At 68.3% G+C, this 51336-nt stretch carries 44 protein-coding genes (1 of these 44 running past the window's edge); 26 read left to right on the top strand and 18 right to left on the bottom strand.

Going from position 1 to position 51336, the window contains the following annotated elements; genetic code table 11:
• Positions 1-235: 235 nt before the first annotated feature.
• The 4 genes from ABJF88_15160 to dxs all read right to left on the bottom strand — a co-directional run bounded on the left by ABJF88_15160 (position 236) and on the right by dxs (position 5056).
• On the bottom strand, positions 236-1330 hold the full coding sequence (locus ABJF88_15160) for an NAD-binding protein (protein MEP0548274.1): 1095 nt from the start codon (positions 1328-1330) through the stop codon (positions 236-238).
• Between the two features lie 126 nt (positions 1331-1456).
• Positions 1457-1954, bottom strand: a complete 498-nt coding sequence (locus tag ABJF88_15155) for a hypothetical protein (GenBank protein ID MEP0548273.1) — start codon at positions 1952-1954, stop codon at positions 1457-1459.
• 65 nt (positions 1955-2019) lie between these two features.
• Positions 2020-2850 carry a PEGA domain-containing protein gene (locus ABJF88_15150; GenBank protein MEP0548272.1) on the bottom strand — a complete coding sequence of 277 codons (831 nt, stop codon included), beginning with the start codon at positions 2848-2850 and terminating at the stop codon, positions 2020-2022.
• Positions 2851-3112: 262 nt separating this feature from the next.
• Positions 3113-5056, bottom strand: coding sequence for a 1-deoxy-D-xylulose-5-phosphate synthase (dxs, locus tag ABJF88_15145; protein MEP0548271.1), 1944 nt, complete (start codon positions 5054-5056; stop codon positions 3113-3115).
• A gap of 265 nt (positions 5057-5321) precedes the next feature.
• Between dxs and ABJF88_15140 the strand changes: the two genes are divergently transcribed.
• The gene (locus ABJF88_15140; GenBank protein ID MEP0548270.1) at positions 5322-5882 is read left to right on the top strand and encodes a low molecular weight protein-tyrosine-phosphatase; all 561 of its coding nucleotides are present in this window, start codon (positions 5322-5324) and stop codon (positions 5880-5882) included.
• A gap of 4 nt (positions 5883-5886) precedes the next feature.
• Entirely contained in the window at positions 5887-6768 is an 882-nt protein-coding gene (locus ABJF88_15135; GenBank protein ID MEP0548269.1) for a fructosamine kinase family protein, read from the top strand.
• 9 nt (positions 6769-6777) lie between these two features.
• On the opposite strand, the gene ABJF88_15130 is transcribed toward ABJF88_15135, so the two are convergent.
• A complete protein-coding gene (locus tag ABJF88_15130; GenBank protein MEP0548268.1) occupies positions 6778-7464 on the bottom strand; it encodes an HAD hydrolase-like protein in 687 nt (228 codons plus the stop codon).
• Positions 7465-7537: 73 nt separating this feature from the next.
• A complete protein-coding gene (locus ABJF88_15125; protein ID MEP0548267.1) occupies positions 7538-9100 on the bottom strand; it encodes a hypothetical protein in 1563 nt (520 codons plus the stop codon).
• 159 nt (positions 9101-9259) lie between these two features.
• Between ABJF88_15125 and ABJF88_15120 the strand changes: the two genes are divergently transcribed.
• From ABJF88_15120 to ABJF88_15095, 6 genes are all read left to right on the top strand, one after another.
• Positions 9260-12337 (top strand): DNA polymerase I, encoded by a 3078-nt coding sequence (locus ABJF88_15120; protein ID MEP0548266.1) that lies wholly within the window; start codon positions 9260-9262, stop codon positions 12335-12337.
• Between the two features lie 105 nt (positions 12338-12442).
• Positions 12443-13198, top strand: coding sequence for a hypothetical protein (locus tag ABJF88_15115; protein ID MEP0548265.1), 756 nt, complete (start codon positions 12443-12445; stop codon positions 13196-13198).
• Positions 13199-13206: 8 nt separating this feature from the next.
• Positions 13207-13917 carry an SDR family oxidoreductase gene (locus tag ABJF88_15110; protein ID MEP0548264.1) on the top strand — a complete coding sequence of 237 codons (711 nt, stop codon included), beginning with the start codon at positions 13207-13209 and terminating at the stop codon, positions 13915-13917.
• A 93-nt stretch (positions 13918-14010) separates the two neighbouring features.
• Positions 14011-15354 (top strand): pitrilysin family protein, encoded by a 1344-nt coding sequence (locus tag ABJF88_15105; protein ID MEP0548263.1) that lies wholly within the window; start codon positions 14011-14013, stop codon positions 15352-15354.
• Between the two features lie 187 nt (positions 15355-15541).
• Complete coding sequence (locus tag ABJF88_15100; GenBank protein ID MEP0548262.1) at positions 15542-16849, top strand: pitrilysin family protein; 1308 nt, start codon at positions 15542-15544, stop codon at positions 16847-16849.
• A gap of 212 nt (positions 16850-17061) precedes the next feature.
• The gene (locus ABJF88_15095; GenBank protein MEP0548261.1) at positions 17062-17634 is read left to right on the top strand and encodes a hypothetical protein; all 573 of its coding nucleotides are present in this window, start codon (positions 17062-17064) and stop codon (positions 17632-17634) included.
• 94 nt (positions 17635-17728) lie between these two features.
• Here ABJF88_15095 and ABJF88_15090 read toward each other — a convergent pair whose 3' ends face one another.
• Positions 17729-18457 (bottom strand): PspC domain-containing protein, encoded by a 729-nt coding sequence (locus tag ABJF88_15090; protein ID MEP0548260.1) that lies wholly within the window; start codon positions 18455-18457, stop codon positions 17729-17731.
• Between the two features lie 62 nt (positions 18458-18519).
• A complete protein-coding gene (locus ABJF88_15085) occupies positions 18520-19122 on the bottom strand; it encodes a 5-formyltetrahydrofolate cyclo-ligase (GenBank protein MEP0548259.1) in 603 nt (200 codons plus the stop codon).
• A gap of 74 nt (positions 19123-19196) precedes the next feature.
• Between ABJF88_15085 and ABJF88_15080 the strand changes: the two genes are divergently transcribed.
• Positions 19197-19568, top strand: a complete 372-nt coding sequence (locus tag ABJF88_15080; protein MEP0548258.1) for a carboxymuconolactone decarboxylase family protein — start codon at positions 19197-19199, stop codon at positions 19566-19568.
• Here ABJF88_15080 and ABJF88_15075 read toward each other — a convergent pair whose 3' ends face one another.
• Entirely contained in the window at positions 19569-20858 is a 1290-nt protein-coding gene (locus ABJF88_15075) for a tryptophan 2,3-dioxygenase family protein (protein ID MEP0548257.1), read from the bottom strand. It abuts the gene before it with no gap.
• 297 nt (positions 20859-21155) lie between these two features.
• On the opposite strand from ABJF88_15075, the gene ABJF88_15070 reads away from it, so the two are divergent.
• The 9 genes from ABJF88_15070 to tyrS all read left to right on the top strand — a co-directional run bounded on the left by ABJF88_15070 (position 21156) and on the right by tyrS (position 29469).
• Positions 21156-22349 carry a T9SS type A sorting domain-containing protein gene (locus ABJF88_15070; protein ID MEP0548256.1) on the top strand — a complete coding sequence of 398 codons (1194 nt, stop codon included), beginning with the start codon at positions 21156-21158 and terminating at the stop codon, positions 22347-22349.
• A 306-nt stretch (positions 22350-22655) separates the two neighbouring features.
• A complete protein-coding gene (ffh, locus tag ABJF88_15065) occupies positions 22656-24017 on the top strand; it encodes a signal recognition particle protein (protein ID MEP0548255.1) in 1362 nt (453 codons plus the stop codon).
• 49 nt (positions 24018-24066) lie between these two features.
• Positions 24067-25020 carry a 30S ribosomal protein S16 gene (gene rpsP, locus ABJF88_15060; protein MEP0548254.1) on the top strand — a complete coding sequence of 318 codons (954 nt, stop codon included), beginning with the start codon at positions 24067-24069 and terminating at the stop codon, positions 25018-25020.
• Between the two features lie 11 nt (positions 25021-25031).
• Entirely contained in the window at positions 25032-25571 is a 540-nt protein-coding gene (rimM, locus tag ABJF88_15055) for a ribosome maturation factor RimM (protein ID MEP0548253.1), read from the top strand.
• A 60-nt stretch (positions 25572-25631) separates the two neighbouring features.
• The gene (gene trmD, locus ABJF88_15050) at positions 25632-26324 is read left to right on the top strand and encodes a tRNA (guanosine(37)-N1)-methyltransferase TrmD (protein MEP0548252.1); all 693 of its coding nucleotides are present in this window, start codon (positions 25632-25634) and stop codon (positions 26322-26324) included.
• A 57-nt stretch (positions 26325-26381) separates the two neighbouring features.
• Positions 26382-26771 carry a 50S ribosomal protein L19 gene (rplS, locus tag ABJF88_15045; protein ID MEP0548251.1) on the top strand — a complete coding sequence of 130 codons (390 nt, stop codon included), beginning with the start codon at positions 26382-26384 and terminating at the stop codon, positions 26769-26771.
• Positions 26772-26807: 36 nt separating this feature from the next.
• Positions 26808-27548 carry an MqnA/MqnD/SBP family protein gene (locus tag ABJF88_15040; GenBank protein MEP0548250.1) on the top strand — a complete coding sequence of 247 codons (741 nt, stop codon included), beginning with the start codon at positions 26808-26810 and terminating at the stop codon, positions 27546-27548.
• 56 nt (positions 27549-27604) lie between these two features.
• Positions 27605-28057, top strand: a complete 453-nt coding sequence (smpB, locus tag ABJF88_15035; protein ID MEP0548249.1) for an SsrA-binding protein SmpB — start codon at positions 27605-27607, stop codon at positions 28055-28057.
• A gap of 200 nt (positions 28058-28257) precedes the next feature.
• Positions 28258-29469, top strand: coding sequence for a tyrosine--tRNA ligase (tyrS, locus tag ABJF88_15030; GenBank protein ID MEP0548248.1), 1212 nt, complete (start codon positions 28258-28260; stop codon positions 29467-29469).
• Positions 29470-29492: 23 nt separating this feature from the next.
• Here the strand turns inward: tyrS and ABJF88_15025 are convergent, their stop codons facing one another.
• Positions 29493-30617 carry a hypothetical protein gene (locus ABJF88_15025; protein ID MEP0548247.1) on the bottom strand — a complete coding sequence of 375 codons (1125 nt, stop codon included), beginning with the start codon at positions 30615-30617 and terminating at the stop codon, positions 29493-29495.
• 227 nt (positions 30618-30844) lie between these two features.
• Between ABJF88_15025 and ABJF88_15020 the strand changes: the two genes are divergently transcribed.
• Both ABJF88_15020 and ABJF88_15015 read left to right on the top strand, forming a co-directional pair.
• Positions 30845-32902: a GWxTD domain-containing protein gene (locus tag ABJF88_15020; protein ID MEP0548246.1), complete on the top strand. Its 2058-nt coding sequence runs from the start codon at positions 30845-30847 to the stop codon at positions 32900-32902.
• An 88-nt stretch (positions 32903-32990) separates the two neighbouring features.
• A complete protein-coding gene (locus ABJF88_15015) occupies positions 32991-35423 on the top strand; it encodes a GWxTD domain-containing protein (protein MEP0548245.1) in 2433 nt (810 codons plus the stop codon).
• A gap of 49 nt (positions 35424-35472) precedes the next feature.
• On the opposite strand, the gene purE is transcribed toward ABJF88_15015, so the two are convergent.
• The 6 genes from purE to ABJF88_14985 all read right to left on the bottom strand — a co-directional run bounded on the left by purE (position 35473) and on the right by ABJF88_14985 (position 42438).
• On the bottom strand, positions 35473-35967 hold the full coding sequence (purE, locus tag ABJF88_15010) for a 5-(carboxyamino)imidazole ribonucleotide mutase (GenBank protein ID MEP0548244.1): 495 nt from the start codon (positions 35965-35967) through the stop codon (positions 35473-35475).
• Between the two features lie 11 nt (positions 35968-35978).
• A complete protein-coding gene (locus ABJF88_15005; protein MEP0548243.1) occupies positions 35979-37157 on the bottom strand; it encodes a 5-(carboxyamino)imidazole ribonucleotide synthase in 1179 nt (392 codons plus the stop codon).
• Positions 37147-39693 (bottom strand): DNA translocase FtsK 4TM domain-containing protein, encoded by a 2547-nt coding sequence (locus ABJF88_15000; protein MEP0548242.1) that lies wholly within the window; start codon positions 39691-39693, stop codon positions 37147-37149. Before ABJF88_15000 ends, ABJF88_15005 begins: the two co-directional genes overlap by 11 nt.
• 111 nt (positions 39694-39804) lie before the next feature.
• Positions 39805-40581: a 2-phosphosulfolactate phosphatase gene (locus ABJF88_14995; GenBank protein ID MEP0548241.1), complete on the bottom strand. Its 777-nt coding sequence runs from the start codon at positions 40579-40581 to the stop codon at positions 39805-39807.
• A gap of 101 nt (positions 40582-40682) precedes the next feature.
• Complete coding sequence (gene gcvT / locus ABJF88_14990; GenBank protein ID MEP0548240.1) at positions 40683-41810, bottom strand: glycine cleavage system aminomethyltransferase GcvT; 1128 nt, start codon at positions 41808-41810, stop codon at positions 40683-40685.
• Positions 41811-41898: 88 nt separating this feature from the next.
• Positions 41899-42438 (bottom strand): inorganic diphosphatase, encoded by a 540-nt coding sequence (locus ABJF88_14985; protein ID MEP0548239.1) that lies wholly within the window; start codon positions 42436-42438, stop codon positions 41899-41901.
• Positions 42439-42592: 154 nt separating this feature from the next.
• On the opposite strand from ABJF88_14985, the gene ABJF88_14980 reads away from it, so the two are divergent.
• The 4 genes from ABJF88_14980 (at position 42593) to ABJF88_14965 (ending at position 48332) form a co-directional block, all read left to right on the top strand.
• Complete coding sequence (locus ABJF88_14980) at positions 42593-43864, top strand: amidohydrolase family protein (protein ID MEP0548238.1); 1272 nt, start codon at positions 42593-42595, stop codon at positions 43862-43864.
• Positions 43865-44293: 429 nt separating this feature from the next.
• On the top strand, positions 44294-45499 hold the full coding sequence (locus ABJF88_14975) for an amidohydrolase family protein (protein MEP0548237.1): 1206 nt from the start codon (positions 44294-44296) through the stop codon (positions 45497-45499).
• Positions 45500-46152: 653 nt separating this feature from the next.
• The gene (locus ABJF88_14970) at positions 46153-47139 is read left to right on the top strand and encodes an MDR family oxidoreductase (GenBank protein ID MEP0548236.1); all 987 of its coding nucleotides are present in this window, start codon (positions 46153-46155) and stop codon (positions 47137-47139) included.
• Positions 47136-48332 (top strand): FAD-binding oxidoreductase, encoded by a 1197-nt coding sequence (locus ABJF88_14965; GenBank protein MEP0548235.1) that lies wholly within the window; start codon positions 47136-47138, stop codon positions 48330-48332. Before ABJF88_14970 ends, ABJF88_14965 begins: the two co-directional genes overlap by 4 nt.
• A 359-nt stretch (positions 48333-48691) precedes the next feature.
• Here ABJF88_14965 and ABJF88_14960 read toward each other — a convergent pair whose 3' ends face one another.
• Positions 48692-49447, bottom strand: coding sequence for an acyl-ACP thioesterase domain-containing protein (locus ABJF88_14960; protein MEP0548234.1), 756 nt, complete (start codon positions 49445-49447; stop codon positions 48692-48694).
• A gap of 142 nt (positions 49448-49589) precedes the next feature.
• On the opposite strand from ABJF88_14960, the gene ABJF88_14955 reads away from it, so the two are divergent.
• Both ABJF88_14955 and ABJF88_14950 read left to right on the top strand, forming a co-directional pair.
• Complete coding sequence (locus ABJF88_14955) at positions 49590-50264, top strand: Bax inhibitor-1 family protein (GenBank protein MEP0548233.1); 675 nt, start codon at positions 49590-49592, stop codon at positions 50262-50264.
• A 99-nt stretch (positions 50265-50363) separates the two neighbouring features.
• On the top strand, positions 50364-50798 hold the full coding sequence (locus ABJF88_14950; GenBank protein ID MEP0548232.1) for a peptidylprolyl isomerase: 435 nt from the start codon (positions 50364-50366) through the stop codon (positions 50796-50798).
• A 58-nt stretch (positions 50799-50856) separates the two neighbouring features.
• Here ABJF88_14950 and ABJF88_14945 read toward each other — a convergent pair whose 3' ends face one another.
• Positions 50857-51336 carry the 3' portion of a bacteriorhodopsin gene (locus tag ABJF88_14945; GenBank protein ID MEP0548231.1) on the bottom strand. 246 nt of this gene lie beyond the right edge of the window, so only the last 480 of its 726 coding nucleotides appear in the window; the start codon falls outside the window, past its right edge; its stop codon occupies positions 50857-50859.

Raw genomic sequence — 51336 nt, 5'->3', positions numbered from 1 at the left:
GGTGTGGAGGTGTGGAGGTGTGGAGGTGTGGAGGTGTGGAGGTGTGGAGGTGTGGAGGTGTGGAGGTGTGGAGGTGTGGAGGTGTGGAGGTGTGGAGGTGTGGAGGTGTGGAGGTGTGGAGGTGTGGAGGTGTGGACGGAAGCTGGGAAAGGTACCGAGGACGAATATTTTCACTGACCACTGACCACTGACCACTGACCACTGACCACTGACCACTGACCACTGACCACTGACCTCAGGGCTGCACGCGCTGCCGCTGTCGGGCCCGGCCCGGCCCGTCCTCCGGCGGCATCCCCCCCTCATCGCGGAGCCGCTCGATCATGTCGAGGTTGCCGAGCACGATGAGGATGTCGCCGGCGCCCATCGGGGCCGTGGGGCTCGGGTTGAGCCGCCACTCGCCCGTGTCCTCGTTCAGGAGCGCGATGACGACGGCGTTGAACCGGTGGCGGAAGTCGCACTCGGCAAGGGAGCGCCCGTCGAGGAGGGACGCGGCCTCGACGCGGACTTCCTCCATGCGCAGGTCGAGCGCGCCGACGTGGAGCACCTTCTCCATGAACTGGTCGACGTAAGGCCGGAGGATCACCTGCGCCATCCGGTCAGCCCCGATCTCGTACGGGGAGATCACTTTGTCGACCCCGGCGCGGAGGAGCTTCTGCGTGTTCTTATGCTCGTTCGTGCGGGCGAGCGTGAAGAGGCCGGGGTGGAGCTCCTTCGCCGTCAGCGCGACAAACACGTTCGCGCTGTCCTCGGGCAGCGTCAGGATGAGCCCTTCGGCGCGCTCGATACCGGCCGCTTGCAACACGTCGTCGTCCTCTGCGTCGCCCTCGACGTAGAGAACGCCGATCTCGTCGAGCCGCTCCACGCGCTCCGGGTCGCGCTCAATCACGACGAAGGGGCGCCGCGCGTCGATGAGGTCGGCGACGATGCGGCGGCCGAGGCGGCCGTAGCCGCACACGACGTAGTGGTGTTCGAGCCGTTCGATCTTGCGAGCCATATAACGGTGCTGGAGGCGCTGGTACCGGACGAGGACCTGCGCGGTCCGCGTCGCCATGAAGGCGACGATGCCGATGCCGAAGATAGAGATCGCGATCGTGAAGATCTTGCCCGCGCCGGAAAGCGGGTTGACCTCGCTGAACCCGATCGTCGTCAGCGTGATGAAGGTCATGTAGAGCCCGTCAAGGAACGACATCCCCTCGATGATCTCGTACCCGACCGTCCCGATCACGACGACGAGCAGCAGCGCGAGCCCCGCCACGAGGATCTCCCTCCGCGCCCCGTCCATCCGGGCGAGGCGATCAGCGGAACGTTCGACGAAGCCGGGACGGTGCACGGGCGAGGCAGAGAGGGGGGCGACGGCAGAAACCAAAGGTACCGCTGCTACGCCTCGCCGGTTGCGCCCCGCCACGTCCGACTGGCCCGCGGAGAGGGCGATCCCGAAGTCGGGCGGACGCTCGTGTTACGCCGGCTCTGGGATGCGGAACGTGCGGCCGTGCCATGTTGACCCGGCGGGTCGTGCGAGCCCGCCCTCGCGGAGCGCCCCAACGGTGTCGAGCGTCGTGACGAAGGCGGGTGTCTCGGCCGTGACGGCGCCGTCGCGCACGCGCTGCCGGAAGGCGGGGCGGGGGAGGACTTCCACGGCTCCGGCCTCGTCTCGAAAGACGATGTGCAGCCCATCGACCCACTGAATGCCTATCGCAGACCCGGCCTGCTCGACCGCGTGCACGAGGCTGTCGATGCCGCATCCCGACACGCCCCCGGCGAGGTGCGCGGCGACGAGCACGAACCGGTCCTCGGTGAGGGCCACGTCTCCGGGAACGGAACGGCCGTGGGAGGTCCACTGGGCGACGAAACCGACGAGGGTATCGCGTAGGTGGTCCTGATCGGACTCAGAAAGCGAGCGGTCGGCGGTGAAGATCCAGAGGCGAGCGTCGGGGGGGAGCGTTGGAAACAGCATGGGGCAACGGGTGGGTGGGGGAGTTCAACGCGTCGCCGTTCGGATGTTTCGCCAGCACGCGGGCCTCAGTTGTCGACGAGGACGGAGAAGTCGCCTTTGACGACGGCGACGGACTGGGCCATCACCTCGGCCTGATACGAGAGCGGCACGATGCCCGGCAGCGTAAGCGTGACGACGTACGACCCGGGGCTGAGTTCGTTGAGCGAAAGCGGAGCCCGCCCCATTACGACGCCGTCGACGAGGACGATCGCGCCGGGCGGGTTAGACGTGATCGTGAGCGATCCCGTGTGCGTCACCTGACGGACCTCCTCGGGCGACGCCACATCGAAATCGAGCGGGGGACCCCCTCCACCCGCAGGGCGCCCACGCTGCTGCACGCTCCGTGGTGCTTCCTCCACGGTGCGATCGGGACGGGCGGAAGCGAGTGGGTCTGAACGGGAGGGCGTCGGCTCTACGAGGCTAGGCTCGGGGAGCGTGGAGCGGAGCCGGAGGGTGAGGTCGATCGATGCACCGCTGGCGAGGTAGAACGCGGTATCCCTGGCTACGTGGTCGGGCTTCGCGATGCGGAGCGTATAGAACCCCGGCTGAATCCCGTCGAGTTCGACCGGCGTCGTGCCGATCCACTCGTTGTTGAGCTGGACCGCCGCTCCTGCCGGCTCCGTGCGGAGGCGTAGATCGGAGGGCCGGGTCGGCGTCGACCAGAGGGGCGGGAGGTCGCTCGGTGGGGGCGGCTCGGCCATCAAGATGGCGAGTTCTTCGGGCGTGATCTCCGTGTCGGATGGGTCGTCCCGAAGGAAGAGCAGGAGGAGCGCGACGAGGAGGATGCCGGCGACGACGGCACCCAGGACGAGCGGGCGGAGCCAGAAGCTGACGGGAACGTCGGGCGGCGGGAGCACGCGGGGCGACGTACTCCGGGGAGCACTGGGCGGGGCTGTGCGATGGGCGAGCCGCTCATTCATAGCGGAGGAACGTGTCGGCCGGGGAGCGCGCGATGCGTGGGCGTATCGATCAATGATAACGCGAGGATAGCCTGCAATCTACGTGCCCGGTGTCGGCTGCCGGATTCAACTCCATGCCGCGACCGCGAAAAGCAACGGGGTTGCACCTTCGCAAACGCGAAGCCTGCGCACCGTAGGCCACCGCCACGGCCCGCCTGCGTCACGCCGCTTCGATGTGTTGCTCCTTCCCAAGCAGGGCGAGGGCGTGGCGGACGAGCCCATCCGGCCCGATCCCGACCTCGTCGTGGAGCTCGCGCTGGGAGCCGTGCTCGACGAAGTCGTCCGGCAAACCGAGGCGGAGCACCTCGCCGTGCGCCACGCCGTGGTCGGCGAGCCATTCGAGGACGGCCGTGCCGGCGCCGCCCGTTACGACGCCGTCCTCGACGGTGATCACGTTGTCGAAGCGCGCGAACACCTCCTGCAGGAGGGCGTGGTCGAGCGGCTTGCAGAAGCGGAGATCGTAGTGGGCGGCGTCGACGCCATGCGAGCGGAGGCGCTCGCGGGCTTCGGGCACGTACTGCCCGATCGCGCCGTAGGTGACGAACGCGAGGTCGGAGCCGTCAGCGATTTTCCGTCCCTTCCCGATCTCCACCGCTTCGAAGCCGTCGCGCAGCGCCATGCCCGTGGCGGAGCCGCGCGGGTAGCGGATGGCGAAGGGGCCGTCGTCGTGCTGGGCGGCGGTAAACATCAGGTCGCGGAGGTCCTGCTCGTCGAGCGGCGCGGCGCAGACCATGTTCTGCACGCAACGCATGAACGGGATGTCGAGCGCGCCGTGGTGCGTCGGCCCGTCGGCGCCGGCGACGCCCGCGCGGTCCATGCAGAACACGACCGGCAAGTCCTGGAGGGCGACGTCGTGGACGACGCCGTCGTAGGCCCGCTGGAGGAACGTCGAGTAGATCGCGACGAACGGTTTGAAGCCCTGCGTGGCGAGCCCGGCGGCGAAGACGACGCCGTGCATCTCCGCGATGCCCACGTCGAACGCCCGGTCGGGCATCTCGTCGAGCATGTATTTCAAGCTCGTCCCGCTCGGCATCGCCGCCGTGATCCCGACGACCCGCTCGTCCTGCTTGGCGAGGTCGATCATCGCGTGGCCGAACACGTCCTGCCACTTCGGCGGCTTCTTCCCGTTCGGCGTGGCGACGGCGAGGCTCTTGCCCGTGACTTTGTCGAAGGGCGAGCCCGAGGCGTGCCACTTCACCTGATCGGCCTCGGCCGGGGCGAAGCCCTTGCCCTTGACCGTCAGCGTGTGAAGCAGAATCGGCCCCTTGAGGTCCTTCATGTCCCGCAGCCGGTGCACGAGCCCTTCCACGTCGTGGCCGTCGATGGGGCCGAAGTAGCGGAAGCCGAGGGCCTCGAAGAGCATACCCGGCGTGATCGTCGCCTTGATTCCGTTCTCGACGCGGGCGGCGATCCTCTGCAGCGTCCCACCGCCGACGCCCTTCATCCGCTCGAAGAGGTCCCACATGTCGTCCCGGAGCTCGTTCCACACCTTGCCCGAGGCGATGGAGGCGAGGTACTCGTTGAGCGCACCCACATTCGGGTCGATGCTCATCCGGTTGTCGTTGAGGACGACGAGGAGGTCGGTCTTCGCCGTTCCCGCGTTGTTGAGGCCTTCGAAGGCGAGGCCGCCCGTCATCGCCCCATCGCCGATCACGGCGACGACGCGCTCGCCGCTGCCTTTGAGGTCGCGCGCCTTCGCCATCCCGAGCGCGGCGGAGATCGACGTGCTCGCGTGGGCGACGCCGAAGGTGTCGAACTCGGACTCCGACCGCTTGGGGAAGCCGCTCAGCCCGCCGTACTTCCGGTTCGTCGGGAAGGCCTCGCGGCGGCCAGTGAGGATCTTGTGCCCGTACGCCTGGTGCCCGACGTCCCACACCAAGAGGTCACGCGGCGTGTCGTAGACGTAGTGCGCCGCGACCGTCAGCTCGACGACGCCGAGCGAGGCCCCGAAGTGCCCGCCGTGCACGGCGACGACATCGATGATGTAGTCGCGGAGCTCGCGGCAGACCTGCGGGAGCTGGTCTTCGGAGAGCGCTCGGAGGTCGGCCGGCGTATCGATTTGAGCGAGGAGGGGGCCGGGCGTGAGGGAGGCGGCGTGGGGCATCGGGGCGAGGCGATGGGAGAGGGACTGCAGCGCGCACCGGGAACGGCGCGGGTGGATCGGACAAATATACGGGTCGCGCAGGGGCTGCGGATGCCTCGTGGGAGGCTCAGCCGTTCACGCGGCGACCCGCCCTTAGTTTCAGTTTCTCATGAAAGGGCGATCCTTCCAGGCGATGTGAGGGGACACTTCCTACATAATTTGCGAATCCCCGTCTCGCGCCATCTGTACCATCATCGCCTCTTCCGCCCATAGCTCGCCCTTCCGCATGTCCGACCCCTCCCGCCTCGCCCACGACCCGCTCGCGCCCGAATCTACCGCGACGGAGCCGACCACGCCCCCCAACCCGATCCGCGTGCTCTTCGTCTGCATGGGCAACATCTGCCGGAGCCCGCTCGCCGAGGGGTATTTTCGCAAGCTGCTCGAAGACGAAGGGCTCGCCGACCGTTTCGAAGTCGACTCGGCGGGCACGGGGGCGTGGCACGTCGGCGAGATGCCGGACGCGCGGATGCGCTCGACGGCGCGGGGCCGCGGCCTCCGCATCGACGACCTCCGCGCCCGGCAGGTCCAGCGCCGCGACCTCTACGACTACCACCACGTGTTCGTGATGGACAAGACGAACCTCCACGACACGCTCGCCCTGGACCCCGACGGCGACCACGGCACCCGCGTCCGGCTCTTTCGCGAGTTCGACCCCAATCCGGAGACGTACCAGGTGCCCGACCCCTACACCGGTGGACGGCAGGGGTTCGAGAACGTGTACGACATCGTCGAGCGCACGAGCCGCGCCATCCTCGACCGGCTGAAGGCGGCGTACGGGCTGGACTGATCCCGTGCCCGATCTCCCCAATGCCGTCGTCGACCGTCTCCGCCCGCACGTCGGCGACATCCGTCGGAGCGAACCGGTAGGCGGCGGCTGCATCGCGAATGCGATGCGGATCGAGGCGGGCGGCACACGCTATTTCCTGAAGTGGAGCGGGGGCGAAGCCGGGCAGACGTTCGAGGCCGAAGCCGCCGGGCTCCGTGCGCTCCGCAACGCCGCCTCCCCGCTACTCGTCCCCGACGTGATGGCGACGTGGAACGCGGACGACACAGGCCCCGGCGCACTCCTGATGGGGTGGATCGAGCCGGGCCGGACCGACGCGGCGTTCTGGGAGCGGTTCGGCGAGGCGCTCGCAGCGTTGCATCGGTCCACGCCCGCCGACGGGCGCTACGGGTTCGAGCGCGACAACTTCATCGGCCGCACGCCGCAGCCGAATGCGTGGCGTATGACGTGGCCGAACTTCTTCCGCTCACAGCGCTTGGAGCCGCAGATCGCGCTCGCCCGATCACGCGGCGGATGGCGCGAACGGTGGAACGCCCCCGCCGAGCGGCTGCTCGACCGGCTCCCCGAGTGGCTGCCCGTGAGCCCACCCGCTTCTATCCTCCACGGTGACCTGTGGAGCGGCAACTTCCTGCCGGCGTCCGACGGCTGCGCCGCACTCATCGACCCTGCGACGTACTACGGCCACCGCGAGACCGACCTCGCCCTGACCGAACTGTTTGGCGGGTTCGACCGGCGGTTCTACGACGCATACCGCGCGGCGTGGCCGCTGGAGCCGGGCTACGCCGCGCGGCGCGAGGTGTACAACCTCTACCACCTGCTCAATCACCTCAACCTCTTCGGCGCGGGCTACGCCGGGCAGGTGGAGCGCACGCTGCGGCGGTTCGCGTGACGCGCCGGCTCAGGCCACGATAGACGCGATGAACGCCTCGGCGTCGGTGAGGCTGTCGAGAAGGACGTCGGGGTCATGCTCGGCGAGGGCGGCGCGGTCGTAGCGGCCGGTGGCGACGGCGATCGTGCGGCAGCCGCCGAGGCGCCCGCACTCGATGTCGCGCGGCGTGTCGCCGATGATGATCACGTCGGCGTCGCCGTAGGCGCGGCTGGTGTGGGCGAGTGCCCGCTGCCGCGCGATCGCCGGGAGCGCGTTCCGGTCTTCGTGGTCGCTGCCGAAGGCGCCGAACGGGAAGTGCCCGTCGTCGAACCCGATCGCGCCGACTTTGAGGTACGCCATCTCCTGCAGGTTGCCCGTGAGGAGGGCGAGCTGGAAGCGGTCGTCGCCGTGGAGCCGGTCCACGAGCGCGGTGGCGCCGTCGAGCGCGTCGGTCTCGGCCGGGTCGAAGAGGTCGTGCATCGTCGCCCGGAACGCCTCGACGACGTCGGCGAACCGCCCGTTCAGGAGGGCGTCGTCGGCGCCGTTGCGGGTGAGGACTTCGCGGAGGATCTGCGGGTCGGTCTTGCCGGAGAACGAGACGCCCTCGGTCGAAACGGGGAACCCGGCGACGTGGGAGAGGGCGGCCTCGACGGCGGGGCGGCCCGCGCCGTTCGTGGTGAGGAGCGTGCCGTCGATGTCGAAGAGGAGGAGCTTCATGCGGGGAGGGCGGAGGGCGAGAGGGAGGTTCCAAGCTACGCCCTCCTCGCAGCCCGCCGCTCCAATTCCCCGTTTAGAAACGGTACCCGATCGACACCGTCCAGCCCGAGTACGCCGCGAGATCGCCCCGGAACGCGGCCTGCGCCGTGAGCCCGGAACGGAGCGTGAGGAGCGCCCCGGCATAGAGTCGGGCATTCGTGAACACCGTGTCCGTCTCGCGTCGCTGGCTCTCCTCGATCACGACCGGGAACGGGATCGGCGGCTCGTCTTCGCCGCGTATGGGGCGCTGCGCGACGTCGAACGAGGCGAAGGTGTAGCGGTAGAGCCCGCCGCCGAAGAGGGCGAGCCGCCGCGAGACCGGGGCCTCGACGTGGAGCGGGAGGTCGAGGCTGATCGTCCGGTCGTCGACTTCGGTGAAGGTGCCCACGAACGGCGTGAAGAGCGAGGCGTCGAGGAAGTCGGCGCTCAGGAACGTGACGTGGGGGTTCACCCCGGCGAGGACGGTGAGGCCGCGCCGCTTGTGCGCGTACACGTAGCCGAGGGACAGCCGCCCGGCCCACGTGCCGAGGTCTCGGTCGAACGCAGCGTCGTCCTCGAACGTGATGACGTCGACGGAGGTCTCGCCGCCGGACTGCGTCTGGATCGTCTGCTCGCTGAAGTCCTCCGTGCGGAGGTCGGCCGACCCGCTCGCGAACGTGCCCGTGACGAGGCCGAAGAGGTAGTCGCCGCGGCTGAGTCCGCTGCGGATCGTGCCGAGGATCTCGAAGTCTACGCCGGAGGGGGAGGCGTCGGCTTCCCGCTCGTTGTCTTGCTCGATGCGGCTGAGGTTGGAGGAGACGATCTCGCCGCCGGACATCTCGACGAACTCCTGCTCGCTGCGGTTCGAATTAACCAGCGTGATCGATGTCGTGCGACCCTGGTACGAGAGGCTCGCGGCGAGGTCCCACCGCTTCCCGGCGAAGGCCGCTTCGATGCCGATGCCGTACTCGTCCGTGCCCTCGTCGAGCAAGGATTCGAAGAGCTGTCGGCTGGACTGAACCCGCCGCGTGGGGCCGAACGTCTGATCGGTCACATTGCGTCGGGTGTCGTCGGTCAACCGTTCGGTGCGGTTCGTGCGGTAGCCGCCGAAGAGGCCGACGGCGTAGCCGCCGAAGTCCGTCCGCCCCACGAGCACCACGCGGGCCCGCGTCGCAACACGGTCGGCGTCGAGCTGCTGAAGGCGGTCCTGATCGTTCGTCACGGTCGTCCCGCCGTCGGGCTCGGTGATGCGCGTGAACGCCGCCTCGTTCGTCGAGGAGGTCGAAGCGATGGCGTTATCGATGGAGACGAGCCACCGGCGGTCCCGCGTCCCGAAGAGGGCGTCGAACGAGATCGGCACGCCCGACCCGAACTGGCTTTCGATGTCGCCGACGGTGCCGTAGACGAAGCGGTCGTCGGCGCGCGCCGCGCGGGCGGGGTTGACGAAGAGCGGCGTCGTGCCGTCGAGCCCGAGGAGGAACACGTCGGGGACCTCCGCGGCGGCGGCGAGCGGCGTCCGGTCGGGCCGGATCGGGTCGAGGCGGGCCGTGGCGCTGAACTGCGCGGTGGCGACCGTGGGGAGGGCGAGGACGGCGAGGAGGGCGAGGGCTCGGAGCATGCAGGGAGGCGAGGGGAGAGGGAGGGAGGGGGTAAACTAACCCGTGCGACGTAAGGAAAGCCAGGGCGAAAATCGGCGAACCACGCGACGGAGCGCTGTCACCGACCGGGCGTAGTTTCTAAGCGTCTTTTTGCACACGCCTTTCTGCCCACGTCCTCCATGTCCGAGCTCGACCTCTTCTCTGACCTCTCCGCCTCCGACCCCGCTCCCCGCGTCGAGGTGACGCTGCCCGACGACCTCGACACCGAAGCGCCCGCCGACGCATCCGGCAGCGCATCCGGCGATGAGCGCGAAACGCTGTTCCTCGCCGATGCGATGGCGCTCGCCTACCGCGCGTTCTTCTCGATGAAGAACGCCTCGCTCTCGGCCCCCGACGGGACCGACACGCGGACGCTCTACGGCTTCGCCGGCGCCCTCCTCAAGCTCCTCGAAGAGCACCGACCCGAGCACATCGCCGTCGTCTTCGACAAGCTCGGCGGCGCGCCGACGTTCCGCGACAAACTCTACGACGACTACAAAGCGCATCGGCCGCCGATGCCGGACGAGATCAAGTCGAACATCCCGCTCATCAAGCGGCTCGTCGAGGCGTTCGACATCCCCGTGCTCGAAGCGGAGGGCGTCGAGGCCGACGACGTGATCGGGACGCTCGCGAAGCGGGCCGAGGCCGAGGGTGTCGACGCCGTGATCTTCTCGGCCGACAAGGACTTCCGGCAGCTCCTCTCGGACCGCGTCCACATGCTCCGACCGCCGTACCAGGGCGAGGCGTTCGACCGCGAGACGCCGGAGACCTTCGCGGAGAAGTACGGCGGCCTCGAACCGCGCCAGTTCATCGACCTCCTCGCCCTCATCGGCGACTCGTCGGACAACGTCCCCGGCGTGCCCGGCATCGGCGAGAAAACGGCGGTGGCCCTGGTCCAGGAGTACGGCGACGTCGAGACGATCATCGAGCACGCCGCCGACCTCAAGGGCAAGCGCGCCCGCGAGGGGATGACCGACCACGCCGACGACGCCCGCCTCTCGAAGCAGCTCGTCACGATCCGCACCGACGTCCCGCTCGACGTCGACTGGCACACGCTCCGCCGCACCGACCCCGACCTCGACGAACTCAACGCGCTCTTCGACGAGGTCGGGTTCGGAAGCCGGCTCCGCAGCCGCGCTCGCGACTACGCCGAGGGCCGGACGCGCGAGCGCTCCGGCGGCGCGCCCCGCCGGACGACGCTGCTGCCCGAGAACGACCCCTCGCTGAGCTTCGACTTCGGTCCGTACGAGCCCGTCACCGCGCTCGACGCCGACGCCGTCGACTATAAAACGGTGTGGGAACGCGACGAGCTCGAGGTCGCCGAAGCCCTCGTGAACGACGCCGAGCAGCTCAGCTTCGACACGGAGACGACCTCCGTCGACCCGATGGTGGCGGAGCTCGTCGGCGTCTCGCTCGCCCAGCGGGAGAAGGCGGCGGTCTACGTCCCGACGCCGCTCCCCGACGGCACGCCGGAGCAGAAGGCGCTCGACCCGATCCGCGCGGCGCTCGAAGACGAATCGCTGCCGAAGGTCGGCCACAACGTGAAGTACGACCTCGTCGTGATGAAGCGGCACGGCGTGGACGTGCGCGGGCCCGTCTTCGACACGATGATCGCCCATTACCTCCTCAACCCCGAGGCCAGCCACAAGCTCGACGACGTGGCGAGCTTCCACCTCAACTACCGCCCGCAGCCCATCACCGACCTCATCGGGACGGGCAAAAACGCCCTCTCGATGCGCGACGTGCCGGTCGAGGATGTCGGTCCGTACGCCTGCGAAGACGCCGACATCGCGCTCCGCCTCGTTCCCGTGCTCACCGAGGAGCTAAAGAAGATCGACGGGGGGAAGGGCCGGCTACTCCAGATCGCCGAGGAGATCGAGTTCCCGCTCGTCCCCGTCCTCGCCGCGATGGAGATGGCGGGCGTGAAGGTGGACGAGGGCGTGCTCGCGACGATCCGCGAAGGGCTCGACGCCCAACTCGGCGAGCTCGAAGGGCAGATTTACGCCGAGGCCGGGCGCGAATTCGGCATCGGCTCGCCCAAGCAAATCGGCGAGGTGCTGTTCAACCCGCCGCCGACCGAGGAGGAGCGGCAGGCGTACGAGACCTGGTTCCAGGACATGAAGGACTACGACGCGGGCGAGGTCGCGGGCGACGCTGGGGCGAAGCCGAAGACGAAGAAGCAACTCGCCGAGGAGGCGCCCACGTTCGGGCTCGGCCTCCAGCCGCTCGGCAAGACGCGGACGGGGCAGCCGAAGACGGACGAGAAAGTGCTCAGCGAACTCGCGCAGGAGCACGCGCTGCCGGCGCTCATCCTCGACTGGCGGAAGGTGTCGAAGCTGAAATCGACGTACGTCGACAAGCTGCCCGAGCTGATCCACCCCGACACCGGCCGCGTCCACACCGACTTCAACCAGGCCGTGACCGCCACGGGCCGGCTCTCGTCGAGCAACCCGAACCTCCAGAACATCCCGATCCGCACCGAGCTTGGCCGCGAGATCCGCCGCGCGTTCGTCGCCGAGCCCGGCTGCGTGCTGATGGCCGCGGACTATGCGCAGATCGAGCTCCGCATCATCGCCTCGATGTCCGGTGACCCCGACCTTGTCGAGGCCTTCCGGCAGGAGCAGGACATCCACACCGCGACGGCGGCCCGCGTGTTTGACGTGGACTACGACGAGGTGACGCGCGCCCAGCGCGACCGCGTAAAGCAGGTGAACTACGGGATTCCGTACGGCATCTCCGCCTTCGGGCTCGCCCAGCGCCTTCGCATCGGCAACAGCGAGGCGCAGGCGCTCATCGATCAGTACCGCGCCTCGTACCCCCGCGTGATCGAGTTCCTCGACGGCCTGCTCGACGAAGCCCGGGCGCGCGGCTACGTCGAGACGCTCCTCGGGCGGCGGCGCTACGTCCCGCAGATCGCCAGCCGGAACCCCAACGACCGCGCCTTCGCCGAGCGCATCGCCGTCAACATGCCGATCCAGGGCACCCAAGCGGACATGATCAAGATCGCGATGGTCCGCATCCACCGGCGGCTGCGGGAGGAGGGCCTCGCGACGCGGATGATCCTGCAGGTCCACGACGAACTCGTCTTCGAAGTGCCGGACGCCGAGGTGGAGACGATGAAAGCCCTCGCCCGCGAGGAGATGGCCGACGCGCTCCCGCTCGACGTGCCCATCGTCATCGAGATCGGCGTCGGCGACAACTGGCTCGACGCGCACTGATGCGGGATGGCTCCGGCAGGACGTAAGCTGGCGGGTTCTCGCTGGAGAGCGGTGGCGCATGAGCGTAATTTGGGTCTAACCTCCTGCACCCAATAGCATAGACTCATGGAACGTCGAGAGTTTTCCAAAACGCTCGTGGAGGCGGTCGCGTCGTACGCGCTCTTCCACACCCTCGCCGCGCGGGACGCGTTCGGACGCGACGTGCGGCCGATCACGGACCGGTGGCTGCGCGATCTCCAAACGATGAGCCTGGACCTCCGCGACGGGCGGATCACGCCGAGCGAGTGGCAGGATCAGATCGACGCGCTCTACCGGAACGTCCCGCTCCACGACCTCCTCCTCCGCGTCGATTTCGACCGCGTGGTGCGCGGCTTCGATTACCCCGACCGCGGCGTCAACACGGAGCGCGTTCGGTTCCCCGCGCTCGACGGGCTGCCCGAGCGCCTCGCGTTCCACAGCAAAGTGTTCGGGATGCAGCGGGACCGGGCTATCATCCCGCACGGCCACCGCAACATGGTCTCCTGTCACTACGTGCTCCAGGGCGACCTCCACCTCCGGCACTTCGACAAGGTGGAGGAGGACGCCACGCACATGGTCATCGAGCCGACGGTCGATGCGGTTGCGAGGCCCGGTTCGTACTCGTCGATCTCGGACGAGCGCAACAACGTGCACTGGCTACGGGCGATGACCGAGACCGCGTTTACCTTCGACGTGATCGTGCTCGACGTCGGCGGCGGGGAGTGGGAGGTCGACAACATCGACCCGTATGCCGCTGAGCACCTCGGCGACGGCCGCCTCCGCGCACCGAAGCTCGATGTGGCGACGGCGCTGAAGAAATACGGGCTCGACGCGCACCACTGAGACACGTTATGACCGACCGATCCGACCGCGTAGCCCTCGTCACCGCCGCGAGCCGGGGGATGGGCGCAGCCGTCGCCCGCCGCCTCGCCGCCGACGGCTACCGCCTCGCCCTGCTCAGCCGCAGCGACGACCTCGACGCGCTCGCAGACGAACTCGGCGCCATCGCCGTGCGGGGCTCCGTCACCGAGCCCGACGATGTGCAGCGGCTCGTCGACGCCGCCCTCGACCGGTGGGGTCGGATCGACGCCGTCGTCAACAACACAGGCCATCCGCCGAGAGGGGACCTCCTCGCTCTCAGCGATGCCGATTGGCACGCCGGGCTCGACCTCGTCCTGCTCAACGTCGTCCGCCTCGCCCGCCTCGTCGTCCCCGCGATGCAGCGACAGGGCGGCGGAAGCTTCGTCAACATCTCGACGTTCGCCGCGATCGAGCCGACGCTCGACTACCCCGTGTCGTCGGCGCTGCGGGCCGGGCTCGGCGCCTTCGCCAAGCTCTTTGCGGATCGCTACGCCGCCGACGGCATTCGGATGAACGCCGTGCTGCCGGGCTTCATCGATACCTTCCCCGTGCCCGAGCCGACGGTGGCGCGGATCCCGATGGACCGGGCCGGGACGGCCGATGAGGTCGCCGACGCCGTCGCGTTTCTGCTCTCCGACGCGGCCCGCTACGTCACGGGGCAGAGCCTCCGGGTCGACGGGGGGCTGGGCCGCTCCGTCTGAACGAGGGGGCGCCGGTTCGCGGCGCATCCCTCAGCTTCGGGAGGAACCTCCGTCCGCGAAGTGCATGCCTTGCCCTCCACCAACCCCGTTGCCATGCAAGTTGCTGATCTCCCGCCCGTCGAGCACGATGCGTTCGACTACGTTCAGACCTCCGGTGGGATCGAGGAGTACCGGCTGAGGGCGAACGGGCTGCAAGTCCTCCTGCTGCCCTCGGCAGCGGCGCCCGTCGCCACGTTCATGGTCACGTACCGCGTCGGCAGCCGGAACGAGCGGGCCGGGCTGACGGGGGCGACACACCTCCTCGAACACCTGATGTTCAAGGGGACCGAGCGCTTCCACAAGGACCGCGGCACGAGCATCTTCCCCGTGCTCCAGCGCGTCGGCGCGCAGATCAACGCGACGACGTGGTACGACCGGACGAACTACTACGAGCTGCTGCCGAAGGAGCACCTGGGGCTCGCCGTCGAGATCGAGGCCGACCGGATGCGGAACGCCCGCGTCAGCGCCGACGACCTCGCGAGTGAGCGAACGGTGGTGCTCAACGAACTCGACCGGGGCGAGAACGAGTCGACGCGGAAGCTGCTCCACGCGCTCTACGCGACGGCCTTCTTCGCCCACCCCTACGGCCACCCGACCATCGGCTGGCGCTCCGACGTCGAGCGCGTCACGGCCGAGGGGCTCCGCCACTTCTACGACACGTACTACTGGCCTGACAACGCCACGGCCTCCGTCATCGGCGACTTCGACCGCGCCGAGGCGCTTGCCCTCATCGAGCAGCACTTCGGCGCGATCACGGCGGCGCCGGACCCCTTCGAGCACAACGTCACCGAGGAGCCGCCGCAGCAGGGCGAGCGCCGCGTGACGGTCCGCACGGCGGGCCAGCTCGGGGCTGTGATGCTCGGCTTCAAGTCCGTCGCCGCGCTGGACCCGGCGGCCGACGCCGTCGACGTGCTCGGCGTGGCGCTCGGCGGGGGGAAGAGCGCGCGGCTCTACCGCTACCTGACGGACCGGGGGCTGACGACGAGCGTGTTCGCCTACGCCCCGCGCCTCCGCGATCCCGGACTCTTCATCGTCTACGGCGCACTCGCGCCCGACGTGACGCACGCTACGGTCGAGGCCGCGTTGTGGGACGCCCTCCGAGCCATCGCCGATGAGGGGATCACCGAGGCCGAACTGCGCCGCGCGAAGAACCAGATCGTCACGTCGGAAGCGTTCGGGCGCGACGGGCCGTACGCCGTTGCCTCCGAGCTTAACGAGGCCATCGCCGCCGGCGACTGGACCCTGTTCACGACGTACATCGACCGGATCGAGCGCGTCACCCTCGCCGACGTGCAGGCCGCGGCGCAGCGCACGTTCCAGCGCGATACGATGACCGTCGGCCTCTACGATCCCATCCTGCCCGACGCCGACGAGCCCGGCCGTCCCTCTTCCAATTAACCCATGCCGTGTGCCGTGCACGTTACCCGCGAGGAGGATCCGATTGACGGCATGGGAGGGGTGGAGGGAAAGGAGAGAAAAGAATAATCAGAAAGTTGCCCCACCGCTCCCTGCTCTCCACCCCCCTCCATGCCCCCCGCGCCCTTCGTCCTCTCACTGACACGGTAGGGCACAACATTAGCTACTTATGTCGTCACCCGTCGCCACTTCCACCACGCTCTCCTTCGCCGAACGCACGCACGAGGCCGATTGCGGCGCCGCCCGCGTGCTGATGCTGCCGACGCCCGTGGACCGCGTCGTCTCGTTCCGGGGCTCGTTCGTGACGCGGCCGGACTTCGGGTCGGGGCAGGAGCTGGAGCAGAAGTTAGTGACGATGATGCTCGATAAGGGGACGCGCCACCGCGACCGCTTCGCCGTGGCCGAGGCGCTCGAAGACCGCGGCGTCCAACTCCACTTTAGCGCCGACGGCCTCCGCTGCGGCGTCTCCGGCCGCGCCCTCCGCGCCGACCTGCCCGACGTGCTCGCCCTCCTCGCCGAGCAGCTTCGCGATCCGCTCTTCGACGCCGACGAGTTCGACAAGGTGAAGGCGCAGCACGCCGCCTCGCTCCGCCGCGCCCTCGACAGCACGAGCGCACAGGCGGCCGACGCGCTCGCCCGCCGGCTCTTCCCCGCCGATCACCCGAACTACCGCTCGGCTCCCGCTAGTGATCTGGCTCGCCTCGAAGCGCTTTCGGTGGACGACGTCCGGGCCTACCACGCCGCTCACTTCGGCGCCCGCGACCTCCTCCTCGCCTTCGCCGGCGACCTCGACCCCGACGCCGTCGCCGCGTCCGTCACCGACGCGCTCGGCGACTGGGCGGTGCCCTCCGACACGGCCCCCTTCGCGACGGCGCCCGACCCCGCGCCGCCCGGCCGCGTCGACGTCCCGATGGCCGACCGGCAGAACCTCGACGTGCGGATGGGCCACGCCCTCGCGCTCCGCCGCGACGACGACGACTACCTCCCGCTCTACGTCGGCAACTACATCCTCGGCGGCAACTTCTCGGCCCGCCTCATGAGCACCGTCCGCGACGAGCAAGGGCTGACGTACGGCATCGGCTCGACGCTCACCGGCGTGCAGGTCGAGTTCGACGGCTATTGGCGCATCGCCGTCACGCTCAGCGGCGACGCGCTCGAACGCGGCATCGAGGCGACGCTGGAGCAGGTCCGGCGATTCGTGGCCGAGGGCGTGACCGAAGACGAGTTGGCTGAGAAGCAGACGACGCTCACCGGCACCTACAAAGTCGGCCTCGCGACGACGGGGGGCCTCGCCACGTCCCTCCTCATCAACGAGGAGCGCGGCTTCGGCGCGGCGTACCTCGACCGCCACCCGCGCCTCATCGAAGCGCTCACCTGCGACGCCGTCAACGCCGCCGTGCGCCGCCACCTCGACGCCGACGCGCTGCACATCGCCGTCGCCGGCACGCTGCCCGCCCTCAACGCGCCGGGCGTCTGACGGGGGCTTCGGAGGGACGCGTAGGGGGAATCACGACGGTCGCTTCCCCTGCAGAATCTGGACCGGAAGGGAACGTTGGGGGGCGTTTTCGGTGTAATCGGCCTACCATCCGGTGGGCTCGGCCGCACGTCTTCTCATCTCCGGCCTCCGTCCGATTTCTAGGCACGGACGCCCGCCCGGCACTTTCCCCTCTCAGACACCTCTGCATCGACATGAAGAATCCCGAAGCCGTGCTCAACACCTATCTCACCGACATGCACGCGGTCGAGAAGCACATCCTCGAAGCCGTCGAACGCCAGCTCGACGACGACGACCTCAAGAAGTATCCCGAGGCGAGCCGCGTCGTCACCACGCTCCAGACCACGCTCAAACGGCACTGCACAGCGATCGAAACCAAGATCGATGCCCGCGACGGCGGTGACGTGAAGCAGGCTGTCAAGGAGGCCATCGGCGGCGCGCTCGGCTTCGTTGCCGGGCTCTACGACCGCGTCCGCGACGACGAGGTCTCGCGCATGATCCGCGACGACTACACGGCCACGAGCCTAGCCGCGGTGTCGTACCACATGCTCCACACGACGGCCCTCGCGCTGAAGAACGGCGAGGTCGCTGACATGGCGCTGCGGCACCTCAAGGACCTCACGCCGATCCTCGTCGATCTCTCGAAGGTCGTCTGCGACGTCGTCGCGAAGGAGCTGGCGGCAGAGAACAAGGTGTTCGACGGCACGGTGGGCCCGCAGGCGATCCGCAACACGCAGGAAGCGTGGAGCGCCGAAGTCGCCGGGTAAATAGCCTGTCCGCTTACAGCGAAAAAGAAAGGGCCGGCTCCCGACGCGGGAGCCGGCCCTTCTGCTTTGGCCGGGGCAGGATTGGAAGCGAGCCTCACCGGATGATGATGAGGCGGTCGTCGTCGAGGTCGGAGTCGGCGATGTCCGAGGCGACGGCGTCGCCGTTGGGCATGAGCCACGCGAGGAGGAGGTAGATCGGGATCGCCGTGCCGCCGGCCGCGATGAGTGCGATCACGAACGCGATGCGGACGAGCGTCGGGTCGATCCCAAACGCCTGTCCGATCCCGCCGCAGACGCCGAAGATCTTCTTGTTCGTGCGCGACTTCGTGAACTTCTGCCGCCGCTCGGCGAAGCGTTCGCGGCGCTCGGTCTTGCGCTCTTTCCGCTGCTCGCGGCGGCTCGCCCCGGCGGCAGTCCGGCTCGACTCGCTCCGAGCGCGGCGACGGGCGGCCTGCGCCCGCTGCTTCTGCTTGCGCTTCTTCCGGTTCGGGCTCCACGAGAGCACGCCAAACCCGATGAGGATGATGAGCACGCCGATCAGCCACGGGCCGACGAGGGCCGAGAAGTCGAACCCCGACGAGAACAGGCCGAGCTCTTGCAGGAGGTACGCCGAGCCGACGCCGATCGTGGATAGGCCGGCGGCGGTGGGCAGATTCCAGAAGCCCGGCTTCTGATCCTCAGCCTCCTTCGAGTATAGGAACTCCTCGATATCGTCGTCGGTGATGTCGTCGTCGAGACCGTAGGCGGTCTCGTACGCGAACACGCTTTCTGCTTCGTGCGGGTCGCTTTCGGAAGGGCGCTGGCGCCGGGTGCGGGTGCTCATGGGGGGCAGGATTCGGGTCCGGGACAATGTACGATGCGGTAGGGGTGATGTTGCGCTCGCGGTCAGCGGCGGGGCAGGGCGGGGCGCCACGCCTCGCGCTCCGTCACGATCACGTCGAGCGCCACGTCGTGCGACTCCGCGGGCACGGCGTCGACGAGGCAGGTAGCGTAGACCGCGCCGATGGCGGGAGCATCGACGGCAGCGAGGAAGGCGTCGTAGTACCCGCGCCCGTGCCCGATCCGGTGCCCGTCGCGCCCCGCCCCGAACGCCGGGACGATGACGGCGTCTAGTTCGGCGGGATTGACGGCGGCGGTGTCGTACGGTTCGGGGATGCCCCACCGGTTCGGCCGCATCCGATCCTCGCTTTCGAAGGCGACGTGTCCCAACGTCGGCGTTCCGTCGAAAGCAGCGACGGTGGGGAGGACGACGCACGTTCCCGATGCCGCGAGCCGACGGATGAGCGGGCGGGTGTCTACCTCGCGCCGGTCGAGGAGCGGCCAGTACACGTGAACGACGCGGGCCGCTCGGACTTCGGGCAGCGCGGCGAGGCGCTCGCAGATCGCGGCGCTGTGCGCGGCGGCTTCGTCGGGGGAGAGCGCGAGGCGGGCGGCGCGGAAGCGCTCGCGCAGTCGCTCTTTGGAAATCGGGGGGGCCGGAGTTTTCACGCGCGCTGTGCGGAACGGGACGGGAGGGATAGCAGAATACGGCCTGACTCTTCCCATTCACCCGACCGATTCTCATGGCTCACGACACGAACGCTTCCGACCGCCTCGACGCTTTCGAGGCCTACCGCACGCGGATGAACGCCCGCATCCTCGAGGAGAAGACCCACCTCGGCATCAAACGTTTCTTCGCGCTCGACGGCGCGGCCTACCGCGACGGCGCGCTCGACGGCAAGACGAAGGAGTTGCTCGGCCTCGTCGCCAGCGCCGTGCTCCGCTGCAACGACTGCATCGACTACCACCTGATCCAGTGCGTTGACGCCGGGTTCACCGACGAAGAACTCGACGACGCGCTGAACGTCGCGCTCGTCGTCGGCGGGAGCATCGTGATCCCGCACCTCCGCCACGCCGTCGACACGATTGATGCGTTGCGGGCGCGCGAGGCGTAGCTACCAGCGGTCGCCGTCCTCATCGGTCCCGGCCGTGCCGAGGTCGGTGTAGGCGACGAGCGCGGGGAAGAGGGGGAGGAGGAAGCGCTGGCTCGTGACGAGGTAGGGCATCCCGCCGCCGCCCGTCCCGCCATCGCCCGCGACGTGGCGGCGGACGGTTTTGCGGTGGACGGTGAGGAAGCTGTCTCCGTCGGGCGCGTGGAGTGCGGCGTCGGTCGCCGAGATCCGGTCGAGGACAAACGCGAGGCAACTCCGGCGATGGCGGGCGTGGAGCGCCTGCGCCCCGCGTCGCGCGTCCCCGAGCCCAGCCCGGCGCTCGTTCTCCTCCCGCGCCGCCGATTCCATCTCTCCACGGAACTGGATGACGGTGGCTTCGGCCCCGTCCACTTCCCCCAACGTGGCGCGGAGGCGGGAAACGGCGCGCGTCACATCTTCTCCGTGCATCGTGCGGATCGAGGGCGCAGCCGAGAGCCCTTCGGCCAGGGGGGCGAGGCGGGCGAGGACCGCGTGGGCGGTCCGGTCGAGTTCTGCGACGGCCTGGGCCGGAGCGCCTTCGGCGGGAAACGCACGGCTGTGTCCGGAGCGCAGCACGAGCGGGTCGCCGAGCGAGACATGACCGACCGGGCACCCCGTGTAATGGCGGCCGAAGACATCGCCCGGGAAGACGTGCACGCGCAGGATCGGATTCTTGCCGAGGGCGCGTTGGATGAGTCGGAGTTGCGCCGTCTGAAATCCGCTAGCCGGGGCGAGGAAGTCGCGGAACCGCTCGTATTCGAGTGTGGAGAACAAGACGTCGTCGGTCTCGCTCCGGCCCATGAACGTCATGATGGCGGGGAGCACGCGCCGAGCCGCGTGGCGGAGGCGCCCGGCCGCCGTCATCGCAGGCCGCCAGAACGCCGACGGGCCGAGGTCATCCGGGAGCGGTTCGAGGGCGCGCTCGCGGAGCTCGTCGTCGCCGGCGTCGAGGAGCGCCTGCATCGTGCGGGCGACGACACCGAGGTCGAAGATCATCTGCTTGAAGACGAGTTCGAAGAGCTGGTGCGTGATGATGAACACGCGCTCGTCCGGTACGCGCGACGCTGGGACTTGAGCGCCCAGGAGCAGGTCGAGCCCGAGATACCCCGGGTAGTCGATGCCGAGCCGCCCTTCGTCGTCGGGGGCGTTTACGAGGGGCATTCCGTCGGCGTCGGTGAGACGACGAGCCTCGACATCGTCGCGCACGGTGGGGTCGATAGCGAAGTCCCACCACGGCGAGTCGTGATCCGAGTTCAGCGATGGACGATCGGTCATGAGTGCATTTTCTCGGCAAGGTAAGACGAGGGGGAGTGAGGTCTTTGAAGCAGCGGAGAAGGAAAGGAGTACAGACTAAGCCACGTTGTCGTGTCGATGTCCTCATCAGTAGCAATGAGGAATGATAATTGTATAACGATTATTTGGTCGCTACTTTGGCGATTATTTCAATCCATAGCTGACCGTAACGCCTATACTTGTAACGTCGCCTGTGGCTCTATCAACCCTACTAGGTCCGCTACGTGGCAAGTCGTTTTTAAACAAAATAATCGTTAGCACATCTAGCCTCCCCATCCCATGCGAACGCTCATCTTGGCGCTAGCCGCTTGTACGGTTACTGCGTCCCCCGCACTTGCGCAAGTCCTCAGTCCCTCCGTCATCCTAAGTGGACAGGATGGCGTCTCCATTAGTCAATTAGGTAATGAAGCGCGCGCTCTTGTTGAGACCTCGCCACATGACGACGCTTTCAGGCTACAACTCTTCGCAGACCTTGCCGAACGTGGCGTGCGCTCCGAAGAAGCTCTCTTGGATCGCCAAGTGTTCCAGGCTTGGAATGGGGATGTTTGGGAGGACGAAGCGCGGAACCTGTACACCTACTATGACGGCGTACAGGCGCAGATGATCAATCAGGAGTTCAACAACTCGCTGTGGGTAGATATGCGCCGAGCGAACTTTAGCTATGCTGAGGGGCAACTCGTTGAAGAGATTCGGGAGTGGCGAGAGGAGGGCGAATGGAGAGATGTTTCCCGAGTCTCGTATTCGTACGCAGATCAGCACCTCACTGAGCGTCTAGCACAGGTGTGGTCTGGATCGGAGTGGATTAACTCCGTCCGGCTCGTGTTCTCGGTCGATGACGATGGTAGGCGCACGTTCGCCGTTTATCAGGTGTGGGATGGCGCCATGTGGGACGACGACGAACGTTATTTCTATGCTTACAGTGAAGCAGGCGTACTGCAAGAGTTGCGGAGCGAGAGGTGGAATGGCACAGCGTGGTCCAACGCATGGCGGGAGACGGGAAACTACGAGGCTGGGCTGCTCTCGAACTTGCTCGGTCAGGTTTGGAATGGAGCGACGTGGGTAGGTGCTTATAGGCTTTTCTACTCACACGATGCGAACGGGAATCGAATTACGACTATCCAGCAGGCTTTCATTGACGCAGAGTGGGTCAACGTAGTCCGTACCCTGTTCGAGTACCGGGGCACCACGGCAAGCGAGCAGGAAGTGGCGCCGTCAGCCTTGGCTTTCTCTGTCTACCCCAACCCCGCAGTGAGCGCGGCGACGCTCGGGTTCGAACTGGAGCAGGCCGGCACAATTACGTGGTCGGCGTTCGATGTGACGGGGCGCCGCGTCGCTGGGGAGCCGGAGCGCACCGTGAGCGCGGGTGCGCACGCGATGGGCTGGGACCTTCGCGATCTACCCGCTGGGGTGTACGTCATCCAACTCCGCACGGAGCGACAGGTGACGACACAACGCATCGTCGTGGTGAAGTAGGCGTCTATACCCTTCTCGATCGTGAGACGGCGACCGCAGCGTGTGCGGTCGCCGTCGTGCGTTGTGGCAAAGGGTTCTTCGCCTCATCTGCACGGTATCCGGGGGGAGGTGCCTTATCTTTGGGGCTGCCCAGTTCGGAACCCGTCTGGGGTACGGCAGCCGGATGCCACCCGTTAACGCTGGCGGTTTCCGCAGGGCCGCGCTCAACACGAGCGCCGGGCCCGCTTCGCTGCTCCGCCCTCGACACCGCGCCGGTTCGCTCCTCTAGCGCCGCGCGACTCCGATTCCATTCCCCACTGCGCTCCCATGTTCGAAAGCCTTTCTGACAAGCTCGACGTCGCCCTCAAGAACGTTAAAGGGCAGGGACGGATCAACGAGCTCAACATCGCCGAGACGATGCGCGAGGTCCGCCGCGCGCTCCTCGACGCCGATGTGAACTACCAGGTCGCCCGCGACTTCACGGACCGCGTGAAGGAGCAGGCCACGAATGAGTCGGTGCTCACCGCCGTCTCCCCCGGCCAGCAGTTCGTCAAAATCCTCTACGACGAGCTCGTCTTCCTCCTCGGCGACGTCCACGTCGATCTCAACAAGGCGAAGCGGCCGCCGACCGTCATCCTCGTCGCCGGGCTCCAGGGCTCGGGCAAGACGACGTTCGTCGCCAAGCTTGCGCGGCACCTCAAGAGCAAGGGCAAAAGCCCGCTCCTCGCCGCTGCCGATGTCTACCGGCCCGCCGCCGTCGACCAGCTCGAGACGCTCGCGAAGCAGATCAACGTCCCCGTCTACAGCCTCCGCGGCGACGACGGCGCGCCGCTGAAGGACGCCGTCCGCGTCGCCGACGAGGCCGTGAAAGAGGCCCGCCGCCTCGGCCGCGACACCGTCATCATCGACACGGCCGGTCGCCTCCACGTCGACGAGGAGATGATGCAGGAGGTCGTCGACATCAAGTCTGCGACCGAGCCTGACGAAGTGCTCTTCGTCGTCGACTCGATGACGGGGCAGGACGCGGTCAACACGGCGAAGGCGTTCAACGAGCGGCTCGACGTGGACGGCATCGTCCTCACGAAGCTCGACGGCGACACGCGCGGCGGCGCGGCGCTCTCGATCCGCACCGTCGTCCAGAAGCCGATCAAGTTCGCCTCGATGGGCGAGAAGCTCGACGCGCTCACCGAGTTCTACCCGGACCGGATGGCCCAGCGGATTCTCGGGATGGGCGACATCGTGTCATTCGTCGAGAAGGCGCAGGAGCAGTTCGACGAGGACGAGGCCGAGAAGCTCCAGCGCAAGATCACGAGCCAGGACTTCAACCTCGAAGACTTCTACACCCAGCTCCAGCGGATCAAGAAGATGGGGTCGATGAAGGACCTCCTCGGCATGATCCCCGGCGTCGGCAAGCAGATCAAGGACCTCGACGTGGAGGACGACGCATTCAAGCACATCGAGGCGATGATCCAGTCGATGACGGTGGAGGAGCGTGAGAACCCGAACGTGATCAACGGCAGCCGCCGTCAACGGATCGCCCGCGGCTCCGGCGTCGAGGTGCAGGACGTGAACCAGCTCCTCAAGCAGTTCCGCGAGATGAAGAAGATGATGAAGACGATGAGCAAGCTCGCCAAGAAGGGCCGCCCGGCCGACATCGGAAACGTGCTCGGCAGCCTCGGCGGACGCTAGCTCCCCGTAAGACGAACTCCCTTTTACCCCCAACCCAGACCCCAACCCCATGGCAGTCAAACTCCGCCTGCGCCGGCTCGGCCGGAAGAAGCGCCCGATCTTCGCCCTGGTTGCCGCCGACGGCCGCAGCCCTCGCGACGGCCGCTTCATCGAAGACCTCGGCCGCTACGAGCCCATCAACGAGCCCGCCCAGGTCTCGCTCAAAGAGGACCGCATCCTCTACTGGCTCCAGCAGGGCGCCCAGCCGTCTGACACCGTCCGCAACCTGCTGTCGAAGCAGGGCGTGATGCTCCAGCTCCACATGCTCCGCAAGGGCAAGTCGGAGGACGAGATCCAGCAGGCCGTCTCCGAGTTCCTCGCCGCGCGCGAGGCGAAGGGCGAGTCGCTCAAGATGACCGCCGCCGCCCGCCGCCAGCAGTCGCTCGAAGCCGAGCGCAAGGTCGCGGCCGAGGAGGCTAAGAAGCGCGCTGAGGAGGAGAAGGAGCGCGAGGCAGAACTCGCCAAGCAGAAGGCGGAGCACGAGAAGCTGCAGCGCGAAGAGGCCGAGGCCATCCGCGCCAAGAAAGAGGCCGAAGCCAAAGCCGAACTCGCCGCCGCCCAGGACGCCGAGGCCAACAAGGGCGACGAGCTCAACCAGGAGGACAACGTCCCCGCCGGCACCGAAGTCTCGGCCGACGCGGTCCCGACCGGCGAGCCCGTCGAAGGCCTCGCCGAAGGTGCCGCCGATGTCGCTGCGCCCGAGTCCGCCGAAGCCGCTGCGGAAGAGACCGCTGACGAAACCATCGAGGCCTCGGCCGACGATGTGCCGGAGTCCGCGCCCGAAGCCGCCGCCGATCAGGCCGTCGTCGAGGAAGTCGAAGCGGAGGGTGGCGAGGCCACCGTCGCTGAGGCCGCCGACGCGACCGATGAGGCGATGCGCGAGGAGGCCACGTCGCCCGAGGCCGTCGGTACGGTCGAAGATGCCGACGAAGCCTCCGACGCGTCCGAAGAGAAGTCCGCGTAACCCTGCCTCCCGTGAACCCGGTTGAACCCGATAGCCTCATCCTCGTCGGCACCTGTGGGCCTCCCCACGGCGTGCGCGGCGAGCTGAAGGTGATCCCGGAGACGGACGACCCGGGGCGCCTCGCCGACCTCGAGTCGTTGTTCCTCGGGCCGTCGCCGGAGCGTGCCCGCGCGCGCACCGTCGAAGGCATTCGGTTTCAGACGACGAAGCGGGGGACCGTCGCGCTCGTGACGTTCGCCGGTGTCCCCGACCGCGAAGCCGCCGACGCCCTCCGCGGGCTGAGCGTCTTCGCCGTCGAGTCGGACCTCCCGGCGCTCGCGGAGGGCGAGGTGTTCCTCCACGATCTCATCGGGCTCGGCGTCGTGACCGAGGACGGCGAGGACGTGGGGACGGTGCAGGACGTGCTGACGGGCGGGGCGCAACGCCTCTTGCTCGTCAAGCGCCCCGGCCGCCCCGATGCGCTCGTGCCCGACGTGGACGCCATCGTCACCGACATAAACCTCGACGCGGGGCAGATCACGATCGCCCCGCCCGAAGGATTGCTTGACTGATGGGCTGGAGGTGGATTCGGGACCCCCGACCCTCGACCCCCGACCCGACCCTGTTCTTTGATGCGTATCGACATCGTCACCGCGCTCCCCGACCTCGTCGCCGGGCCGCTGGATCAATCGATCATCCAGCGCGCCCAGCAGAAAGGGCTCGTCGATATCCGCGTGCACGACCTCCGCGACTACACGGAGGACAAGCACCGGAAGATCGACGCCTACCCCTTCGGCGGCGGTGGCGGGATGGTGCTCACGCCCGGCCCGCTCTTCGCCTGCATTGAGGCGATTCGGGCCCAGTGGGCGGAAGACGGTGATAGTGAGGTGGAGGAGGTGATCTACCTCAGCCCCGACGGCGAGGTCTTCGACCAGCCGCTCGCGAACGAACTGTCGATGCGGAAGCGGCTCCTGCTGATCGCCGGCCACTACAAAGGCATCGACCAGCGCGTGCGCGACACCCTCGTCACGCGGGAGATCTCGATCGGAGACTACGTGCTCTCGGGCGGCGAACTCCCCGCGCTCGTGCTCACCGACGCGCTCGTCCGGCTCCTGCCCGGCGTGCTCGGCGATGCGCAGTCGGCGCTCTCGGACTCGTTCCAGGACGGGCTCCTCGACGCGCCGGTCTACACCCGCCCGGCCGAGTTCCGGGGGCAGCACGTCCCCGACGTCCTGCTCTCCGGCGACCACGACCGGATCCACGAGTGGCGCGAGGAGCAGCGCCTCCGCCGTACGAAAGAACGCCGCCCCGACTTACTTGATTAGCCCCGCGTGCGAGGGATGGACTCCCGACCACGCTCCCACCCTGAAAACAATATCCCCATGGCAAACGAACTGATGGACCTCGTCGAGGCCACGCAGTACCGGGACGACATCCCGGACTTCAAACCCGGCGACACGGTCAACGTGCACGTCCGCGTCATCGAAGGCGACAAGGAGCGCATCCAGCAGTTCCAGGGCGTCGTCATCGCGCGCGGCGGCCACAGCACCACGAAGACGTTCACCGTCCGCAAGGTGTCGAACGGCATCGGCGTCGAGCGCATCTTCCCGCTCTACTCGCCCAAGCTGGCGAAGATCGAGGTCGTCCGCGAGGGCCGCGTCCGCCGCGCCAAGCTCTACTACCTCCGCGGCCTCCGCGGCAAGGCCGCCCGCATCCAGGAGAAGATGCGCGACACCGGCTCCACGGCGAAGACGAAGACGAAGAAGAAGTAACCCGTCCTGCCCGCCAGTCGCTGAACTCGTTCTGTCATGCGCCTTGCCGTTCCCGATGTCGACGTCGCGCGCGCCCTCGCCCAGCAGTGGGCCGAGGGCGCGTCGCCCGTCGAGAGTTGGGAGCCGGTGCCGCTCTACGCGGCCGAACGCCTGCTCCGGGCCGGCCACGCCGACCTCGCGTTCGTCCCGACGCTGGCCGTCCTCCGCGACCCCGATGCGTTCTCGGTCGTCCCCGGCATCGGGCTGGTCGGGCACGTCTACGCCTCGGTCCGGCTCCGCGTGCTCGGACGGCTCGACCGGATTCAGCGCGTCGGGATCGACCCGCACTTCGCGCAGGAAGCCCTCCTCGCGCAGGTTGTGCTGAAAGAGCTGTACGACGCCACGCCGAGCTTCGTCCCGCTGCAAGCGGGAGAGGACCTGCCCGCCGATCTCGATGCCGTGCTGAGCGTCGGAACCGAGCCGCCGGGCGAAGGGCTCGTGCTCGACCTCGGACAGGAGTGGTTCGAGATGACGACGCGGCCGATGGTATGGGCGCTCCTCGCTGCGCCCGTCGGCACCGTCACGCCGGACGAGGCGAACCGCCTCCGCGACGAAGCGCTCCGGCTCCATCCGCCCGACGACCTCGGCACCACGCACGAGATCGGCGGCGTCACGCTCGCGGCCTACGCCCACGCCGGCCTCGACGAGTGGGTGAACCAACTGTTCTATCATCGCGCGCTCGACGACCTGCCCGCGATTCCGTTCGTCGTCCTCCAGCCACCGGACGAGGAAGAGTGAGGCGGGAGGTCCCGACCCTTCGCTTCCACTCTGTTCGCCCAGCCAACCCCGTCTCCATGGCCGAGAACGTCAAAGTCGTTATCACGAATCGCCGCGCGCGGCACGAGTACGAGTTGCTCGACCGCGTCGAGGCCGGGATCGAACTGCAGGGGACGGAGGTGAAGTCGCTGCGGGCGGGGAAGGTCAACCTGCAAGAGGCGTTCTGCTCCGTCGACAGCGACGGGCTCCGTCTCATGGGCTGCCACATCGCGCCCTACGAGCACGGCGGCTACGCCAACCACGAGGCGACACGGCCGCGCCGGCTGCTCCTCCACAAGCGCGAGATCGAGAAGTTCAAGAAGGGGATCGAGCAGAAAGGGCTCACGATCGTCCCGCTCAAGATCTACTTCAAGCAGGGCTGGGCAAAGGTCGAGATCGCCCTCGCGCGCGGGAAGAAGCTCCACGACAAACGCCGCGACATCGCCGAGCGCGACACGAAGCGCCGCCTCGACCGGATCATGAAAGAATAGCAACCTCGCACAGGACGCCCTTTCCGCGTGAAGGGATGTTTGCTCGCTTGTTCTCTGTCATCCTGAGCGAAGCGTAGCAGAGTCGAAGGATCTTTGGTGCTGAACCGTTTGCTCACGAGAGATCCCTCGACAAGCTCGGGATGACTGGCCGAGCACCTCACTCCTTCTCTTCCTCCGCAGCAGCCCACCTCACGTTCTACATGAGTACGTTTCCCCCCCTCGACGAGCAACTCGCGCAGATCCGGCGCGGCACGGCGCAGATCATCCCCGAGGACGCCCTCGTCGAGAAGCTGAAGCGGGCCGAAAAGACCGGCGAGCCGCTCACGGTCAAGCTCGGCTGCGACCCGAGCCGGCCGGATCTCCACCTCGGCCACGCCGTCGTGCTCCGCAAGATGCGGCAGTTCCAAGACCTCGGCCACCGCGTCGTCCTCATCGTCGGCGACTTCACGGCGATGATCGGCGACCCGAGCGGGAAGTCGAAGACGCGGCCCGCGCTGACGCTCGAAGAGACGCGCGAGAACGGGCGGAGCTACTTCGAGCAGGCCTCGAAAATCCTCGACCCCGACCGGACCACGATCCGCTACAACGGCGACTGGCTCGGGCAGATGTCGTTCGCCGACGTCATCAAGCTCGCCTCGGGCTACACCGTCGCGCGGATGCTGGAGCGCGACGAGTTCGAGAACCGCTACAAAGCGGGCGAGCCGATCGCGGTCCACGAGTTCCTCTACCCGCTCGCGCAGGCGCAGGACTCCGTGGAGTTGAAAGCCGACGTGGAGTTGGGCGGGACGGACCAGACGTTCAACCTCCTCGTCGGGCGCGACATCCAGAGCGCGGCGGGGCAGGAGCCGCAGGTCTGCCTCACGATGCCGATCCTCGAAGGCACCGACGGCGTCGAGAAGATGTCGAAGTCGCTCGACAACTACATCGGCATCGCTGAGCCGCCGGGGGAGATGTACGGCAAGACGCTTTCGATCCCCGACGAGCTGATCTACCGCTACTTCGAGCTCGCCACAGACGTCCCGACGGAGAGGCTGCCCGAGCTGAAGCGGTTCGCCGAGGAGAACCCGCGCGACGCCAAGCACGACCTCGCGCTCGCGATCGTGCGGATGTACCACGGAGCCGAGGCCGCCGCTGCCGCCCGCCGCCACTTCGAGCAGACGGTGATCCAGGGCGGCGTGCCCGACGACATCGAAGACCTCGCGGTGGAAGGCGACACGATTGGCATCGTCGACCTCGTCCGGCAGGCCGGGTTCGCAAGCTCGAACGGGGAGGCACGGCGGTTCGTGCAGCAGAACGCCGTGTCGCTCGACGACGAGAAGGTGACGGACCCGTTCTTCGACGTGGACCTCACGAGCGCACCGCTCGTGCTGAAGGTCGGCAAGCGGCGGTTCGCGCGGGTCGTGCGGGCGTAGCGTTTCGGCCCGCGCGACGTGATTCAGAGGGGCACGCCGACGCTGACTCCGGGGAGGAAGAGCGTCTCCCGCCCGGTGGCATAGTCACGGCGATCCTTCGGCTGGAACGCCGTGACGACGAAGCGCGCAAACCAGCGCGGGCGCACGAGCCGAAATCCGGCGGAAACGGTCGGGACGACCTCGCTGTCGCTCGTGACGGCTACTAGGCCCGCGCTTATCTCGGGAACGAACCGTCGGACTTCACCGGACGGGACCGCACCGAGTGCCACGGTTCCGAGCGCGAAACCGCCATCGCTGCCGGGGAAGGGGGGCAGGACCGATCCCCCGATGCGTACGTGGAGGCCGCCCGGCGCGCCGCCGAGGTCGTGCTCGTAGTTGAGCGAGTAGAAGATGCCCGACCCCCCGGCTTCGGCGTAGAATGCGTGACGGCCCGGCACGACAGGCGAGGACGCTTCACGCGGGCGCGGAGGGTGCCACGCGTAGCGGACACCCAGCGAGACGTCGAGTCCGCCGTACGTGCCTGCGTGATCCACGCGGCGCCAGTCGAACCTTGGACCGCAGTAGTCGGGGGTCACCGTGCATGGCTCTTCTTCCTCCCCGATCATCGTCCCAATGGAGGCATACCCGAACCGATAGCCGGCGAGGAGTTCCAGGCGGAATCGGCCTGCAGGCGCATACGCCAAGCCGAGGCGGGGTGTCGCGGCCAGAGCGAAGCCTGTATAATTCTGCGTGGCCTCGTGAAAGCCCAGCCCCTGTGTTTTGCCGCCGAGGAGGAGGAGGCCACCGTCGATGGCGAACTCACCGATACCGGCCAGAGGCCCGAGTGGGCGCTCGTAGCGCACGAACGGACCTGCGCTCAGCGTCGTCAGCTTGTCCTCAATGAGTAGGTTCGGATCTGCAAATAGAGTATTGAGCGACTCGCTGTAGCGGTATCCAGCCGACCCTCCGACCGAAATCTGCGGCGTCAGCTTCCGCCCGACGCGAGCGGCGAAGGCGTAGGTGCGCGAATGCTCCGTGTCGATACCTCGGGCCAGAGGCAACGCTGGCTGCACAGGGGCGAACACATCCACGCCGGCCGACCAGGGCTGCGCAAGCGCTGCGGTGCCGAGAAGCAGAAGGGAGAGTGCGGCGAGAGACCGGGAGAGCATACGCAGTGCAAGAGGCGGAGGCGGCAATCAAGGTGCCGCCGCGGCAGGCATCAAAGTAACCATTCTGAAGAGGAGGTCCGATGCAGAGCAGTCGAAGGAAACAGTACGAACCACTGGGGCACCGCTGCGTGCACTTCTGCGTCGCCGTGCGACCGTTCGGGACGGGTGGCTTGACATCGGGCGCGAAGCGGGGGATCGTATACTATCCCGACCTCCACCGTCCGCCCATGCGCTGCTGCCTCCTCATCCTCGCGGTGCTGACGCCCGTGGCCGCCCTCGCGCAGCCACGGGGCGGGGCGGACGGGCCGCTGGCCGAAGCCGTCGCCGCGTACCAAGAAGGCGCGTTCGACGAAGCCGCCGCCCTGCTGAATGATGTGGTCGCGCGGGACCGTCGGAACGGCGAGGCGAACCACCTGCTGGCGCTGCTTTACCTCGACGGGCCGCTGCACGACGAGCGCCTCGCCCGCCGCCACGCCGAGCGCGCCGTCGCCGCCGATCCGCAGAACCCGCGCTATCTCGAAACCCGGCTCCGCCAGCTCCAGCACGAGCTGTCCGAGGAGCGGGCGTTCAGCATGGCCGACAGCCGCCGCGCGACACTCGCCCGCCGCATCCTCGCGCTCGACTCGACGAGCGCGCCGGCCCACGAGGAGCGCGCGCTCGCCTACTTCCTCGAGTTCGACTGGCGCCGCAGCCTCGCCGACCGGCGCGGCGGGTGGGACACCGACGCCGAGCGGGGGATGAGCGGGGCCGCCAACCGCGCCCTCCGCCGCAGCCGCGACCACCTCGCCCACGCTCTCGCTACCGAGCCCGACCGTGCCGCGGCGCACCGCCTCCGCCTCCGCACGCATGCCGCCGCCCGCGATGACGCCGGCCTGCTCGACGCGGCCCGCGCCATGAAAGCCGCCCGCCCCACCGACCCCGACGCCGACCTCTTCCTCGGGCTTGGACTCTACCGAACCAGACAGGTCACCGAAGCCGACACGACGTTTGCTCGCGCCCTCGCGGCGATGCCGGACGCGCAACGCCGTGCGTTCGAGAGCGTCGCCCTGCTCCTCGACCGGGACGAGGCCGAAGCCTTCGCCGCCGATTCCGCTACGGTCACGCGCCGGTTCTGGCAGCGCAACGACCCGCGCCTCCTCACGCCGCAGAACGAGCGGAAGCTGGAGCACATCGCCCGCCTCGCCCTCGCCGACCTCCTCTTTGCCGACACGCAAACCGGGCGGCGCGGCTGGGAGTCTACGAAAGGCGAAGTTGCCGTCCGCTACGGGCTGCCGCGCACCGAAGTCACGTGGCTCAGCAATGACGTCGTCGCCCGCGACTTTAGTCGGTATAACCGCTGGGTCTACGACGACTTCACGCTCCTCTTCGAAGACGCCTTTCGCGGCGGCGACTACGAGTTCTGGAGCTCGGCGAAGGGCGAGGACGAGGTCACGCGCGCGCGCAGCCTGATGAACCGGACGCCCGAGCGGTTCGACTACGCGCCGCCCGCCCGCGTCGGCTTCCCGTTCCTCGCCACCACATTCCGAGGCGAGCGCGGCGGCGTCGACGTGCTCGTCCGCTACGGCGTGCCGGTCGAACAGGAGGGGACGCGCGCGGGCCTCCGCAGCGGGGCGTTCCTCCTCGACGCCGACGGCCGGATCGTCGCCGAGCGCCGCCGCGCGGACGGGACGATTCGCTCGGCGGACGTGCGGACGTTCGACGACACGCGGCTGTGGACTGGCGGCGTCGCGTTGCAGGCCGCGCCCGGTGCGTACGAACTCGCGGTCGAGTTCGAGCAGGGCGCGGATGGGCCGCTCGGGTTCCGCCGCGAACCGCTCGTGCTGCCCGATTACGCGGCCGGCGGGTTCAGCGCCAGCGACCTCCTCCTCGCCTACGCCATCGAAGAGGCGGACGGAATAGCGACGGGCGGGACGATGCGGAATGGCTATCACATCGAGCCCGCGCCGTGGGGCGTGTTCGCCACAGACCAGCCGATCTTTCTCTACCTCGAAGGGTACGCCCTCGCTCCGGCCGACGACGGGTTCAACCGCTACGCCGTCGAGGTCGCCCTCCGACCGAAGGAGACGGCGACGGGGCTCGCACGCTGGGCACGGGACCTCTTCGGAAGCCGCGAGCGCGGCGTCGCCGTCGAGTTCGAGGGGAGCGCGCGTGGCCCCGACCTCAGCGAGTACGTCGTGCTCGACGCGAGCCGGCAGGCGCCCGGCCCCTACGTCCTCACACTCCGCCTCCGTGACCGCGTCACCGGCGAGGCACTAATCCGGAGCGCCGAACTGTTTCTTGAATAGCGGCAGCGCGCACCGTCTTTCGGGGCGGAACAGCCCCGTTGCGCTGCGTGTTACGCCGCCGAGTGGTCCCCATTTACGCAGGTAACCGATGACACAGCGAGCCCTCACGTTCTCCCTCTTGCTGGCTGCCCTCGCGATGGGGACGGCCCCCGTCTCCGCGCAGGACGACGCGAGCCCCGCCGTCGTCAGCGACGCGTCGCAGCGTTCGTTGGAGGAGGGCATCGAAGCCTTCCGCGACGACCGCTTCGACATCGCCAAGGCCGCCTTCGAGCGCGCCATCGAAAAGGACGGCACGAACGCCGAGGCGTACTACATGCTCTCGCGGGTGTACTACGAGTCGCCGCTCTTCGACAAAGGCGAAGCGGGCCGGTCAATCCGGCAGGCGCGGAAGCTCGACCCGGACAACATCGAATACATGGTGGCCGAGCTCCAGCAGCTCCGGCTCCCGTCGTGGAACAACCTCGCCGAGCTCATCCAGCAGCAGCAGCGGCGCGCGATCGCCGAGCAGATCCTCTCGGTCGACTCGACGAATGCGTTCGCGCACGAAGAACTCGGCGCGTCGTTTATCCGCGACTTCTGGCAGTACCGCAACGCGATTGCGCTTCCGACGCTCGACCTCGCTCGCTCCGAACTCAATCGCACCGACGAGAACGGGCTCGGGTTCGAGGCGGAGGGGCAACTCGGCTCGCAAACGCTCTTCGAGGACCCCGAGGCCGCCAGCAGCCTCGAAACGAGGGCCGCCTTCGGCGACGCCGATGCCATCGACCTCACGGACCGCTTCGACGTAGCGAAGCTGCAGGCGCAGGGGGCCGGCGTGCTCGACCTCAGCAGCCGCGCCGACGCAGCCTACGCCGCGGCCATCGGCCACCTCGAAAAAGCGCTCCAGTACGACCCGCGCCGCCGTCCCGTCTACGACCATCTGATGCGGATTCATACGCTCAATGAGGCCTACGCCGAGGCGCTCGGCGTGCTGGAGCGGATGTACATCTTCTTCCCCGAGGACCCGCAGACGTGGGCCTACCTCGGCCTGGCCAACCAGCGGATCGGCCGCAGCGATGCCGCGGCGAAGAGTTTTGAGGAGGCGTTCGAGTTCATGAGCGCGGAGGAGCGGGCGGACTTCGACGACCTCACGCTCATCCTCAACGACGACGACCAGCAGCGCTACGCCGAGGACCCCGTCGGCTTCGCCTCGCGCTTCTGGACGAGCCAGAATCCGCGCTACCTCACACCCTTCAACGAGCGGAAGTTGGAGCACTACGCCCGCCTCGTCCACGCTGACCTCCTTTACGCCGCGCCGGAGATCGACCTCCGGGGCTGGCACACGCAGCGCGGCCGGCTCCTCGTCCGCTACGGCCCGCCGCTCTCCGACGTCACGATGACCGGCGACTTCGGCGAGGTCATCACCGGCTTTGGCCTCAACGTCGCTGCACAGGAGGTGGAGTCGGGCCGGCAGTTCGGCGAGCGCTTCGACATGGCCGACCGCTCGAACCTCTTCAACGTGTGGGACTACGGCGACTTTAAGTTCGTCTTCGAGGACCCGCTGCGAAACGGGGAGTACCGGCTCTACTCGCCGCCCGCCGACTTCTTCGCCGACGTCTCGGCCGGGTTCGTCGAGAAGATGGACTACGAGATGATCGCGCGCGAGACCTTCCGCGAGACGCCCGAGCGCTACGAGTACCGCCCGCCGGGCCGCGACGTGCGCATTCCCTACGTCGTGACGACGTTCAAGGGTGAGGGCGGCCAGGCCGACCTTTACGTTCACTATGGCATCCCGCTCGGCGAGAGCGCCGACCTCAGCGGTGACCTCGTCCCGCTGACGGTGAAGACCGGCGCCTTCCTCATCAACGACGACCGTGACATTACCGTCGAGCGGCGGCGGACGCTCTACGGCCTCAAAACGTCGCAGGTCGTGTCCTTCGAGGAAGCCACGCTGTGGACCGATACGCAGCCGATGACGGCCGCGCCCGGCCCGGCGACGGTGTCGGTCGAGTTCGAGACGGCGGGCGGTGGGGCCGAAGCCGCGCAGCGCCGCACGGTTGACGTGCCAGACTTCGGCGGCGACCGGCTCGCCGTGAGCGACCTCATGCTGGCGTATCAGGTCGAGGAAGACTTCGAGGCGGGCGAGAACGGTGTCAGCGGCGGGCGCGTCCGGCGGGGCGACGTCATCATCCAGCCCGCGCCGTGGAGCGTGTTCAGCAACGAGCAGCCGATCTACCTCTACTTCGAGACCTATAACCTCGATGAGAACGCCGAGGGGCAGAACCAGTACGCCGTCGAGGTGACGCTCAAGCCGAAGGACACGTCGTCGGGCATCGCGAAGCTCGCCAAGAACATCTTCGGCGGGGACGACGGCGGCGTGTCGGTCGAGTTCGAAGCCGGCGGGACGGGGCCGGACGATGCGACATACACGATCCTCGACGCGGCGGGGCAGGAGCCAGGGCTGTACACGCTCACGCTCCGCGTCCGCGACACGCTCACCGGCCGCACCGCCGAACGCACGAGCGACCTGTACCTAGAGTAGGTGTAACCGTCGGGGCAATGGTAGAGCCGCAGCATGCTGCGGCTCTACGCTACCCTCGCCGCACCCGCTCATCCATCCCTTCGACGCGCTCGACCTCCGAGACGCGGAACTCCGCGAGCGCGTCGGCGAGGGCCAGGTCGCTCGTCGCGAGGATTTGCACGGCGAGGAGGCCAGCGTTCTTCGCCCCGCCGATCGCGACGGTCGCGACGGGCACGCCGCCGGGCATTTGCACGATCGAGAGGAGCGAATCGAGCCCGTTGAGCGCCCGCGTCTGGACCGGCACGCCGATCACGGGCAGCGTCGTGCTCGCCGCGATCATCCCCGGCAGGTGCGCCGCGCCGCCCGCGCCCGCCACAATCACGCGCAGCCCGCGCTCCCGCGCCGACCGGGCGTAGTCCGTCATCCGGTCCGGCGTGCGGTGGGCCGAGAGCACACGCATTTCGAACGGCACGCCGAACTGATCGAGCACGTCGGCGGCGGCCTGCATCGTGGGGAGGTCGGACTCGCTGCCCATGGCGATGCCGACGAGGGGGGAGGGAGGCATACGATGAGGGGTCAGAGGTGGATGAGGCCGGCAGCGCGCTCGGCGCGGGCACGGGTCTCGGCGGGGTCGGTGCCGGTCGCGGTGACGTGGCCCATCTTCCGGTTCGGGCGGACGCGGCCCTTGCCGTAGAGGTGCACGCCGACGCCCGGCACGGCGAGCGCGTCGGCGAGGCCGTTCGGCTCGGGGCGGGCTTCGCGGTGGCCGAGCACGTTGACCATCACGGCGACGGGCACGCGGAGAGATGGGTCGCCGAGGGGGAGGCCGAGCACGGCGCGGGCGTGGTTCTCGAATTGCGACGCGGGGCAGGCCTCGATCGTGTAGTGCCCCGTGTTGTGCGGGCGCGGCGCGAGCTCGTTGACGAGGATCTCGCCCGCCTCGGTCTCGAACACTTCCACCGCCGTGATCCCGACGCCGCCGACGGTTTTCACGGCTTCGAGCCCGATGCGCCGGGCTTCCTCGGCCGTTGCCTCCGACACCTCGGCCGGGACGACGACGGCGTGACATCGGTGGTCGCGCTGCTCGGTGTACGCGATGGGGTAGGTGACGTGCGAGCCGTCGGGATGGCGGGCGACGAGCACGGTCAGCTCCTGCCGAAAGGTCACCCACGCTTCGACGAGCGCGCCATCGTCATCGCTCAACTCAGACCACGCGGCGCGGAGGTCGTCGGGTGTGCGGGCCGTGGCGTTGCCGTAGCCGTCGTACGAGCCGCGGTATTTCTTGACGACGACGGGGTAGCCGAAGGCCTCGGCCGTGGCGAGCGCGTCGTCGAGCGTCGGGCAGCAGTGGAAGTCGGGGACGGGCAGGCCGGCGTCGCGGAGGGTGCGTTTTTGCACTCCTTTGTCGCGGATGAGGCGGAGCGTGTCGGGCGACGGCCACAGCGCCGTACGCTCGGGCAGCACCTCGGCGAGGACGTCGGCCGGTGCCCACTCGCTCTCGACGGTGATCGCGTCGCAGTCGGCGGCCCAGTCGCGGAGCACATCGCGGTCGGTCCAATCGCCGACGGTGACCTCGCCGAGGCCGGCGACGGACGCGGACGGCTTCGGGACGAGGAAGCGGACGCGGATGCCGAGGGGGATCGCGGCGAGCGCCGTCATCCGGCCGAGCTGGCCGCCGCCGAGGATGCCGAGCGTGGGGAAGTGCGCGAGCCCGGAGCGAGCGACGGTCGGCTCCGCCATCGACCTACTCTTCATCTTCTAGCTCTTCTGGTTCACCGTTGAGCAGCAGGTCGAGTCCGTGTTCATCCGCCACGAGCACAGCGCGCGCCTTCGAGCCCTCGAAAGGGCCGACGATGCCGGCGTCTTCGAGCTGGTCCACGATCCGCGCCGCCCGTGTGTAGCCAACCGAGAGCTTCCGCTGGAGCAGCGAGACCGAGCCCTGCTGGCTGCGAACGATCACCTTCGCCGCGTCCGAGAACAACTCGTCGCGGTCCTCTTCGCTCGTCGGGCCGAGCACGCTATCCTCCTCCGTACTCATCGGCGGGAGGAGATACGGCCCGGCGCCTTTCTGCCCGCCGATGAACGTCACGATCCGCTCGATCTCGTCGTTCGAGACGTACGGTCCCTGCAGCCGCTCCATCCGGCTCCCGTTCATGTAGAGCAGGTCGCCGTTGCCGACGAGCTGCTGCGCGCCGCCGGAGTCGAGGATCGTCCGCGAGTCGATCTTCGACGAGGTCTGGAAGGCGATGCGGGACGGGAAGTTGGCTTTGATGAGGCCCGTGATGACGTCGACGCTCGGCCGCTGCGTGGCGAGGACGAGGTGGATGCCGACGGCGCGGGCCATCTGCGCGAGCCGCGCGATCGGCGGCTCGACCTCTTTGCCGCTCGTCATCATGAGATCCGCCAATTCGTCGATGATGACGACGATGTAGGGGAGGTGGCGGTGATCGTCCTCGGGCGGGAGCCCGCCGGTGCGGACCTTCTCGTTGTACTCGCGGATGCCGCGCACGCCAGCTTCGGCGAGGAGGTCGTAGCGGTCCTCCATCTCGCGCTCGCACGACTTCAGCACGGCGGCGGCCTGGTGGAAATCGGTGATGATCGGGTCCTCGGCGTCCTCCGGCATCGCGATGTAGTGGTCGAGCAACTGCTGGTACGGCCCGAGCTCGATCTTCTTCGGGTCGATCATCACAAACTTGAGATCGGTCGGTCGGCAGGCGTAGAGGAGGCCGATGACGAGGCCGTTGAGCCCTACGGATTTGCCCGCGCCGGTCGCGCCCGCGATGAGGAGGTGCGGCATCTTCGAGAGGTCCTCGATGCTCACCTCGCCCTGGATGTTCTTGCCAAGGGCGACGGGCAGCTCCATCTTCGCATCCGTGAACCGTGCCGTGGCGAGCACGCTGCGGAGCCGGACGAGCTCGCGGTGGCGGTTCGGGATCTCGACGCCGATCGCTGACTTTCCGGGGATCGGGGCGAGGATGCGGATGCCGGGCGCGGCCATCGCCATCGCGAGGTCGTCTTCGAGCGCGGTGATCCGGCTGATGCGGACGCCCGGTGCCGGCGTCAACTCGTACCGCGTCACCGTCGGGCCGACGACAGCGTTGATCTCGGTGATCTCGACTTTGTACGTCTCCAGCTTGTCGAGGAGCACCTGCTTGTTGTCCTCGATCTCGTCGTAGTCGACGCCCGCCGAGGTGTCTGGCTCGTCCATGAGGTCGCTCGGCGGGAAGTCGTAGGGGAGGGTGGCGGCCTCGGCCTGCTTGTGGCGGGCTTCGAGGTCGCCGGCGGCCTCCTGCACGGGTCCCTGCACGTGGAGCGTCGGCTCGGCGCGGGCGGTCTCGGGCTTCGGCTGCGCCCGGCGCTCGGCGATCAGGTCGTCGAGCACGTCGTCATCGTCGGGCGGGGCGGGGGAGGGCGGCGGCGGGGCGACCCGCTTTGGCTCCGGCCGAGGTTCGGGCCGCGCCGGTTCTTCGGCGCGGACGGGTTTCGCCTCCTCCTTGCGGTCAGCTTTCTTCCGCGCGGCCCGCTCCTTCTCCTGCTTCAGCCGCTCGCGCTGCTTCGCCTCGCGCTCCTGCCGGCGCTCGGCGAGGACGGCGGCGCGGGCCTCGGCGCGCTCGGCGTGCGCCGCCTTCGCATCGATCCACCGCTCGTGCGTCCGTCCGCGGACGGAGGCGACGAACTCCTCGAACCGATCGAGCGTGACCTGGATGTCGTGGTCGACGATGAGGAGGAGGGTGACGAGGGCGGCGAGCGTGAGGAGGATGAACGAGCCGACGGCGCCGAACACCTGCTGCATCCACCCAGCCACGCCGAGCCCGACGTCGCCGCTCCAGAGGGTCAGGGCAGAGCCCGCGCCGTCCGCGAACCAGCCGAAGAACGTCGAGGCGAGGAGCGTGACGACGACGGCGAGGCCGCTGAGGAGCGGGAGGAAGACCGTCGTGCGGCGGCGGAAGAACACGTAGCCCCACGCGCCGAGGAGCACGGTGAGGAGGACGATGGGGTAGCCGAGGAGGCGAGGGATCAGCCCGTAGGCGAGCGTCGCGCCGACGAGGCCGAGGGCGTTGTCGGCCTGGTTCCCGCGCGGGTCGAGCGCGTCGGCCCACGAGAACGAGCGGGCGAGGGCGTCGTCGGCCGGGTCGTAGGTGACGAGCGCGAGCGTCAGCAGGAGGGCGAGGGCCATGAGGACGAGCCCGAACACCTCGGTCTTGCGCTGACTGGAGACGAGGGCGGCGTCGCGCTTGGGAGAGCGCCGCTTCTTGCTTTTCGTGGAGGAGCGAGTCGAGGATCGGCTCACGTGGGGGGTCGGTCGATCCGAAAGAGTGCGGCCGGAGGCGGCCTGGACCCCGGAATATACGGGCGGCGAATCGCGCGGAGGAATCCGCCGCGCAGCGTTACGCCGGAGCGATCAGGTCTCGGTCGGCGCCTCGGACGGGACCGTCTTCGACGAGTACGCGGCGGCCGAGGGGTCGGCGAGGACGAGGCGACTGTCGCGGTAAATCGGCAGCAGCGGGAGCGCGTCGACGCGGGCGCAGTAGCGGACGTCGTCCTCGAAGCCGAGCTCGATCAGGCGCTGCGCGTGGTTGCTCCGCATCAGCGCGTTCGTGAGGTCGTCTTTGTCGTAGGCGTAGAGCGAGAGCGCGATGTGGGCGGCGTCGGAGCGCTCGTGGTGCTCGCCGTCGGACCAGAGCTGATTCAGGATGAGACCGGCGCAGAGGATGTCCTCGAGCGCGACGCGGTCGTCGGAGCCGGCGCAGAGGATGACGACCTCGTGCTCGGCCTTCCACGCGAACTCGATCACCTTGCTCACATTCAGGAAGCAGCCGATCGCGATCTCGGCCGCGCCGCGCGCCTGCGTCACCGCCCGCGTCCCGTTCGACGTGTTGAGCACGACGGTCTTGCCCTGCACGGCCTCGGGCGTGTACTCCTCGGGGGAGTTGCCGAGCGCGTAGCCGTCGATCTTCGTCCCGCTCCGCTCGCCGCCGAGCAGGCTCGTCGTGCCCATGTGCGCGCCGATCCGGCTCGCCTCGGCCATGTCGGCCACGGGGATGACGGCCCGCGCGCCGTGGTTCAGCGCGGTCACGATCGTGGAGCAGGCGCGGAGCACGTCCACGACGATGACGGACTTCCCTTTCAGGTCGTCTTCGGTGGCGGAGCTAGCGGTGAGGTAGACTTCGACGTTCATGTGAGCCGGAAATGCGAGGGGAGGCCGGAGGGTACGCGGCCCGGGGTGTCATCGGTACGTCAGCCGATGCGTCACCACAACGCAGCGGACGGCGGTGCTCATTATTTGTGGAACGGCGGTTTCTGAACGGTGGCCGGGAGGATCTTCCCGCGCACGGCGATGCCGATCGAACTGCCGGGTGCGGTGTACTGCGGGTCGTTCGGGACGAAGCCGAGCCCGATGCCCTGCCCGAGGATCGGCGACTGCGAGCCGCTCGTGACTTCGCCGATGGGTTCGCCGTCGGCGTTGGTGATGGCATAGCCCTGGCGCGGGATACCGCGGTCCTCCATCACGAAGCCGACGAGCTTGCGCGGGACACCCTGCTCCTTCTGCGATGCGATCGCGTCGCGCCCGACGAAGTCGCCTTTGTCGAGCTTCGTCACCCACCCGAGCCCGGCTTCGAGCGGCGTCGTGTCCTCGGTCAGTTCGTGGCCGTAGAGGCAGTAGCCCGATTCGAGGCGGAGCGTGTCGCGGGCGCCGAGCCCGGCGGGCTTGAGCCCGTGTGCCGCGCCCGCTTCCATGAGGGCGTTCCACACGTCCTCGACCTTCTCGGCCTCGCAGTAGATCTCGAGCCCCGGCTCGCCGGTGTAGCCCGTGTGCGAGAGGAACACCTTCTCGCAGCCTAGGAACGCGCCCGGCTCGGGCCGCATGAAGTGGTAGTATTTCACGTCACGCACCGGCAGGTCCGTCACCTCTTCGACGACGTCGAAGGCCTTCGGCCCCTGCAACGCGAGCAGCCCGATCATCTCCGACACGTCCTCGACCGTGCAGTCGTAGCCGCCGGCCTCGTGGACGGCGCGCATGTGAGCGACGTCTTTGGCGATGTTCGAGGCGTTGATGACGAGCATGTAAGCCTCTTCATTCAGCCGGTAGACGAGGAGGTCATCGACGGCGCCGCCGTCGGCGTTGCACATCGCCGTGTACATCGCGCGGCCGTCGTAGAGCGTGCCCGCGTCGTTCGTGACGAGGTGCTGCACGAAGTCGAACGCCTGCGGCCCACGGACGAGGACCTCGCCCATGTGCGACACGTCGAAGAGGCCGGCGGCCTCGCGGACGGCCCGATGCTCGTCGAGGATGCCGGAGTACTGCACGGGCATCTCGAACCCGCCGAAGGGCATCATCTTGGCCCCGAGCGCGCGGTGCGTTTCGTAGAGCGGGGTCCGTTCGAGGTGCGTAACAGAAGGCTCCATGCAGGACGTCGAGTGAGAGGGTGAGAGGGGGCGATAAGGTACGTCGCGGGGCAGGACCGCGCAATCGGCCGGGGTGTGGGGAGCGAGGCTATGAGGCGGCGCGGTCCGGGTACGTGCGGGCGTAGCGGTCGATGCTGTCTTGGATGACGGTGAGGGCCTCCTCCCGGTCCATGAACTCCATCGTGCGTACGGCTTTGCGCTCGAGGATCTTGTAGTCCTGAAAGAACCGGTCGATCTGGCGCTGCTGGTGGCTGGGGAGGTCGGCGAGCGTGGTGTAGTGGGCGAAGCCGGGGTCGTCGCAGCAGACGGCGATGATCTTCTCGTCCTCCCCGGCGTCGTCGACCATCGGGAGCGCGCCGATCGCGCGGGCGCGGAGGACGCTGAGCGGAGCGACGGGCTGGTCCATTAGCACGAGCACGTCGAGCGCGTCGCCGTCGCCGCCGAGGGTGCGGGGGATGAAGCCATAGTTGGCGGGGTAGAAGACGGCGCTGTAGAGCACGCGGTCCACGCGCAGGAGCCCGCTCTCCTTGTCGAGCTCGTACTTGACGGTCCCGCCTTTGGGGACCTCGATGACGGTCTGGAAGCAGCCGGCGGTGTCGCCGGAGGGGAGGTCGTGCCAGGGATGCATAGCGGGCAGGGGAGGGTGAGAGCAGTGGACGGCCGACGCATGCCGACCGTTCCGACGCGGCGGGCTCTTCGGGCTTCGCTGTATGCGTGCCGTGCGCTTTTTAATGCGGCGCGTCGATTAACTTCAGCGCCGCCGCTCACCCGCTCCTATGCCCATGCGCTCGCTCGTCCTCCTCCTCGCGTTCCTCTTCGCCGCGCCACTCCTCGCGCAGCCCACCGCGTACGTCGGGGCTACGATCTACCCCATCGCCGGACCGCCCATCGAGGACGGTATGCTCATCGTCGAGGGCGGAAAGATCGTCGAGGTCGGCCCGGTTCGTACGAACCTCGCACCCGGCACCCGGCAGGTCGACGTGTCGGGCAAGGTGATCATGCCGGGCCTCGTGGATACCCACTCCCACGTCGGCGAGGGCGACGGCGGCGATCGCTCGTCGGCGCTCCACCCAGACGTCCGTATCCTCGACGCGCTCGATCCGATGAGCGACACGTTCAAGAAGGCCCGCGCGGGCGGGATCACAACCGTCAACGTGATGCCCGGCAGCGGCCACCTCATGAGCGGGCAGACGGCCTACCTCAAAACCCGCCCGGCGACGACGATCGAGGAGATGGTCTTCTGCGACGACCTCCTCACCGGCATCTGCGGCGGGATGAAGATGGCGAACGGGACGAACTCGATCCGCGAGAGCCCCGGCCCGTTCCCCGGCACGCGCGCCAAGAGCGCTGCGCTCGTCCGCGCGCTCTTCCTCAAAGCGCAGCAGTACCGCGACAAGCAGGGTGACGACGAGCCGCCGCCGCGTGACCTCCAGATGGAGGGCCTCCTCGAAGTGATGGACGGACGCCGCATCGTCCACTTCCACACACACCGCCAGCACGACATCCTGACGGCGCTCCGGCTCGGCGAGGAGTTCGGCTTCACGCCCGTGCTCCACCACGTCTCCGAAGGCTGGAAGGTCGCCGACGAGATCGCCGCCGCGAATGCGCCCGCCTCCATCATCGTGCTCGACTCGCCCGGCGGGAAGATCGAGGCCGACGAGCTCTACATCACGACCGGGGCGGTGATGGAGAAGGCCGGCGTGGACGTGGCGTATCACACCGACGACTACATCACCGACTCGCGCCTCTTCCTCCGCTCGGCGGCGCTCGGTGTGCGCGGCGGGATGAGCCGCGAGAAAGCGCTCGAATCGCTCACGCTCGCCGGCGCCCGGATGCTCGGCCTCGCCGACCGCCTCGGCTCGCTCGAAGCGGGCAAGGACGCCGACTTCCTCGTGCTCTCCGGCGACCCGCTCTCGACCTACACCCACGTCGAGCAGGCGTACATCGACGGCACGAAGGTGTTCGACCGGGCGAATCCCGACGACCGCGCCGCCTCTGTCGGCGGCTACGACGTGTTCCGCGGTTCCACCATCCACCATCACGGCGACCACTGAGCCACGTTTCAAAGCCTGTCATTGCGAGCGCAGCGAAGCAATCTCCCCAAGCCTGCTAATCCTTAGGAGATTGCCACGTCGCTTCGCTCCTCGCAAGGACAAACGGAAATCTTGTGCTGACCCACAAACGATTCTCTTCCCTCCTGCTCGTGCTGCTATCCGGTTGTGCCGATCTACCGGACAATGAGCAGGTAAGACGGGACATCAGAGCATACGCTTTGTGTGCGGTTGCAGACTCGAAGGATCATCTGTTGCTGGGTTTGTACTCTACAGACACTCCAGCGCACTATGGCGCGAGAGTCTACACCGCTACTGGGGATTCAGTCGATTTCGAGTTCATATATCGAAGGTCTACCTCCGATGAATGGGAGTTGGATCGCGTCGAGCCCAAGTCCAGATAAGCCTATTCCACGCCAAGCCTGAAGCCCCGTGAAGCGATCCGTTATTGCAGTCATCCTGTTCCTCCTCGCCGGGTCCGCCCACGCGCAACTCGCCGTGCGCGGCGACATGGTCTATACGATGGAGGGCGCGCCCATCGAGAACGGCGTTGTGCTCGTCCGGGACGGCCAGATCGAAGCCGTCGGCCCGGCCGCCGACGTCGCCATCCCCGACGGCTACCGTGTGCTCGATGCCGCCGTGGTGACGCCGGGGCTCGTCGACGCGCGCGGGACGGTCGGCCTCTCGGGCATCCTCAACCAGCCGCAGGACCAGGACCACCTCGACACCTCCGACCCGATCCAGCCCGAACTCCGCGCCATCGACGCCTACGACCCGACGGAAGACCTCGTCGAGTGGGTGCTCGGCTTCGGCGTGACGACGGTGCAGGTCGGCCCATCGCCCGGCGCGCCGGTGGGGGGGCAGACGGCCATCTTCAAGACGCATGCGCGGACCGTCGCCGACGGGCTCGTCGAGGACGCCCCGATGGTGGCGATCACGGTCGGATCGGGCACGCAGCGCAACTTCGACTCGCCAGGAACGCGCTCGAAGCTGATCGCGGAACTGCGCGAGGCGCTCCTGGAGGCGCAGCGCTACGCCGAGGACATGGCGAAGGAGGACGAGGAGAAGCGGCCCGCGCGCGACCTGCGCAAAGAGGCGCTCGCCCGCGTGCTCTCCGGTGAGGCCGCCGCGCTCGTCACCGCGCACCGCGCCCACGACATCCGCACCGCTCTCCGCCTCGCCGACGAGTTCGACCTGCGGATGATTCTCGACGGCGGGGCCGAATCGTACCTCGTCATTAACCAACTCAAAGCTGCGAACGTGCCCGTCATCCTGCACCCGACGATGATCCGAGCAGGCGGCGAGGCGAAGAACGCGAGCTTCGAGACGGCCAAAACGCTGCACGACGCCGGCCTCCTCGTCGCGATCCAGAGCGGCTACGAGGCCTACGTGCCGAAGACCCGCGTCGTCCTCTTCGAAGCGGCCATTGCCGCCGCGAACGGGCTCGGGATGGAGAACGCGCTGCGGACCATCACGATTGACGCCGCCCAGATCCTCGGCATCGCCGACCGCGTCGGCTCCCTCGCCGAAGGCAAAGACGCTGACCTCGTCCTCTTCGACGGCGACCCGTTCGAGTACACCTCCCACGTTTGCACCGTCATCGCCGGCGGCGAAGTCGCCGTGGATGAGTGCCGGTGAGCGGGAGAATCATGGCGCTGAGATTGACGACGGTGTTGGTGGCGCTGCATTGCCTCGCGAGTTGCTCTAGCCCTCCATATCCCGAGGAGGAAGGGGTGACCAGCAGCGAGCAGGTATTCCACCTTCACGCAGATAGCCGGACAGACGAGGTCCGCACGCTCGGCGATAAAAACCGCGAGGCGCTCCGGGCCACGGGCGAGCGGAAACAGGGGCCTGTTGGTACGCGCTCCCCACTGGCGTACCGATGGATTGCGGCAATTCTGGTTGCGGTTCTCACGACGGTAGTCGTGGCTGTCGAGCAGCGTAGGATGCGTCGGTTTCGCAGGTGGATTGCTCTGGAAAGAACGAAAAGGCAGCGGGGAGACTGAGTCCTACAGCATCAACCTCGCGGGGTCGTCCATACGCCAGCCGTACGCCAGCCACACGAGTTGAAAAGCGGTACTGCGTTGGAGTAGCCCGCTCAACACGAACCAGTCATCCCCGCGCAGGCGGGGATCTAGAGGCGGTGCAAGCCCGGCGGGTCCCCGCCTGCGCGGGGATGACGGAAAGTAGAGGTGGGGGCGCGGTCCACGGATAGGGTGAGACGAACGGGAGAGCAGCACGTCGTACTTTCAACGTCCACTCGCAACTCTCCATTCGTCCCTCCGCATTCAATGAAAGCCCTGCTCCTCACCCAGTCCGACGACGGCCTCCGCGCGGGCATCGAAACCGTCTCCGAATCCGACCTCCCGGCCGGCGACGTGCTGATCGACGTCGCGTACTCCAGCCTCAACTACAAAGACGGGCTCGCCGTCACGGGCAAAGGCAAGATCGTCCGGGGCGAGTTCCCGTTCGTGCCCGGCGTCGATCTCGCGGGGACCGTCGCGGAGTCCTCCAGCGAGCGGTTTCAGCCCGGCGACGAGGTGATCCTCACGGGGTGGGGGACGGGCGAGGACCGGTGGGGCGGCTTCGCCGAGTTCGCCCGCGCCTCGTCCGATCACCTCGTCCCGGTGCCCGTCGGGATGAGCGTGAAGGAGGCGATGATCGTCGGCACGGCGGGGTTCACGGCGATGCTCGCGGTGATGGCGCTCGAAGAGCACGACGTGCGGCCGGGCGAGGGCGAGGTCGTCGTCACCGGCGCATCGGGCGGGGCGGGGAGCATGGCCGTCGCGCTCCTCAGCCGGCTCGGCTACGCCGCCGTGGCCTCGACGGGGACGGCGGCGGCGCACGACTACCTCGTGAGCCTCGGCGCGAAGCGCATCATCGGCCGCGACGAACTCAGCGAAGGGCCGACGCACCCGATGGAGAAAGCCCTCTGGGCCGGCGCGGTGGATGCCGTCGGCGGCCCGACGCTCGCCGCACTCATCGCGCAGACGGAGCGCCACGGCAGCGTCGCCTCGTACGGCCTCGCGCAGAGCCACGAGCTGAACACGACGGTCTTTCCGTTCATCCTCCGCGGCGTCAACCTCCTCGGCATCGACTCGAACACGTGCCCGCCGGACCGCCGCGCCGCCGCGTGGCAGCGCCTCGCGGATGTGCTGACAGCGAGCGACCTCGAAGCGATGGGGCAGACGATCACCCTCGGCGAGGTCATCGACTACAGCGAGCGGATCACGAACGGCGCGACGCAGGGGCGGATCGTCGTGGACGTGAACGCGTGACGGCCACAGCGACCACCTCGCACTGGCAGACCGACGCGCGCGCCGAGCCCTCGACCAACGCCCTGCCTGCGCGGTGCGACGTGGCTGTAATCGGCGGCGGTATCGCGGGCGTCTCGACGGCGTACTGGCTCCGGCAACTCGATGCGAATCTCGACGTGGTGATCGTGGAGCGCGAGCGGCTGGCGCACGGCGCGAGCGGCCGCAACGCCGGCTTCCTGTTGCAAGGCACCGACGCCGACTTCGCCCGCACCGCCGACGAACGCGGCCCCGAGGCGGCGTGGCGGCTCTGGCAGTTCACGCAGGAGAACCGCGACGTGCTCGTCGATGCGGTCGCGGGTGCAGGCGTTGGGCTGGCGGCTTCAGGCAGCTTCTCCGTGGCGGGCGATGAGATGGAGGACGACCGGCTCCGTCGCGCTGCGGACCTGCTGCGAGCGCGCGGCGTGGCGGTGCACTACCTCTCGTCCGAGGAGACGAACGCGCGGCTCGGCAGCGTCGGGTTTTTCGGTGCGCTGCACGTTGAGAGCGGGGCGATGCTGCACCCGGTCCGCACAGTGCGAACCCTCGCCGAGCGGAGCGGGGCGCAGGTGGTGGAGGGATGCAGCGTCGAGCGCATCGAGTCCGTCGATTCCGGCGTGCGGGTCGTGACGGATGGCGGGACGCTCGATGCCGGGCACGCCGTCCTCGCGCTGAACGCGTACCTCCCGCAGTTCGTCCCCGACCTCGCCCGGTTCGTCCGCCCGATCCGAGCACAGATGCTCGCGACGGCCCCGCTTCCGCACCGGCTCGCCGCACCGGTCTACTCCCACGAAGGCTATTTCTACCTCCGCCAACTCGCCACGGGCGAAGTCCTGCTTGGCGGCGCGCGCCACCGCCACCGCGCCGCCGAAGTCGGCTACGACGACGCGACGACGGCCCCGCTGCAAGCCGATCTCGAAGCGTACCTCCGCGATCACTTCCCTGCTTTCGCCGACGCGCCCGTCGCGCGCCGGTGGAGCGGGACGATGGGGTTCTCGGCCGACGGGCTGCCCGCGTTCGGCGCGGTACCGGGCGTAGCGGGCAGCCTCTGGGTGGGCGGCTTCACCGGCCACGGGATGGGCTACGGGTTTCGGATGGGCCGCCTCGTCGCCGCCACCCTCCTCGGGCAATCGGACCCCTTCACCGATCTCTTCGACGCGCAGCGGTTCGGAGTTTAGAAAAGCTGAACAAACCCTTCCACCATGTCATTGCGAGGAGCGCAGGGACTCGTCCCGTAGCGACGCGGCAATCTCCTGCGGTCTGCTGGAATCGGGAGATTGCCGCGCTCCCTCCGGTCGCTCGCAATGACAGAGGGAGTGGAGTGGGTTGGCGGAATTGCATAAAGCGTGCAGTGGACTTCAACCAGTCGGGCCCTCTCGAACGCTTCGGGATCGCGTCCCTCCCCCTCGGAGGGGGAGGACAGGTGGGGGTCCGCCTCGCTCGACGCGACCGCATCGGGCTCCTCGAACGCTGCGGACCCCCCGCTCGCCCCGCAAACGGGCCTAGTCGCCCCCCTCAGAGGGGGGCATAGCACTCTCTAGCGCCACGCGGTGCGGGCACGGGCGAGAAGGCGACCGTCGCGGTGGCGGGTGACTTCGTGGGCGAGGGCGACGCCATCGCCGGAAGGCTCGGGCGGGGAGCAGGCGGAGCGGACGGTGTCGCCGTAGACGCTCTCGGCGCGGAAGTGCACGTCGAGGCGGCGGAGGGTGTGGGCGTCGCGGACGGCGTCGGGCACGGCTTCGAGCGCCCACTCGACGTAGCGGACGTTGTTGACGTGCTGGTTCAAGTCGAGGTCGTGGCGGCGGACGCTGAAGAGGCGCTCAGCGTCGGGCTCGCCGAAGTCGGGGAGGGGCGTGCGGTCGGGGTCGAGGGCGTGGGGTCGGTCGGGCCGCTCGATCTCGGCGACGGCGGCGGGCAGGCGGATCGGCCGCCGCCGCGCCACGTCCATCACGAACCATTGGCTCGTCGCCCGCGCGATAGTCTCGCCGTGCTCGTCGGTGGCGACGAAGTCGCGCTGCGCGTAGAGCCCGTCGAACGCGCTCGGCCACGTCTCGACGGTGACGTCTTCGCGCCACGCGGGGTAGCGCTCGACCTCGACCTGGAGCCGAGCGAGGACCCACGCGATGCCGCCGGCGAGGAGCTGATCCGAGGCGAGGTCGAACGCCGTGGCGTGGTTGCCGGCCGTCTCCTGGAAGTAGTTGCAGAGCGTCGGGAGCGTGAGCCGGCCGGCGGGGTCGATCTCGTAGGCGCGGACGCGGAACGCATCGCGCCAGACGGGAGGAATCGGGGGCATCGGGAGCGCGGAGAAGGGGGGAAACCGAACCGGAAGGATAGCGGTTCTGCAGCGGACGAGTGTAGGTTAGCCCCGGACCAGGGCATCCTCGCCTCCCTTTTTGACCCAACGCACCGCGTACCCCCTTATGGAAACCTACGGCATGTCCACTCCCGTCGCCGCGCTCGGTAGCGATACCCGCGCGGCCTTCCTCACCCGGACGTACCTCCACCTTTTCGGCGCGATCCTGCTCTTCGCCGGGATCGAGGTCGCCCTTTTCAAGAGCGGCCTCGCGTACCCGATCGCTAATGCGATGCTCGGCGTGAGCTGGCTCGTCGTGCTCGGCGGGTTCGTCGTCGTGAGCTGGTTCGCCAGCCGGGCGGCGCACCGGGCGGAGTCGCCGGCGGCGCAGTACGCGGCGCTCGGCGGGTTCGTGCTCGCCCAAGCCCTCATCTTCGTCCCGCTCCTCGCGATCGCATTTACGCAGTTCCCGGGCGCCATCAACAGCGCGGCGTGGGTGACGCTCCTCGGCTTCTCCGGGCTGACGGCCGTCGTCGTGCTCACCGGGAAGGACTTCTCGTTCCTCGGCGGGATGCTGCGGTGGGCGTTCATCGTCGCGCTCGTCGCCATCGTCGCGGGCGTGCTCTTCGGGTTCGAACTCGGCACGTGGTTCTCCGTCGGGATGATCGCGCTCGCCGGAGCGGCGATCCTCTACGACACGTCGAACGTGCTCCACCATTACCCGGAGGACCGCCACGTCGCGGCAGCGCTGGAGCTCTTCGCGTCGGTCGCGCTGATGTTCTGGTACGTGCTCCGGCTGATGATGAACCGGAACTAGGAACCCGCACGCATCTCTCCCTTTTACGAGGGACGGGGGCGGTCGCCATCGCGCGGCCGCCCCCCTTTCGTATTCCTCCGTTCTGATTCGACCGTTTTCATGGCACAGGCAACCGCAGGCGACACCGTCCGCATCCACTACACCGGCACCCTCTCCGACGGGTCCGTGTTCGATTCCTCCGAAGGGCGCGGCCCGCTCGAGTTCACCGTTGGCGTCGGGCAGGTGATCCCCGGCTTCGACAGCGCCGTCGAGGGCATGAAGCCCGGCGAGACGCAGACCGTCGAGATCCCGGCGGAGAAAGCCTACGGCCCGTTGCGTGAGGAGATGATGCTGAGCGTCAGCCCCGACCAGTTCCCCGACGGGATGGAGCCCGAGATCGGCCAGCAGCTCCAGCTCAGCCAGCCCGACGGGCAGGCCGTCGTCGTCCGCGTCACCGAGATCGCCGACGACGAAGTCATCCTCGACGCGAACCACGAGCTCGCTGGCCAAGACCTCACGTTCGAGATCACGCTCGAAGAGATCGTCGGCGGATGAACCGGGGGCTCCCCCGGCCCGGCGAGGCGGGGGAGCGGTCCCGAGACGGAGCGCGGGCTCAGACGACGGGGGAGAGGCTCGGCCGGACGGCGTCACGGCCCGGCTCGCCGCCGATCCGCCGGAGCAGCCCGAGGTCGAGGATGCTGAATCCGACCTTCGAAAAGACCGGGAGGAGCACGAAGAGCACCGTGTCCGTCGTCTGCCCGACCACGCCCAAGCCGGAGGGGCCGAGGATCCACGTCAGCGGGTAGCCGACCCAGAAGAGCGCGAGGTAGACGGCCACCTTCCCGTAGACGTCGGCGACCTCGGCGTCGTGGCCTGCGACGCGGCGGAGCGGCCCGAATACGGTCCAGAAGATGAGCACGAGCGCGCCGACGCCGACGGCGAAGAAGACGTAGCGCGCCGGCCCCGTCGAGAGGTCGCCCACGAGCCCGCACAGGATCATCACCACGTCCGCAGTAACGAGGGTGAGGAGCGTGGGGACGTGCGGGCGCTTGTCGGTCCGCGTCGTGGCCGTCATCCACAGGGCGACGAGCAG

It is taken from the genome of Rhodothermales bacterium (assembly GCA_039944855.1).
In the GTDB taxonomy this organism is placed as follows: domain Bacteria; phylum Bacteroidota; class Rhodothermia; order Rhodothermales; family JANQRZ01; genus JBBSMX01.
Note: the sequence above shows the minus strand (reverse complement) of the source record. Positions and strands in the feature narration are given on the sequence as shown.

Coding starts and splice junctions, on each gene's coding strand:
- ABJF88_15075 (MEP0548257.1), bottom strand. CDS start 20,858: ATGACCGATCGTCCATCGCTGAACTCGGATCACGACTCGCCGTGGTGG.
- ABJF88_14955 (MEP0548233.1), top strand. CDS start 49,590: ATGTCCACTCCCGTCGCCGCGCTCGGTAGCGATACCCGCGCGGCCTTC.
- ABJF88_15100 (MEP0548262.1), top strand. CDS start 15,542: ATGTCGTCACCCGTCGCCACTTCCACCACGCTCTCCTTCGCCGAACGC.
- ABJF88_14995 (MEP0548241.1), bottom strand. CDS start 40,581: ATGAACGTCGAAGTCTACCTCACCGCTAGCTCCGCCACCGAAGACGAC.
- ffh (MEP0548255.1), top strand. CDS start 22,656: ATGTTCGAAAGCCTTTCTGACAAGCTCGACGTCGCCCTCAAGAACGTT.
- trmD (MEP0548252.1), top strand. CDS start 25,632: ATGCGTATCGACATCGTCACCGCGCTCCCCGACCTCGTCGCCGGGCCG.
- rpsP (MEP0548254.1), top strand. CDS start 24,067: ATGGCAGTCAAACTCCGCCTGCGCCGGCTCGGCCGGAAGAAGCGCCCG.
- ABJF88_15140 (MEP0548270.1), top strand. CDS start 5,322: ATGTCCGACCCCTCCCGCCTCGCCCACGACCCGCTCGCGCCCGAATCT.
- ABJF88_15105 (MEP0548263.1), top strand. CDS start 14,011: ATGCAAGTTGCTGATCTCCCGCCCGTCGAGCACGATGCGTTCGACTAC.
- ABJF88_14980 (MEP0548238.1), top strand. CDS start 42,593: ATGCGCTCGCTCGTCCTCCTCCTCGCGTTCCTCTTCGCCGCGCCACTC.
- ABJF88_15005 (MEP0548243.1), bottom strand. CDS start 37,157: ATGAAGAGTAGGTCGATGGCGGAGCCGACCGTCGCTCGCTCCGGGCTC.
- ABJF88_15130 (MEP0548268.1), bottom strand. CDS start 7,464: ATGAAGCTCCTCCTCTTCGACATCGACGGCACGCTCCTCACCACGAAC.
- tyrS (MEP0548248.1), top strand. CDS start 28,258: ATGAGTACGTTTCCCCCCCTCGACGAGCAACTCGCGCAGATCCGGCGC.
- ABJF88_15090 (MEP0548260.1), bottom strand. CDS start 18,457: ATGAGCACCCGCACCCGGCGCCAGCGCCCTTCCGAAAGCGACCCGCAC.
- ABJF88_15080 (MEP0548258.1), top strand. CDS start 19,197: ATGGCTCACGACACGAACGCTTCCGACCGCCTCGACGCTTTCGAGGCC.
- ABJF88_15025 (MEP0548247.1), bottom strand. CDS start 30,617: ATGCTCTCCCGGTCTCTCGCCGCACTCTCCCTTCTGCTTCTCGGCACC.
- ABJF88_15110 (MEP0548264.1), top strand. CDS start 13,207: ATGACCGACCGATCCGACCGCGTAGCCCTCGTCACCGCCGCGAGCCGG.
- ABJF88_14985 (MEP0548239.1), bottom strand. CDS start 42,438: ATGCATCCCTGGCACGACCTCCCCTCCGGCGACACCGCCGGCTGCTTC.
- ABJF88_14960 (MEP0548234.1), bottom strand. CDS start 49,447: ATGCCCCCGATTCCTCCCGTCTGGCGCGATGCGTTCCGCGTCCGCGCC.
- ABJF88_15015 (MEP0548245.1), top strand. CDS start 32,991: ATGACACAGCGAGCCCTCACGTTCTCCCTCTTGCTGGCTGCCCTCGCG.
- ABJF88_14970 (MEP0548236.1), top strand. CDS start 46,153: ATGAAAGCCCTGCTCCTCACCCAGTCCGACGACGGCCTCCGCGCGGGC.
- purE (MEP0548244.1), bottom strand. CDS start 35,967: ATGCCTCCCTCCCCCCTCGTCGGCATCGCCATGGGCAGCGAGTCCGAC.
- ABJF88_15020 (MEP0548246.1), top strand. CDS start 30,845: ATGCGCTGCTGCCTCCTCATCCTCGCGGTGCTGACGCCCGTGGCCGCC.
- ABJF88_15125 (MEP0548267.1), bottom strand. CDS start 9,100: ATGCTCCGAGCCCTCGCCCTCCTCGCCGTCCTCGCCCTCCCCACGGTC.
- ABJF88_15120 (MEP0548266.1), top strand. CDS start 9,260: ATGTCCGAGCTCGACCTCTTCTCTGACCTCTCCGCCTCCGACCCCGCT.
- smpB (MEP0548249.1), top strand. CDS start 27,605: ATGGCCGAGAACGTCAAAGTCGTTATCACGAATCGCCGCGCGCGGCAC.
- ABJF88_15155 (MEP0548273.1), bottom strand. CDS start 1,954: ATGCTGTTTCCAACGCTCCCCCCCGACGCTCGCCTCTGGATCTTCACC.
- ABJF88_15070 (MEP0548256.1), top strand. CDS start 21,156: ATGCGAACGCTCATCTTGGCGCTAGCCGCTTGTACGGTTACTGCGTCC.
- rplS (MEP0548251.1), top strand. CDS start 26,382: ATGGCAAACGAACTGATGGACCTCGTCGAGGCCACGCAGTACCGGGAC.
- ABJF88_15095 (MEP0548261.1), top strand. CDS start 17,062: ATGAAGAATCCCGAAGCCGTGCTCAACACCTATCTCACCGACATGCAC.
- ABJF88_15040 (MEP0548250.1), top strand. CDS start 26,808: ATGCGCCTTGCCGTTCCCGATGTCGACGTCGCGCGCGCCCTCGCCCAG.
- dxs (MEP0548271.1), bottom strand. CDS start 5,056: ATGCCCCACGCCGCCTCCCTCACGCCCGGCCCCCTCCTCGCTCAAATC.
- ABJF88_14950 (MEP0548232.1), top strand. CDS start 50,364: ATGGCACAGGCAACCGCAGGCGACACCGTCCGCATCCACTACACCGGC.
- gcvT (MEP0548240.1), bottom strand. CDS start 41,810: ATGGAGCCTTCTGTTACGCACCTCGAACGGACCCCGCTCTACGAAACG.
- ABJF88_15115 (MEP0548265.1), top strand. CDS start 12,443: ATGGAACGTCGAGAGTTTTCCAAAACGCTCGTGGAGGCGGTCGCGTCG.